Here is a 57671-nt window from a genome sequence, read left to right as displayed (position 1 = left end):
TGCCGGTCCAACCACTATTTTTTTGAAGGTATAAGCCAGAAAAACATTTCCGGAATTCCATATATTGATACGGGGAACAAAAATTATATCGGCTGCTGAAATCCGTAAGGCAAATTCATCTCTTGCAAGCTGACCATAATTAAATAAATAAGAAGGGGGCTGATATTTTTCAATAAATTGTGTTGCCCTGTATTTTTTTATATCAAATATTTTTTTGAGCCTGATTCTTCCTGGAAAGTGTATTTCAGAATCCTTTCGCATATTAGTAGCTATAAGAACTTTATCTTTTTCAGGTAAAAATTTGAAACTATTAAGCACCAATTTTCGCTCTTTTCTGTTCCTGATTTTCCCGGGAACCGTTACGACAAAAGCGTTTTGGGAAATCTTTAATAACCTTCTCGCTATCGGTTTTTTATACGGCTCAAATGAATTTTGATATAAAGGATGGTTGACAATTTTATGCTGAGCTTTGGGATATTTTTTCTCGTATAAATTTTTACTATAACTCCCAAGATGTATATACAAGTCGGTATTTTCTTCTATTAAAGCAAAAAGCCTTTGAAAATTTGGAGTCATTTTTTTATGCCTTACTTCATCATGCTTTGTGTAAACAATAAAAGAATTTTTCTTCCAATTTTTTATATTTTCTTCAAGTTCCCTGAGATTTTCTGATGTAGGCTCATACCACTCAAAAAGAGCTTCGGGCCAATGAATATTTACTATTTTAAAAGTTGTATCATAATTCCTGAAATTATCATATACATAAGTATGCTTAGAATGAATTATTAGTTCATCCAGGTAGGGATTCTGATCTTTTTTAAATGGTAAAAGTATTTTCACGAATAAAATTCAGCTTTAAAAATACCTGCAATTAAACCCTTAATACGAGATTTAAAATACGGCTTAAAATAATTCCCTCTTACTCTTCCTAGTATTTCATTGAAAATATCAGTTATTTCAGAATTTCTAACGCTATTATAATTCAGATTATATTTCTTACAGAAAAGAAGCTTGTTGCGATTATAATAATAATTAAAGACCTTTCCTTTCTTACTGGTATGATTATAGGCGTTCACAGTCGTATTAACAACCAGCTTCCAACCCCTTCTTTTTGCATTGAAACACCAATCTGTCTCCTCGAAATAAAGAAAATATTCTTCCGGTAAATAACCTAGTTCTTTAATTCCTGCGACACTAAGTAAAACACAACTACCATCTATATAATCAATGTCATAACTAACCTCAGCCAAGCATTCCTTCTTTAAATAATTATGATTTTTATGAGAAGTTTTACAACCTTCATTGATATTCAATTTTTCGCCATCGCTAAAAATATAATCAGGATTTTCTCTTTTTAGAATTCTAACTCCCGAAGCTGCTGTTTGAGGCCATTTTTCTATTGCTTTAACCATACCCTTTAGGGTATTTTCTTCAATCCGTATATCAGGATTCAATATCCAGATATAATCAGCCTCTTCTTGTAATGCTTTTTTGATCCCAATATTATTAGCGGCTGCATAGCCTAAATTGGCATTGTTGAAAATAAGATTTCCTATAGGTATTTGCTCCTTAAGTTTTTGTTGGTCAGCATTACACGAGGCATTGTCAATGATTAATACATGTAAATCAAATCCCTTTACTAATTTTAGATTTTCAAATAATTCCAGGCATTCATCAACTGTATTATAATTAACAATAAGCGCCCAAACCGAAATGCTATTTATCTTTTCCATCATTACCAGTCACTTTCAGCATAGTAATGAGACCATACTTTAAAGGTTTCCTTTTTTATTTTTTCAATATCCTTGCTAGAAAGCATACTTTTCCAGCGAAAAATATTTCTTCGGGAATTTCTCTTAAGTGGTTCCAAGTTGGATGCTTCAGTACTTTCAATTATTTCATTTTTTATTTCAAGACCAAAAGGAATGTCAAGCTTATTAAACATAAGCTTAAATTCCTCCACGGGTCTTCGAGAAATATCTTCATGTTTTATAAAAATCCATTTCCCCTTAAATTCTTTCCTATACTCAATAACCCGAGAATATATGATATTCCATAATAATATTCCCTGTGACACAATTCCAGGAGGAGTTTCAGAAAATTCACGAATTTTTTCCTGAAAAGGATAGAGCTTTTCCTTCATTAGTTTCTCCTGCTCCAAAAGCTGGTTAAAATCAAAATCCCAGTCCTTTTCTTTTATACTTGCGACAAAAGCAGCAGGATGTCTTATACATACTATCACATCACAATCAACTTTATTATAAAGCCAGGGAGCCGACATTATTGCAATAGGATCTTTTAAAAGCGGCCTTCCAAATAAATTACCCTTCGGATCGTCACTGGTAAACAATTTATTTACATCCCCCTTAATCAGGTTTTTAAAAATACTTTTTAATGAAGGTCTATACATAGATTGTAAGTAATTCAAAACCTCTTGCTCTGTTTGGGCACTGGTGCTTAAAGAATAATATTCAAACCAGTGCTCTATTGGAGATTCCTTTCCCTTGTAATGAATATTGAACGGCTCATGTATATATTGAACGCTATTCGATTCACTAATCATTCTACCAACCCAGGTTGTACCCGAGCGATGTATCCCGGTTACCAGAATTGGTTTACCCACTTTTATTTTTTTGAATCGTTTTATTAAAATATCTATATAATCTTGCGACAAAAGGATAGTATTTATCAAGAAGCTGAAGTCTTGATGAAACATTGAGATACCAAAAATAGTTTTTCAGTAATAATTGATCATATAATTCAAAATCCCTTCCATGTTTTCCTTCATTCCTTACACTCTCCTGCTGTTCATGTAAGCGAAAACCATAGAGACTATCAGGCAGTATAATAATTTTCCCTTTCTTTAAGACTCTATTATAAAATTCAACATCAAGTATTTGCACCATATCCTCCCTGAAATAGCCTGTTTTTTTTATCAAATCCTTTCGGAAAAAAATACCTGAAGGTTCTGCAATTTTATTTACAGGATGACTCCTAAATGCTTTTGAGCAGAAAAAACTCTTATCTAAAAGAATTTTTCCTCCTTTTTTGTTTTCAATTTTCTCCTGGAGATTCCCATATTCCTCGATCCAATTGGAATACTTCTGCCTTTTATCCTCATTGAATATTAAAAATCGCTTACTCGCTATTAAAGCAATTTCTTCCTGCCCCGATAATTCAGTTATCATTTTCTCTATGCACAAAGGAGACAGAACATCATCCTGGAAAAGGAATTTTATATATTCCCCATTGGCCTTTTTAAGGCAATTATTCCAGTTTGCACCAATACCTGCCGGCTCATGGTCATATATGTAAACAGGAAAATCAACTTCTTCACTAAATTTCCTGAGGATCGCGGGAGTATCATCAGCAGATTGATCATCACTGCAAATCAATTCCAGGGGCCTGTAAGTTTGTGCCTTAACGGAGTCCAGAGCTTCCTTAAGATGTGTTTCACCGTTAAGGGTAGGCAGGCATACCGAAACCAGTTTGCTTTTTTCAATCATTATTGTGATAGATTTTAGAGCTTAACCTCCCAGATTCGTCTACTTTCCATGAACTTGACTCATTTGCAGTTTGCATATAAAACTGCTGTTCTTTTGTTAGCCTGGTGGGGTCAATAATCCAGCCACCATGAATCGCAGTATATGGAGGTTTTGTTCTCACCGCATTCATAAAAGGCATATTGGTCCAGTTAAGATTCTTCGGGCGGTAAAGGGCAAATGTGGTATCTATATCGGCATAAAAATTCCCATCTTCTGTTTGTTTCTTCCAGTATTTACTTTCCCAGTTCAGGATATTATTCCTGTAGGTATTGGTATCGGGAATGATCGAAGTATCCAGGCTAAAGCCTACTTTGTTTACCCGCCGGTGTTTATTAATTAATTGTAGAAAATATAACATAAAATCGGCTGGACATTCTTTTACTGGGACTATATCAGCATCGGTCACTGCATAGAACCCCCGGGTGTAATTACTAAAGAGTTCTGGTTGGTCCCAGACTACCAAATGTCCATAATTTTTTTCAAGCCTAAGGACCTTCACATCTTTAGAAATGGAATCCAGATATTCCAATAAAGGCTCATAGGTGGAAGCATTATCAGCGATTACAATATTTGTATATCCTTTCTCCAGCAAAAAATCTATCAGTTTTTTCAGGTAATTTAACTGGTTGAAACTAATGATGATCACCGGTATTTTTTTGGGATCCTTCATTTGTTTTCTTACCGGACTATGTAAGCGCTTTAACAAAGCCATCTGTATCCGATAGCGAAGATTGAAGAAAAAGTAATCTCTCCTGATCTTATGCTTAAAGAAATAGATTATTTTCTCTGTTAGAGTCATGACTACTCTTTGGAGCTACTAAGTTAAAAGAAAATTTACGGGCAATCATCTTTTATAAAAGGCTTCTTTTTACAAATTTCTTAAAGTTCCTGTACCTGAAATGCTCCAGGTGTAATCTGAAAAGAAACAGCCATTCTTTAAAATTGAAAACCTTTCCATTTTTCAATAGTTCTTCATAGGCATTAATAAGCCCATATTTCCTATCGGTATCAAACTCTTCAAGCCATGAACTTAGAATGTAGTTATAGAAATTATGTGTAGCCTCAAACTTTTCATGGAGATTATCTTTTTTCGAAGAAATATTTTCAGAAGAATTCCGAATGTAAATTACTGCATCATTGATGGTATGGATCGGTTCTGAACCTGCAAATTCCAGCCATGCGCGATCATCAGAATGCCATCCCAGAGGATAAGGATAAAAGCCTTTTTTCTCATATACCTCTCGCTTAAAAATATATTCTGATAGCGAACTACGGGTAAAACCTTTAAATTTTCTAAAAAAAGCGTCGGTTGCTTTTTCCTGTGCAGGATGCTTAAAAACTTCTGTAGTAATTTTGGAGTTTTCATCGATCATCGCTGAAGCAAAACGAAATAGGTTTGGTGACTTTTTTAAATTATCAAGATGTTTATAAAAAGTTGCTACCACATTTTCACCTAAAATATCATCATCCCCCAGTACCATAAGATATTCTTCTTTTTCACTTAATGAGATGCACCTGTCCCAATGGGCGGTAAGAGAATTTTTTCCAATATTTTGATCAAATCGGTGATAATGTATATTGAATTTCGAGGAGAATTCTTCAATAAGACGTGAGGGAACTTCGGGAGAGGCATCATCACCAATATACACCTGAAAATTTTTATTGGTTTGTGCAGCCAGCGAAGCCAGGGTTTCTTCAAAGAACTTACGTTTATAATATGGAATTATTACCGAAAGCAAATTCTAAATTTTATCAAAATCTCTCCAATCTCTTAAATCTAAATATGTTCTAGAATTTGATTCCAAATCTGAATAATTAAGTTTGTTAACTTCAGAAAATAAATCCTCATCTATTTTTAAAGGCTTTAAAATATTTTGTTTTAGCCTAATAATCCCTAAGCCATAATCTGTATTTAATACAAACACTTCCAGTTTTATATTCTTTAATCTCCTCAAATAGACAATAGCTTTCCAAGTATCTCCACACCATTCACCGGTCCATCCTTCAATACTGTCTTTTTTCTTTTCAGCATCTTCAGCATCGTTAGCCACTAAAGCAGAAGCCTTATGAGGAGGATAGCAATCATGTACAACAATAACTCCGCTAGAATCTAAGTAAGCAAGAGAGTTTAAACAATCTTCTAATGTTGCTCTAAAAGTATGCAGGCCATCAATCAAAACAATATCAAAAGGACTTATCTTCTTTATAAATTTTTTTTCATGGAAAAAAAAATCATCACTTCTTAGGTTAAAGTAGTTATTGAAAAGGTTATACGGGTTTTTAAACCACCATTTTCTTTTTTCTTTATTGTCAATTTTCAAATATGGGTCAACACCAATTTTCTTTTTGCATTTGATAGGAAAGAAAGACTTTCCTTTTTGTACACCAATTTCTAGATAGGTTGAAAAGTTATATTTATTTATTAAATAATTTATTAGACTTATTCGATCCACTGTTTCATTATTTACGGTAATCAATACCTGTTAAACTAAATAACTCTTCATTAGATTCTTTATAAAAATTGTTGAGTATTTTTACTGATTGGTCTTCTTTATTAGGTGGATAATTACCTTTAAAAATTTTTGTATCCTTGAATCGGCTCCAATCATAATCTGGTATACCTAGAAAATTTGAAATTTCTTCTAATTCATTAATTGTGTTATTATTTAATTCTTCGTTTTTTACAACATGAAAATTGTCTTTAAATTGATTTTTAAAAACTTCGATACCCTTGCTATATTTACCTTTTGAAAGAATTTCTCCTTCAATAGCTGTTCCCTTTTCTATTGCTTCTATTTCATTTTTAATGAAGTTAATAAAAGAATTAAAATCATCATCCTTTCTAGAAATTGCTTGAGGATAATGGCCTGTTCTATTCTCCATCCATTTGTACCACCAATCCACCATACCACTTTCATACCTTTCTTTATACATATTCCAAGCACTATAGGCTCTATCAACGGGATCCCTTAAAATCGCAATTATCTTTACTTTTTTATTATACCTATAAATTCTTTTTGCCGTAAGTTCGACATCATTATCAGTCAAGTATGTTGGAGAGGCTTCTATTAACTTGTAACCACTAATTCTTTTGTAAAGACCAATGTTAGGGAATTTAGAATGATAATTTTTAATTCCTTTAGAAAACCTTTCTTCATAATTAAAGAAATCTAATTCCTTTGGTTCAGAACCAAAAATTTTAGGATGACTTGTAAGAAATTTAAATAATGCAGTTGTTCCACATTTTTGTCCACCTATGATGATAAAATCAACCTTCATTAAATTTTAATTAAACTTATTTACAAATGTAGAAGAAAGGAGAAAGGGCTGCCAAATATCATCTCTATGCTTTACTTGGAAATTTAATACGGAATTAATTCTTAGAATTGGTTTCTTATAATAATCCTTATAAACTATTAGATTAATAGAATAAATGCCTTTAGATAGCTGTAATTTTTTATGTGTTACCTTAAATTCAAAATAACCATCCGATGAAACAGTAAGATCAGTTTTTTTATTTAATTCTAAACTAGCTACAGGTCTTTGCTCTTTATCAAATATTATAATGCAAATATGGGGTTGTAAAATTTTCTTTAAAGCCTGAAACTTCAAAATTAATTGCAAATCATCTCCCCAATTTAGTTGAGGTAAATTATTTTTTTCTTCTGTATTTATGTAAATGCTAATTAATTTTAAAAAGCCTTCATCCATTAAAACATTTGAAAAATTATTTATAAAACCTGAATAATATTTATCAATTCCTTTTGCAACATCATTCCTAAAATATTGCATTTCTCCTTTATTTAATAAAATAAGTTTATTACAAATTCTAGATACCATAGGCATGTTATGGGATACAAATATTATGGCTGTATGAGGTAAGATATCATCTATTGTTTTAAAACATTTAAGTACAAACCCCATATCACCAACAGCAAGGACCTCATCAATAAGTAAAACATCAGGCTGAATTTGAGCAGCCACTGCAAAACCCAGGCGTACTTTCATCCCGCTGCTATAATGCTGTACCGGCATATCGATAAACTCCCGTATTTCAGCAAAATCGATGATCTCATCCAGCTTATTATCTATTTCTTCCCGCGTAAATCCCAGTATCGCGCCATTATTATAGATGTTTTCCCGGCCGGTGAGTATAGGGTTAAAACCTGCTCCCAGTTCTATAAGGGCTCCTACCCTTCCCTTAATAGTGACTTTACCCGCATCGGGTTTAATTAAACCGTTCAGTATTTTTAACAGCGTAGATTTTCCCGCCCCATTATGACCTATTAGACCCAGGCACTCACCTCTCTTCAACTCAAAATTAATATCCTGTAATGCCCAGAATTCTTTATCTCGTAATGTGCGTTCGTTCTTATTACCCATAAAATTGGTAAAAAGGTCCTGCACACCATACCACAAACCAGTTCGCAGGTCTTTACAAAACTTCTTCGAGAGGCCTTCTACTTTTACCAGGACTTCTTTATCGCTCATAGGTTGTTCGTTAATGTTCTACCAGTATGGGAATAGATATGCGATAGGCAAGTAACGCAATAAAAAACAAAGGGATAGAAAGGAGTACCACGAATAAATAATATCCAGGAAACTCAGGTGTAGCTCCCACTAACAGGTCACGGGTTGTAAGTAATATCGGGGTGAAAGGATTCCATTCCATTACGGTCTTCATTATACCACTTTTTGGGATTGCATAGACCACCGGGGTAACATACATCAAAAAACTAAACCCCATACTTATAAGTTTTCCCACATCGGTATAAAGCATTCCCAGCGGAGTTATAAATAAACCTATCATAGTCCCAATCATGACCGCAGCTAAAATAGCAAAAGGTAAGAGGAGTAAACTCCAGTGAAAGCCCACTCCAAACAGAAAAATAAAGATCACTAATAAAATGATCTTCACCATACTGTTGAAAAGCAACTTGTATATACCCGAAATGACCAGGGCTTCTTTGGGAAAATTGATTTTACTCAATAAGCCTTTTGCTGAATTGGTGCTACTTGTTGGGGCATTGATAGATTCGGTGATGATGGACCATAGCAAGGTACCTGAAAAGGCATAAAGTGGATATGGCATTCCGGTATCGGTTAATTTTATAGTACCCGAAAGATTCAGGAAAATCCATACAGTGGCAGTAGCAAGGGGGGTTAAAAAAGCCCATAAAATACCCAGATATGACTGCCTGTACTGGGCCTTAATATCCCTCTCTGCCAGCTGTTTTGATAAAAATCGGGATCTCCAGATATCCCTGATACTATCCCGAAGTAATCTTAGAGGATTTCTGTTTGTTTCTTTTTGATATACCCTGGTTTCAAGTTCCATAAGCGTTTTGCTCATTATTTTATCTTCATTTAAGCCCGGGAAATTTTTTATTCTCAAGGCTGCCATCATCATTCAACTTCCATGATCCTGAATTATTGGATGTCTTTAAATAATACTCCTGCTCAGAAGTAAGTTTTTTCGGATCTATATACCATCCCCCATGATGGGCAAGATAAGGAAAAGTAGTTCTTATCCCGCTAAAATAAGGAACAGGTAAAAAATTAAAACTTTTAGGCCTGTACAGAGCAAAAGTAGTATCAATTTCAGCATAATAACCCTCAGCAGTTTTTTTATCTTTATCCCAGAACTTACTCTGCCTTTTTAAAATATTATGTTTTTGAGGGTTACTATCCGGAATATCGTCGATTTTTAAACCAAACCCCACTTTTCTCACCTTGGAATTTTGATCAAGAATATCCTTAAAAAATTTTAGAAAATCAGGTGGGCATTCTTTTATAGGTACAACATCAGAATCGGTAATCACATAATAGCCTTTTAAATATTTATCAAAAAGATCTTTTCTTTTAAATACTACATTATGACCATAATTTTCAGGCAGGCGATATACAGTGATTCTGTGCTCAATCGAGGCAAGATACTCTCGCAAGGGTTTGTAGGTAGAATTGTTATCGATTATTATTATGTTTCTATAGTCATGCTTATCTAAAAAATCGATAAGCCCTTTCAAATAATGTAATTGATTGAATGAGATAATGAGTATAGGGATTCTTCTAAAGTCTTTATACTGATCTTTGATTAAAGTATTAAACCTTCTGTAAAAATTGAGATGAAGCCTGAATTTAATTTTAATCCAATTCTCAAGAATCTTTTTTTTTATTGTAATAAAACTCATTATTTATTTTCTACAATTATCTTATAAAGATCAGGACATACCTTCTCAGGAATAAAATCGCGAAAAGCAGCTGCGTTATAATTACCATGTTTTTGCTTAAGATCAGTGTTTTTATAATACTCTATTACCTTGGTGGCCATGGCTTCAATAGAAAGATAGGGTACAGAGAAACCACCTTTGTTTTTCGTAATTTCATTAATTCCAGTTGCATTTTTAAAGGATAATATAGGTTTTCCCAACATCCCAGCTTCAATAGCTGCCAAAGGGAAAGGGTCCTCCCTAGATGTAAGTAGAAAGACATCAAGTTCCGAAAATAAATTTTCAGGATCTGTCACTAATCCTGTAAATCTAATATTATTTTTAATACCCATTTTTTCCAGGTCACCTTCAAGTACAGTTTTTTCTTGTTCCGGAATTTTTCCTATCCAGATAAATTCAATTTCATATTCCGAAAAATATTCATTGATATACCTTACCACCTGTAGAAAAATATCTCCTCCTTTTCGCCAATGGAAGGTGCCACATGCCCCAACTTGAAACTTTTTCACTGTATTAGCTGATGTAACCGATAGAGCCCTCGTAAATTCATAAACTACTGATATTCGATTTTGAGGTATCCTATAAACTTCCCTGATACTCTTGCTTACTAAACGAGAAGGACAGACAAAATGATCAATTTTTTTTGAAAGAATCTCAAATTGAGGACAAAGTAATTTTATAGTTGTAGGTAATTCATGAATATGAACAATAAATCTAGCATTAGGTTGCTTATTATGAATTAGAACTCCAAGTTCCAAAGCCGAAACGGTATTTGCATAAATTAAATCATAGGAATTTTGATTTAGTTTTTTCAAAAAATCCTTTGGATATCTGTTTATTGGAAATCTAGTCTTTTTAAACTTATCCCTGAGGCGGTCGAACATTTTCTTTCCAGGCAAACGAACAAAATAATCTGTAGTCTCCTGAAAGTCTTCTTCCAAATCGCCACCTCTTAAAGCTGTTAGATGTATTTCTACTTCTTTATTTTTTGATAGCCATTGCAAAAATAGAAGCAATACCAAAGGGGCTCCCGTTCGAGAAGCATCTGGAGTTATGAACAGAATTTTTTTCATTGGTATGAAGATAATGAATTAAGCCTGTTATAAATTTTCAATACATCTTTAGGAACATCGATATTGGTATTGGTGGTCCTTGAAATTTTTCTTTCTGCAAAATCCTTTTCTAAGCTTGTATTTGCGAATCTTCCAAGCCTTTCCAGGCCTTGACTTTCAAAAATTTCATTGTAATGAATGAACAGCCATTTTTGTTTTTCTGTTTCTTTACCATAATTCTTCAGTATGTGAGTATACATAGCTTTCCAGATGTTAAGGGCTCTTGAAATTGACATCTTTAATTTTCTTAAAGGTGGACTCTCACTACATTCTCTACAGATACTTACTGCTGTTTTATCGGGCTCCCGGTAAACCACTATAAATTTGGTAGTAGGCGGCAGACTATTTTTCCAAATGGGAAGAGTATAACTGAAGCGCGGATCTTTAAAGCAAAATGGTTCATTTTGAACCAGTTTTTCTATTCTTTCCTGGATATCTGGAGTTGTTCTAAATTGAATTGAAACCGGAATTTTTGCAAGCCATCGCGCACGGTAAAAAGTATGGGAAGGAAATAATTTCCTCCTTATTGGCTCTGGAAAATTTATGAGTCGGCTTGCAAGAATATCTTCATTGATAGTATTTACCTCCAGATCTTCAAAAAAGCCTTTTGGGTTAGCTTTGTTCTTTTTTAAATAATCAGCTTGATCACCAAAGAAGAAATTACCGTTATTAAAAAGTCCGGTAATCATGCTGGTGCCACTTCTACCAGAACCTAAAATAATAAGATTTGGAGTTTCTTTAAGCATTTTTAAAACCTCTTTTTAGGGAATATAGATAAGCCTTTAAAAGATTTTTCTTACTCATTTTAAAAAAAAGATCTGCAAAAATTAAAAAGGAAGATAGATGTCGGTTTTCAATATTATAACTGGCCATCAGTCCTTTCTTATAGTTTACCATACTTTTTCGGAGTTCCTTCTTTCGGTTTTGAAAATGAAGATCTGCTTTAAGATTTCTTAAAATATAAAGATTTATTTCTCCCATTTTAAACCTTGATTCCCTAAGCTTCGCTGAAGTCCCAAAGTCTTTACGATATACAGCTGTCACCTCGTTTATAAACTTGACTTTACCTCCATCTTTTAGTATCCATAGGTAAGTAGGCCAATCGCCAAAAGGAAGACCTTTTATCCATTCTTTCATAGATTCCGGCAAAGGTTGGTTACGAAAGATTACGGTAACCGAAGCTACGTAATTACCATGAACTATATCTACAAAAGAAGATACCTCCGGGATTTTGTTAGTGTCCCTAATGTCTATCTTCCCGGAAGGATAAAGATTTTCATTATTTGTAAATACAATATCGAAACCCGGATTGTTTTCAAGGAAATCTACCTGTTTCTGAAGTTTTAAGGGATCAGTCCAATAGTCATCTCCGTCACATATTGCAACATATTTATGCCCACAGGCACTTAATGTCTTTACATAATTTGCGCCCAGCCCTAGATTTTTTTCATTAAGGATTAATTTTATTTTGTCTGGAAATTTCTTCTCATAATCCATACATATTTCCCGGGTTCCATCAGTACTGTAATCTTCACCGATAACCAGAGTTACAGGAAAATTAGTTTCCTGCATTAAAACCCCATCTATCGCCTGGGCAATAAAATCTTTCTGGTTATATGTAAGCATGAAAACACTTACCATTCCTTAGGTTCTCTATAAATTATTAACTGACTTCTCGCAAAACTGCGATTAATGAAATAAGGAAGATATTTTTCATTTCTAAAGGCCCATTGGCGATATTTATTATTGATCGGCTTCCTTGCTGGTAATAATTGATGAAATCGCTCCAGGGAACCTACTGGGTATGTCTCTACTTTTCCAAAGAATTCTGTTCCTGCTTTTTCGAAATGGCCGGAACTGAAACTCCTGTCCGGATGAGGATCCTGTTTCTTCCACTCCCTGAACTTTTTAGGGGTCCATTTGGAAGGCCGGCGACCAGGCAAAGGGGTATACCATCTTAGTTCATCAAGCAATCTGTTATTTACAGCCGGTTCAAAGAAACGCGCTTCTCCCTTCGGCTTTAGCAATCTTGCACATTCCTTTAAAAAAAGGCGTTCTTCTTCGACCTCAAGATGATGCAGAAAAGCCTTGCCGACAATGATATCAAATGATTGATCAGGCAGCTCATTCCTTAAAAAGTCCCCTGCTATAAAATGTATAGAATTTTCAAATTCCTGGGCATTATTAACTTCTTCAATGATCTTTCCCGAAGTATCTGCAATATCGTTAGCCCAAACCTCAGCTCCCAGTTGTGCCATAACAGCTGCATTTGTACAGTCCCCACAGCCTAATTCCATTACTTTCTTGCCTTTTAATTTAGTAGTGAAATCATGCATATATAAACCATGCCAGCTGGTTTCGGTCTTAATTGCCGTGTCGAGGAAAAAATCGAGATGATTGATCTTCCAGAGTATATTCCTGATAGAATATCTCGAGTAAACCTTTTCGTAGTGTTCTTTATTCTTTTGCTGGTTTAGATTTTCCATGGCTCAATTACTGGCAATTTAGTAAAACCTAACTAGGAATTCTTTAAAAAAGGACAAACTCTCATAAGCCCTCTCTTTAGTTCTTTCATCTTCTCCTGCCTAGGCTGAAAAGCATTTTTAAAAAGTTGCTCAAGTTCTTCCGGCTTCAGGTAAGAGCTTAAATCTATTTGTGAAAAATCCTCATATCCAATAGAGGCATAATAATCCTTATACTTGATACCGTCCCCGAATACACGGTTTGAAAATTTAACACAAATAACCGGAATATCATATGCATGGGAAACAATCACACCGTGAAGTGAAGAGGAAATAATCCTTTCACATTCAAGGATTTCCATTGTGGTTTCTTCTACATCATTGGTCATCATATCTATTATTTTTATTCCATCTATATTTCCATATTCTTTTTTCACCTGCACAAGATCGTTGTAATGAGGAATAATGCCTAATTTGAATTTTTTCTTAAGCTTTGGATTAAAATAATCTGGTAACAATAAAGCCGGATCACCATAAATGTCTGGACAATCATATCCTTTTTCCTGAAGATATTTCCTGGTTTCTGGGCCTCTTACCGCCCGGAAATCAGCTTTCCTGATTTTTTGTCGATGATCTATAATTCCACTCCCCCAGACAATACTTTTCTCATTTACATGATGAATAATACTTCCCGCAGCCAGATAATTTGTCTTTGATCTTTTATACCAGGGTATTTTTTGGGGTTGTATCCATTCTGCTTCCTTACCTGAAATTTTTTCCACCAGGTATCTGGAAAGCAGGTCTCCGTAATTTTCCTTCTTCTTACCCATTAACCTGGTTTCGCTCCACCAGAATAGCGGTATTTTTTCCTTTTTCTCCAACAAATTCCTGTAATTTATGACAGCCTAAATATATCAATCCTATTCAACTTTCGTAACAATAAAAAATAAAAAAGGCTCCCGAAGGAGCCTTGAAATAAATAATGATCAATGATCTATTCTACCGAAAGGGTAGATAGTGAATTGAATGCACCATTCCTTAAGGCATACTGGTTGTTATTGACCATCTGGAAGAACTCAACAAGCAACAGGATAAATGTATTACCTGTTCCGGTAGGTATCGAATCTGGCGTTAGCAGTACATCGGTCTTGGTCATATTCAGTGCCAGGTTTTCTGCCGGGCTCACTCCTCCCGAAAATTTACCACTGGAAAAATCAACAGCGATAAAGGCCGATCTGAGGCTTACATGGGTACTCCCTTCGGGCACCGAGAGGTTGATCATCGGGATAAAGTTTGGAATACTCACCTCCCCGTTCTGTGTATCTACAGAATATTGTGCTAGTAAAACCGACTCCATGGGAGCCTTATCGTTAAAGTTAAAATTCTCCAGTAATAAACGTCCCGGTACAGTAGTTAATCCTTGTTGCACGGTACGTTTCCCTCGCAGATTCACCGTATCGAGTTTTTGGACTTTGCTCATACGCTGGGTAAGTCGGCTGGTTACGCGGTTATCCTTTGCCTGCTGCAACAGTTCATTCAGTGCAAGCCTCAGCATCTTTCCGGCGCTGGCGCTTTCTGCAAATTCGCTCAGGTTTTCTCTGGTTCTCACAAAAGCCGGATCATGCATGATGCGCTTTTTGGAAACTCCGCTCTTGGTCTTTACCAGGTACCCGTCCTGTCCCTTGTAAAAGGTCAGGTCCTGAAGGGTTCCTTCGATCTTTAAGATCCCATTGTTCTTTGCCATAATTTTATGGTTTTAAGGTTAATAATGAACGAATCTAATTCACATTAACCTTCTGTAAAACAACCGCATAAGCTTTTGACCGAAAGGGATGCTTTTGACCGATTTGATCGTATAAGGGCTTTTTCACTCTTTTGATAACTCTTGTTCACTTTTGATCGAAAATATAACTTTTGTAAGGGCATTTTTTTCGCTCACCCCAGTAAATTCAGGCCTTCCCATACCCCTTCCCTATACCTTCCCTATGCTTTACCTATGTTTTTCCTATACTTTCTATATCTCCTCTTGCAACCCATTACTCACAACAGACAACTCATAACTTATAACTCCGAACTCATAACTCTGAACTCCGCACTAGCTTAAAGCTTATCGCATACGGCCTACAGCTTCAATCAGGAGACTCTTCGCTCTCCTAAGAGTTGACAACTGATCATGCCAAAATCTACGAACTACAAACCCAAAACTCCGAACGGGTATCATTTTCAAATCTTCAAATTGCCTCATTTCCAAATTAAAGATCTGTCTATTGCCTGCTACCCACTACTTACTGACGCCGAACCACGAACTCTAAATCATGAACTTTAAACTAAAAACATTTTCAAATCTTCAAATTGACAAATTTTCAAATTGAACATTTGATCATTCATAATTGTTAATTGAAAAAATCCGGAAAAATCCCCTCCTGTCTGCATTTTATAATTTAATAAATTCGTAGTCAGGAAGATAATACAACCGATTACTTCCTTACTAACCCTTAACCTGCTTATTTATGAAAAGGATTTGTATTTATCCTTCCGATGTCTGTATTATAACAGGAAGAAGTGAAGCCTATTCCCGGAGACTATTGAAGAATGTCCGTAGAGACCTGAATAAACAGCCGCATCAGCTGATCTCCCTTCAGGAATTCTGTGACTATACCGGACTTTCCCTAAAAGAAGTAGATCTCTTACTTAAGTAAAGATTCAATAAAATCCTATCGTAAATAAAAATTTTATACCCGAAGGTTAGAACTTAAAACCACCGGAATAGCCTGAATAGTCTGAATCTTGAATTTTAAAATATGTCCTTGCTTAAAGCTTACCGCTTTTAATAAATGAGACTCTTCACTCCGTTCAGAGTTTGACATTCTAAAATTTTTTTGCCTCTTCTAGCAATCTAAATATCTAAAAATCCAATAATCCTAAAGAGGAGATTGCTTCACCACCTCCGGCAGTTCGCAATGGCCATGAACTCCGAACCCCGAACAAATAACCATTTTCAAATTTTCAAATTGCTAAATTGTCAAATTAAAAAAACTGCCCACTGAACCTGCTCCCTGCCCCCCTGAGCTTGTCGAAGGGCTGAACTAGCTTATAGCGTAGGGCTTATGGCTTCAATCAGGAGGCTCTTCACTACGCTCAGAGTTGACATTCTCAAGGTTTTGCCTCTTCCAGCAATCCAAAAATCTAAAAATCCAATAATCCTGAACAGGAGATTGCTTCACCTCTGCCTATGGCGAATGTCTCGCAATGACAACCGACAACCCACAACCCATAACAGACTACACATAACTAGTGACTCCGAACTACCGACTAACGGCTAACTACTACTCAAAATTCCTCATAAACTTCTTCCACGAATTCTTTAGCTGCTGTAGCTTGGAAGGTGCAGCTCCATAATAACCTTTGGCATAACGGTTATAACCATATCCATAGCCATAACCATAGCCATAGCCATAGCCATAGCCATAGCCATATTTTGCACGGTGAACAAAGTGGTTTAATACAAAACTGATGTTTTTGACTTCTTCCTTATGATATTTCTCATTGATGGTCTCCAGCATACCCCTTTTAGTATAATCCTGGCGGATAAGATAAAGGGTGGCATCGGCGTACTTTACCAGGTTAAGAGCATCAGCCACCATTCCTATAGGCGGTGAATCCAGTATAATATAATCATACCGCTCCTTCAGATGTTCCATTAGCAAGTCCATCTTTTCAGTCATCAATAACTCGGAAGGATTGGGAGGTACCGGGCCTGAAGTGATAACGTCGAGGTAAGGTATTTTACTTGGCTGAATGATTTCTTCTTCTGTTGATTGATCAATTAAATAATTAACGATTCCATGATCATTGTTAAGCTCGAAATCATCAAATATCTTTGGCTTCCGAAGGTCAACTCCAACCAGTACAGTTCTTTTTTCACTTAACGCAAAGACGGTTGCCAGGTTCATGGCACAGAAAGTTTTTCCTTCACCAGATACAGAGGAAGTAATTAATACTGTTTTTGAACCTGTAACACCCTGCCGTTTATACATAAATTGTAAGCTGGACCGAAGCCCCCTGAAGCTTTCAGAGATAGATGATTTAGGAGAATTAAATACTGCTAAATTGCTATCAATCTTACTTCGCCCAATTAACCCAAGGATAGGTATTGGTGAAAGTCTTGATATTTCCTGAGCGTTGTGGATATTGGTATTCAGAAATACTAGCAAAAAAACAAAAGTAAGTGGAATAAGACCTCCTACCATTACGGCCATTACGTAGTTTAACTGTGTATCTGGCCCAATTCGACCTCCTCCTGTATCCTTGGCGTTATCAATTACCATGACATCACTTACATTTGCAGCCTTAATAAGCCCCGCCTCGCTCCTTTTTTCAAGGAACATATTGTAGGTACGCTCATTGATAGAATATTTCCGCTGGATTTTCAGAAGATCCTGCTCTTCCTGTGGCAGTTTTTTAACTTCACTTTCTAGCTGGGCCATCTTACGGTTTATATCATTAAGTTCAGTCCTTAAAAGACCAACCGAAGAACTTATATTCTCTAAGATTATTGATTTAACCGAATTGATCTGCCTATCTATATCATCAAAAACAGGGGAATTAGGTTTTAGGGTATATTGATAATTGCTCCGTTCCTCTGCAAGCTGGATGATCTTTGACACAGCATTAGATATACTTCCTTCACTAATTCCCGCTACCGAGGGCGCGGGAACATTAGAATAATCGTCCCTGGTTTGCAAATATTCTTTAAGATTATCATAATAAGCGATCTGCCTTCTTATATCCTCTTTCTTCACATCAAGATCGGCAAGCTTTGAAGAAAGGTTTTTGCTCTCGTCCGAAACATCCAGCAATGAACTCCGATTCTTGAAATTATTTAATTCCGCTTCAACAGCTTTTAACTGTTTTGCCTGGGCGGCCAGGCTACTGTCAATAAAGCGTATAGTCTTCGTTGCAAAAAGGTTCTTACGCTTCAACATATTTTCGCTCAACACAGCGACCGATCCGTTAAGGTAATCTACGATTCTCGCCTTATTAAGTCCGGTTTGACTCAAATTGAGCACACTCGATCCCTGACCATCTGGGGAAATGGCTACATTGCGATATCTGCCAACAGCCCCATCAAACGGTGTAAAACTGATATAAAAAGCTTTGTCTTTTGGCGCCTGTCGTTCTGTTCTCACTACATATCCGGAAAAGAAAGGTAAAGTGATGTGTTCCCCATATTTAAAATTCCGATCAAAATCGGAGGCTTCTACAAGTCTTGTATCGGTTTCTTTGGTTTTGTAATTGGTCCGGTTGAGGCTGGAGGGCACCTTGGCCTTTATATTAAAAAGCTTATCATCGACCTGGTGGATAACCATCGTCACGTTATTTGCCTGATAAGCCGCAGTATCTGCTATAATCTTAAAGGGTGTTTGTCCATAAACGTCAATTCTTTGATATTCACCATCTGCTAAATAATTGATGTAGAACTGAAGTTTCTCAACTACCTCTTCATTATGAGAACGGGAACGTAATATGGTTATGGCTGTACTTACTTTATCAGAAGTTCCACCCCAGTTAAAAGTAAGACTTGTGTTGGAAGTAAAGAATGGGTTCTGATCGTCTTTAATAGAAATCTGATTTCCTAAACGGTATACTGGCAGTTTACGAACATTATTATAATAGGCTACAGCAAGACTTATCGCAATGGAAAGGAAGACAAGCTTCCAGTAACTAATAACTTTAAGTATAAAACCTTTAAAGTCAAAAGTCGAGCCTACATCGGATATGTGATCATCTTCATGTGCCATTACCTGGTTGTTAAGAAGTAAATGGAAGTTGCCAGAGTTATTAATCCCGTAATTGTCCTAAAAACTTCAAGCCCTGTAGTTCCCAGTCCAAGTGCTTTTCTTGGAAGTGGATTTACAACGATCATATCATTAGGCTGTATATAATAATAAGGGCTTTTTGTAACGTCAAGGCTTGTAACGTCTACCGTATGCACCTCCTCTCCATGAGGATATTGACGTACTATTTTCACATGCTCACGATCTCCTAAATCCTGAATCCCACCAGCATTTGCAATGGCTTCCATAATGGTAACATGATCTTTATATATGACCTGGGATCCCTGACCAATTTCTCCAAGAGTTGTATAACGAATCCCAGCCAGTTTTACGGTCACGAATATATTCGCTTCTTCCTTGAAGTACTCTTCCAGCAACATTTTTTCGATTTTTTCACGAACTTCCTTTTCTGTAAAGCCAAGTACATTGATCTCACCTAAAGTAGGCACCCGGATATTACCGTGATCGTCAACGGTAAAACCGTTAAAAAAGACATCTTCCTCTGTGGTCGCATTAGGATTGGTTTCTCCAACCGGATTAAACATACCTACCACGTTCTGGTCTAAGGCTTTAACCCTTATACTTAAAAGATCCCCTACCTGAATTCGATAAGGGGTACGAACGCGTTGTATTTGAATGATACTATCTATCTGCTCTTCATTTTCCTGAAGATAAGACATTTGCTTTGTAGATACGCAGGAGGTTAAGGCTAGTATCGCAGCGAATAAAAACAAAAAGGATTTAAATCGCATAAAGGGCTTCACATAGTTTTAACAAATATAGTTTTTACCGCCTAATAATAAAATAAAGTCGCAAATTTATATGTCCCCGTCGCTTATCGTCAGTAAGGCATTTTTACTGATTCCGAATTCGTCAATCTCAATTCTTAGTTCGTACTTTTGAGACCAAATAGAAAACCACCTGTCTAAAAGACACTTTTTATGAATTATCTTTCAGTAGAAAATATTGCCAAATCTTACGGGGAAAGGAATCTCTTCCGTGAAATTTCCTTCGGAATCAATGAAGGTCAGAAGATTGGTTTTGTAGCCAAGAACGGAACGGGAAAGACCAGTCTTCTTGATATTCTCGCCGGAAAAGACCAGCCAGATGAAGGGCAGGTTATCTATCGAAATGATATCCAGGTGGCATTTCTTTCCCAGGAACCAGATCTGGAAGAAGAACTTAGTGTTGAGCAGATAATTTTTTCGAGCGATAATCCTATTCTGAAGATTATTCAGCGATATGAGAAAGCGCTAGAAAACCCGGCTGATGCAGAGGCTCTTCAGAAGTCTATGGATGAAATGGAAGCTGCCAATGCCTGGGATTTTGAAACTAATTACAAACAGATCCTTTTCAAGTTAAACCTGGAAGACCTGGATAAACAAGTGAAATTTCTTTCCGGCGGACAGCGAAAGCGGCTTGCGCTTGCCAGGATGCTGCTTAAAAAGCCCGATTTCATAATTATGGATGAGCCCACCAACCACCTGGACCTGGACATGATCGAGTGGCTGGAAGAATATTTCCGAAAGGAAGATTTTACTATTTTCATGGTTACGCACGACCGGTATTTTCTGGAAAGGGTTTGTAACGAAATCGTCGAACTGGAAGCTGGCGCCCTTCATACCTACAAGGGCAATTATTCTTATTATTTGCAAAAAAGGGACGAGCGCCACCAGCTGGAGCAAACCAATACGGAGAAGGCTCAGCAGCTGTATAAAAAAGAGTTGGACTGGATGCGGAGGCAACCAAAGGCCAGAACTACAAAGTCCAAATCTCGAATTGATGATTTTTACGACATCAAAGATCGAGCTTCTAAAAGACGCCAGGAACATCAGGTTCAATTAGAAATCAATATGGAGCGGCTTGGAAGCAAAATCGTGGAAATTCACAATATTTCGAAAGAGCTTGGCGGTAAAACTCTTTTGAAATCTTTCGATTATAATTTTAAAAAGGGAGAGCGCCTGGGAATCATTGGTAAGAACGGAACGGGAAAATCTACCTTCCTGAATATGCTTACCGGGACGCTTCCGCCTGACACCGGGAAAATCATTGTAGGGGAAACGGTAAAATTTGGTTATTACACGCAAAAAGGAATTGAAATAAAAACCGGCCAGAAAGTGATCGAGGTCATCAGGGAGTTCGGTGATTATATTCCATTAAAAAAAGGCCGGCAAATTTCTGCGGAACAACTGTTAGAACGTTTCCTGTTCGATCGTAAAAAGCAATACGATTTTGTGGAAAAATTGAGCGGTGGCGAGAAAAAACGGCTATACCTGTGCACCATCCTGATCCAGAATCCCAATTTTCTCATCCTCGATGAACCAACTAACGACCTGGATGTTTTAACCCTGAATGTCCTGGAGAATTTTTTGCTGGACTTCCCGGGCTGCGTGGTGGTCGTATCTCATGATCGTTATTTTATGGATAAGATCGTAGACCACCTTTTCGTTTTTGAAGGCCAGGGTGCGGTGAGCGATTTTCCGGGAAATTATTCCGATTATCGCGAATATGCTGCTGTAAAACCTTCGGAAGAAATTTCAACAACTGAAAAAAAACCGAAGGAAAATTCCTGGCGTGATGATTCCACCGGAACGAAATTATCCTACAAAGAACAAAAGGAATTCGGCAAACTGGAGAAGGAAATCACGCAGCTGGAAAAGAAAAAAGACCAGTTACAGCAGGATTTTTTAAAGGAGCTTTCCGCGGAAGAGATCAAGGACAAATCGGTTGAACTTCAGAATATGCAAGATGAAATTGAGGAAAAGACCATGCGCTATTTTGAACTGATGGAAAAAATGGAAAGTTGAGCAAACCTGTTTACTGAAGATACCAGAATATGCTTTTTGAGATACGCTCTTATTTAAATTTCCTGAAGAATTCCCAGAACCAGCACGGCCTGCATTCGCCTTTTATGTACGACCTGGTCACCAAATGTTTTTATGACCGGTCTGATCATTCGGGTTATGAGCTGATCAAAACCTACCGGAACGACCTTTTGAGAAATAAAGAACTTATTGAAATAAAAGATTTTGGCGCCGGAAGTAAAGTATTTAAATCGAACAAAAGACCGGTTTTTGCCATTGCGAAAAATGCCGGAATGACGCTTCACCGGGCAAAATTGCTTCACCGGCTCCTGAACTATTTAAAAGTGGAAAACGCTTTGGAACTGGGGACTTCCCTGGGTATTGCTTCAGCCGCCATCAGCGCAAATCCCGCCACCCAACTTACCACCATCGAAGGATGCCCGGCTACTGCCGAAATCGCACAGCGACAATTCGAAAAATACCAGTTAAAAGTCGATTTGAAAATTGCTGATTTTAATACGGTTTTCCATGAAACCCCTTTTCAGCAGCAAAAATTTGATCTCATTTTCATCGACGGGAATCACCAGCAAGAGGCTACAATCCAGTATTTCGAAACCTTATTAAACCACATTCACGAAGACTCGGTCCTGATTTTTGATGATATTCACTGGTCTGTTGCAATGGAAAATGCCTGGGCACAGATCAAACAACATCCAGCTTCACTTCAAACCATCGACACCTTTAAATGGGGAATGGTATTTTTCCGAAAACAACAGGCTCAACAGGATTTTGTGATCAGAGTCTAAATATTATACTTAAAAATGCACCACAGTGCGTGTACCCCATCTTTCCAGTTGATCTTTTTACCTTCGGAATAAGTTCTTCCGTAGTAAGAAATTCCTACTTCATAGATCCGAATTCCGGGGATTCTACTAATTTTTGCGGTAACTTCAGGTTCAAAACCAAATCGCTTTTCCTTTAAATCCAGGCTTTTTAATATTTCCGTGCGAAACATTTTGTAACAGGTTTCCATGTCTGTCAGATTCAGATTGGTAAATGCGTTGCTTAACATGGTAAGAAACTTATTCCCTATGGAATGCCAGAAAAATAAAATCCTGTGAGCGAAACCTCCCATAAATCGCGAACCATACACAACATCAGCCTGACCTTTCATGATTGGCTTCAAAAGCCTGGAATATTCCTCCGGATCATATTCCAAATCGGCATCCTGTACGATGGCAATATCTCCGGAACATTCCTTGATGGCCCGATGAATAGCTGCTCCCTTACCCATATTATATTCCTGGCTAAAAATCTTGAGATCCAGTTCAGGATTCGCCGATCTGAAATCGCTAATAATTTCAAAGGTCTCATCTGTTGACGAATCATCTACCACGATAATTTCTTTTTGAAGATTGTAATCAATTTTTAGGTCTCGCAGCACTACCAGAATTTCAGCAACTGTTTCTGCTTCATTATAGGCTGGAATTAAAATGGATAATTTCTGGAACAAGCGAAAGTATTTCTGGTAAATCTAATAATAAGTGTGAAAAATAAATTGTTTGTAACAAAAAAACTAACTTCACGTCATACATAATGAAAAGCACATTATGAGCAAAGTAATCGAGATTCGCAATATCACCAGGGATTTCCCGCTTGGACAGGAAGTTGTAAAAGTTTTAAAAGGTATAGACCTAGAGATTGAAAGAGGAGAATATGTAGCTTTCATGGGGCCTTCAGGTTCTGGAAAGTCTACCTTGATGAACCTATTGGGCTGTCTCGACACTCCTACTTCCGGAACTTATATTCTAAATGGAAAGGATGTAAGCCAGATGAGCGATGATGAGCTGGCTGAGATCAGAAACAAGGAAATTGGCTTTGTTTTCCAGACTTTTAATTTGCTGCCGCGTACTTCAGCTTTAGATAATGTGGCGCTTCCCATGGTATATGCCGGTACTTCCAAACAGGATCGCATCGAGCGAGCCAAAGAGGTCCTGACCAGTGTTGGGCTGGCAGACCGTATGGATCATAAACCCAATCAGCTTTCCGGAGGTCAGCGACAGCGAGTGGCAGTAGGCCGTGCACTGGTGAATAAACCTTCTATCATACTGGCTGACGAGCCCACAGGGAACCTGGATTCGAAAACTTCAGTAGAGATTATGAATCTTTTTGACGAAATCCATGCAGCCGGAAATACAGTGATCCTGGTAACTCACGAAGAAGACATTGCAGAGCATGCGCATCGCATTATCAGGCTGAAAGATGGCATGGTAGAAAGAGATGAACGCAAAACTCTGGCTCATAATGAAGTCTAGATTTTGGTGGATTTTTCAGAATTTACCAATATTTCTTATCTTGTTTCTATATAAATTATAATTGCAATGATCGATTTAGACCAGGAAACCTGGATGTATCTTGCCTTAATTGCCATTTTTCTCGCTTATTTCATCTGGAATTCCCGCCGGTTGAAAAGCAATCGGAAAAACCGAAAAAACCGTGATTTCAGAAGACGTTACCTGGAGCGTAAACAGGAAAAGGAATCAGAAAAATATTAACTCCTGATCTTTTATTTTCCATGCTACTTTAGCGATCTTGCATCCTGAAAGTTACTTACATGAAAATATATACAAAAACTGGTGACAGCGGGGAAACTTCCCTTTTTGGAGGCACGCGCGTGCCCAAACATCATATTCGGATTGAAAGCTACGGAACGGTGGACGAACTGAATTCTCATATTGGGCTGTTGCGCGACCAGCAGGTAGATGAGACTACAAAGGCTGAACTCATCGAAATCCAGGATCGCCTTTTTACCGTGGGAAGCATCCTGGCGACCGATCCTGAAAAAGCAGTACTTAAAAATGGCAAAGAACGCCTGAATATTCCGAAGATCACCAGCGCCGATATTCTGAAATTGGAGCAGGCAATCGACCGAATGAACGAAGATTTGCCTCCTATGACGCATTTCGTACTTCCGGGAGGTCATCAAAGCGTGTCATTCTGTCACATAGCACGTTGTGTATGCCGTCGCGCCGAGCGTCTCGCTACCGCGCTCTATGACATTGAGCCATTCGATAAAATGGTTTTGCAGTATTTGAACCGACTTTCAGACTACCTCTTTGTGCTGGCACGGAAGTTGACTAAAACTCTGCAGGCAGAAGAAATCAAATGGATTCCTAAAAAAGAAGAATAAACTGCCTAAGGCTTTCAGTCTTTATGATATTCCTAAAGATTGTACGAAAAAATTACGTTCTTAACATTATTGATTATTTAATAGATTTTTTTCTTGGCCATTTCGGCAAAAAATTTATTTTTGCCAAAATTTAAAACCCGATTAATCAATGTATTGGACTTTAGAATTAGCATCTTATTTAAGCGATGCGCCCTGGCCGGCTACAAAAGACGAGTTAATAGACTATGCAATTAGAACCGGAGCACCACTGGAAGTTGTAGAGAACTTACAGGCAATTGAAGATGAGGGTGATTCTTATGATTCTATTGAGGAGATCTGGCCAGACTATCCAACCGATGACGATTACCTCTGGAATGAGGACGAATATTAAAATTGACAACACACAAAAAATAGAAAGAAGTCTCAATCATTGAGGCTTTTTTTTTGCTTAAATTTGAACCCCTTAATAAAAAAAACCAATAATGAGTTTTTTAGATTCTGTATTGAAGGTGTTTGTAGGCGACAAGTCTAAAAAAGACATCAAGGAAATACAACCACTAGTTAACAAGATCAAGGCTTTAGAACCTGAAATGGAAAAGTTAAGCCTCGATCAACTTCGAGATAAAACCGCCCAGTTCAAAAAGAAAATTCACGATTCAACCGCAGACGTTGATGGGCAGGTTGAAAAACTTACCAAAGAAGCCGACGAGACCGACGATATTACCCGAAAGGAAGACATCTACGCAGAGATCGATGCCTTGAAAGAGCAGGCTTACCAAATCTCTGAAGGCATCCTGAACGATATTCTCCCCGAGGCTTTTGCCGTGGTGAAGGAAACCGCCAAGCGCTTCTTTCATAATCCGCAATTGCGTGTAACGGCCAGTGCTTTCGACCGTGAAATTTCCGCAGAGAAAGACTATGTGAACCTGGACGGCGATGATGCGATCTGGAACAATTCATGGGATGCAGCTGGAAAAGCAGTAACCTGGGATATGATCCATTACGACGTGCAGCTCATTGGTGGTATCGCCATGCACCAGGGCAAAATTGCAGAAATGCAGACTGGTGAAGGTAAAACCCTTGTGGCCACCCTTCCGGTTTACCTCAACGCGCTTACCGGCCGTGGAGTACACCTGGTAACCGTAAACGATTATCTTGCGAAAAGGGATAGCGCCTGGATGGCTCCTCTTTTCGAGTTTCACGGTTTAAGAGTAGATTGTATTGATTACCATCGCCCTAATTCAGCTGCCAGAAGAAAGGCCTATAATGCGGATATTACCTACGGAACGAATAACGAATTTGGTTTTGACTACCTGAGAGATAATATGTCTCATTCGCCAGATGACCTGGTGCAGCGTTTTCATAACTACGCGATCGTGGATGAGGTTGATTCGGTTTTGATCGATGACGCCCGAACTCCTTTGATCATTTCCGGGCCGGTTCCAAAAGGCGATACCCATGAATTTATGGAACTGAAGCCTGCGATCTCCAATATCGTGGAGGTACAGAAAAAATATCTTACCAAGGTACTCGCCGAAGCTAGGAGACTGATCAAGGAAGGTGACACCAAAGAAGGAGGTTTTCAGCTGCTTAGAGTGTATCGAGGACTTCCGAAGAATAAAGCGCTGATCAAATTCCTTTCAGAAGAAGGTGTGAAACAGTTGCTTCAGAAGACCGAGAATCATTACATGCAGGATAATAACCGCGAAATGCCGAAGGTCGATTCGGAACTGTATTTCGTGATCGAGGAAAAAAACAACCAGATCGATCTTACCGATAAAGGGATCGAATTCCTTTCCGGAAAAGACGATCCAGATTTCTTCGTGATGCCTGAAATTGGAATGGAAATAGCCAAAATTGAGAATGAAGGCCTTTCCAAAGAAGAAGAAGCGGAGAAAAAAGAAGAACTTTTCAGAGATTACAGCGTGAAAAGTGAGCGTATTCACACGCTTCGCCAGTTATTAAAAGCCTATACGCTTTTCGAAAAAGATACAGAGTATGTCGTGATAGACAATAAAGTGAAGATCGTTGATGAGCAAACCGGTCGGATCATGGAAGGTCGTCGTTACAGCGATGGACTTCACCAGGCGATTGAAGCCAAGGAAAATGTAAAGATCGAAGATGCTACGCAAACCTTTGCTACTGTCACGCTTCAGAATTACTTCAGAATGTATAACAAACTCTCTGGTATGACGGGTACTGCAGTAACCGAAGCCGGGGAATTCTGGGAGATCTATGAACTGGATGTGGTGGAAATTCCTACCAACAGGCCTATCGCCCGCCAGGACAAAGACGACCTGGTCTATAAAACAAAAAGAGAAAAATACAATGCGGTCATCGATCATGTAACTGATCTTTCCCGTGCCGGTAGACCGGTGCTTATTGGTACGACTTCCGTGGAAATTTCAGAATTACTGAGCCGTATGCTGAAATTGCGAAACGTACCACATAACGTACTAAATGCCAAATTGCATAAAAAAGAGGCCGATATCGTGGCTGAAGCAGGTAAATCTGGCGTGGTGACCATCGCCACCAACATGGCCGGTCGTGGTACGGATATTAAACTGACTCCAGATGTGAAAGAAGCGGGTGGATTGGCCATTATTGGTACCGAGCGTCACGATTCCCGTAGGGTAGACAGGCAGTTAAGAGGTCGTTCCGGTAGACAGGGTGACCCGGGAAGTTCCCAATTCTATGTGTCCCTGGAAGATAACCTGATGCGTTTATTCGGTTCTGAAAGGATCGCGAAACTGATGGACCGTATGGGCTTGGAAGAAGGAGAAGTGATCCAGCACGGAATGATTTCCAAATCCATCGAACGCGCCCAGAAGAAAGTGGAAGAAAACAACTTTGGGGTTCGTAAGCGTTTGCTGGAATATGACGATGTGATGAACGCCCAGCGTGAAGTGATCTACAAGCGTCGTTACCACGCGTTATTCGGGGAGCGACTACGAGTGGATCTTGCCAATATGATCTTTGACATTGCGGAAAGTATTGTGGAAACCAATAAAGCTGCGGAAGATTATAAAAACTTTGAATTTGAACTGATCAGGAATTTCTCTATGAGTTCTCCTGTTTCCGAAGAAGAATTCAAAAAAATGAACTCTCAGAAGCTGGCTGGAGAAATTTACAAAGCGGCTTACAAGCACTATGACGCTAAAATGGCTCATAATGCGGAAAGAGCCTTCCCGGTAATCAAACAGGTTCATGAAGATGAACGCAATAACTTTGAGCGAATTTCCGTACCGTTTACTGATGGAAATAAAACCCTTCAGGTAGTTACCAATCTTGAAAAAGCTTATGAAACCGAAGGTAAGCAGCTGGTCAAAGATTTTGAGAAGAATATCACCCTGGCTATTATTGACGATGCCTGGAAGACGCATCTTCGCAAAATGGACGAACTGAAACAGAGCGTTCAGCTGGCGGTACACGAACAAAAAGATCCTTTATTGATCTACAAATTCGAAGCTTTTGAGCTATTCAAGGAAATGCTTGAAAATGTGAACCGCGATGTGATCTCCTTCCTTTTCAAAGGAGAAATTCCACAGAGCCAGGCTCCAAACATCCATGAAGCCAGGCAGGTTCGCCAGCGCGAGCAGGTAGAGACCAAGAAAGAAGAAATTCCGAATATGGATGAAAGAGCAGCTCAAAGCAGGGCGACTGCCCAAAATCAGCGTCAACCTGATATTACCGAAACCATCATGCGTGATAAACCAAAAATTGGCAGAAATGACAAGGTTACGGTGAAGAACGTAATGAGCGGTGAGAATAAAACCATGAAATACAAACAGGCCATCCCGTTACTGGACAAAGGTGACTGGGTGCTGGTGGATGAATAATATCATTCTGAAAAAAGAAAATCCCGGAGGAAGCTTCGGGATTTTTTTATTTAGATACTTCGCTGTTTTACCAGCCAGCGTTTCAAAAATGGTATTTCCAGTAAGAACAGTGATAAAAAAGCAATTCCGTAGAGCATAACCTGGGAAAAGTGTAGTTTTGGCAACGTTATATTCCACTCTGGAAGTTTCAGGTCATAAGCCACTTTCATCGGTTCGTCGGCATACAGCAGGTACACCCCAAAGCCCCAAAAAACAAGTGCCAGTCCAATCCAGATCCAGGCAGTTTTAGGAATAAGCGACTGATAGGGTTTTACCACCGGCTTCTCCTGGAGCTGTTGCAAAATAGCCATTTTGAATCCTGCGGAAGGCTTCTGTCTCCCTGATTCCTTGAGCAATCTCCCCAACAATTCTTCTTCCCTGTTAAATCGCTTTTCCATTATTTCTTGAAATTTCAGGATTAATATACTGTTTCAGGTAGGAAAACAGCTGTTTCCGTCCCCTGTATAACCTAATTTTAATATTGTCTTCGCTTAGTGCCGTGATCGTTGCAATTTCCTTTACCGGCAATTCGTCAAAATAATAATAATTGATGATTGCTGCATCGATCTCTGGCAACGATTTCACCGCCTCTTCCACCAATGCCAGCCGCTCCTCCCGCAACAGGCAATCAAGCCCGTTTTCCAGTCCGGCGGAATCACTTTCAGTGATTTCTTCCACGACCTGAAAGTGCTGCTCCCTATTCAATTTCTTCAACTTATCCAGGGATTTGTGGTATGCGATCCGGTACAGCCAGGTGGAGAATTTCGAATCTCCCCGAAAACTTTTCAACGAATGAAATGCCTTCAGAAAACTGTCCTGCGCTACTTCTTCCGCTTCTTCCCGACTCTTCAGGATCCGAAGACAATTGGTAAACACAAAATCCTGGTAACGCTCCACCAGCTCGCCATAAGCCTGGAGGTCTCCGGCCAGCACTTTTTCAATAACTAGATGGTCAGCGTTATCGTTCATTATCTATAGGACGAGCCGAAAGCGATTTCGGTTACAGAAAGTTCTAAGTTTTTTTTCGATCTTTTTTGTAACCGCTACATAAAAAACGTCGTCATAGAAGAAAACGAACATTTATTTCATTTAAAAACTACAAATTATGGGATCTGAAGTAATCATTTTACCAATCATTTTTGGCGTCATTTTCGGCATTTATTACCTGTACATCAGTGCCAGAAACCGCGAACGCCTGGCGCTTATTGAAAAGGGAGCGGAAGCCAGTATTTTTTACAGCAAAAAGAAGCACATCACTCCGGTTTGGAAGGTCATCGTGATTAACCTTGGGTTATTACTCATGGGTATCGGGATTGGGATTTTCGTTGCCAACCTGCTTACTGAAATTGGTATCAATAGCGACGTGGCTTTCCCGGGTACCATTTTCCTGCTGGCTGGTATAGGTTTACTTACCGGGTTCTTTGTGACCAAAAAACTGAGCGCCGATTCTTAGATTATCGCTTTTTCATCAATCAATCCCGGCTGTGACCGGGATTTTTTGTTCCTGAAAAGCAAATTTTAGTAATTTTAGACCAAAATAACAACCGCCAAAAAATGAAAAAGTTTGCGATCGAGATCAAATGGGGAATTATTTTCACCATTGTTGCCCTACTCTGGATGTTCCTGGAGAAACAGCTGGGCTGGCATGATGAATTAATTGCCAAACAGGCTATTTACACCAATTTCTTCGGAATAATAGCCATCATCGTTTACGTTTTGGCGATTCGCGATAAAAAGAAGAATTTTTATCAGGGCGATATGACATGGACCCAGGGATTCATTTCGGGAATGGTCGTAAGCGTTGTGGTTGCCATCTTGTCTCCGCTGGCGCAGTATATTTCTCTGGAAGTCATTTCCCCGGAATATTTTCCAAACGTTATAGATTACGCCGTGGAAAACGGCAGTATGACTCGCGAAAATGCCGAAGCGTACTTCAACCTGAAATCATATATCATCCAGTCGTTCTTCTTCTCACTGGTAGTTGGGATCGTCACTTCAGCGATCATTGCACTGTTTCTTCGCTCCAGGAAATAATATTCCGCAGCCAGAAAATAGAATTTAAATTTTCAGAAGTAGGTTGGGATCCGGGCAATTCTTAAGGTAGAAATCCAATTCCTCCCGCTGCACCACCCCGGGATAATCTCCAGCTTTTCCCTGCAACGACTCCATAATCTGAAAATGCAAATGGGGAGCATAATCACCATTTTCCTGCCGGTCGCCCAAAGTCGCAAACGAAGAACCTTTTTGAAGTTCCTGCCCAATTTCCAGGTTTTCCAAAGACTGCCTGCTTAAATGCCCGTAAAGTGTGAAGAATTTTCTTCCGGTTACTTCATGCTCCAGGATGATGGTTGGGCCGTAATCCCCAAAATGATCATTATCCTGAAAACTATGAATCCTGGAAGGTAGCGGGGCAAGGATCTCGGTTCCTTCCGGCACCCAGATATCGAGCCCAATATGGATATTCCTGTTAGAAGCGGTATTATTGAAGAGCTCACTGCGGTTGTAAAGCGTTCTTAATTCATTATAGCCGCCATAAGCCGCCTGCTTTCCGCGGTTCTTTAAAAATTCGGTAATATAAACAGAAAAAGCCGCCGAGGAGGCAACTTCCAGTTTGAGAAGATCCCGATTGTTTGCTGAAAGGTCTATCGCTGCATAATCCTGGCGATCAAAGCCTTTTACAACCGGCGTAAATTCTGAAGAAATCGTATCTAAAAAATCGGAAAAGCTCTGCATGCGGTCTGACTTGAAAAAGCCAAAAATAACCGCTGCAGATCAATTTACCAATACATCGCTGAAATTTGCTTTAATACTAATGCTTCCGTTGGCATTCTGGGACTTATTGTAACCGCTCAAAGTTTCCGTGTCGTACGATTTGGAAGATTTCAACGTAATCGATTTTGGATATTTAATCTTGCTTTGGGTACCGTCATAGGTGAAATTGAAAGCAGCATCCGGAATAGACAATTCCAGATCGCTGTTTTCCAGGGTAATGTTCAGGTTTTCAAATCCGCTTCCCAGGTTATTAATATTAAGTTTCCCAAAAGATCCACTCAAAATACCGGTTTTCTGAAGCTGGTTGATCACCACATCACTGGAATTGGAATTCAGCTTAATGCTCACAGCCTTGTCGATTTTACAATGTTGTACAAAATCTGTTGACAACACCCCATATTCCCAGGTGTTGATACTTACCGGCGTGTAGGCCGCCTTAATATTGGTTCCCTTCCCTTCTATTCGGTTAGCTGAAAGCCGGCTGTGAGACAGCTCGGCTTTCAGGTTTTTGGTAACACTTCCCAATTTCAGTTCTCCATGGCGTACATTCAGCTCCAGTTTGGCATCTTTAGGTACTTTTAACCGAATGGTTTTTTTGGAGGTCATCACCTCTTCCATCACCTTCATTTCGGCTTCTTTTCCCGCAAACTGTGCTTCCATTTGCTTTCCGAATTCTTCCCCCCAGGCTTCCATTTTCTTCCCAAATTCTTCGCCCCAGGCCTCCATGTCTTTTTCGAAATCCTTGCTCCAGGCTTCCATTTTGACCTCGTATTCCTTGCTGAACTTTTCGGAATCTTTTTCCATTTCCTTGGCCCATTTCTCCATCTTCACCTCGAAATCCTTTCCGAATTTCTTATCCATTTCTGCTTCCCATTTTTCCAGGTATTTATCGCCGTCTTTTTTATAGGCATCATAATCGAACTTGATGCTTTTCAGATTTTCTGAAAGTTCCGGCGGAAGCGGGTTCGCCGAAATATTTTCCAGGATGGGTCCAACCAGGTTGTTCATGAGTGGTTCCATGATCGCCGGAAGCTGCGCCAGTGGTTTCTCCAGGCCGGCCATATCAAAATTGAAGTTCATATCCATGGCATTCATATTCAGGTTCCCGCCAGATTTGATCTTAACCACACCATTTGATGAAGAGGTGCTAAGATCCCATGCTTCCAGGATTTTCTGCGTGTTTTCCTTATTCCCGGTATCACCATCGAGGATGGCTTCGATTTGTACCTCGTTGCGATCCCAGTTTTCGATAATCACATTGGTATGCCGCGAGTCAATTTCGATCTTCACATCGCCCGGCGTCTGATAGGTTTTGCTCAGTTTCTTGGTCTGGGCAACGGCTCCTGCCGCGATGAAGAGCAGGAATACAAAAGCATAATTAAGCCTGATAGTTTTCATAATGTTCGTTTTTTGATTGTTTTAATTCATTTAGTTTGGTCTTCAGCTTTTTCAAAAGGTCCAATCGCAGCTGAAGGTTGGCGATCATGGCTTCTATTGTTTCCTCATTGATACCGCTTTGTTCGATCTCGGTATTCAGGGCCACATATTCCTGGTCCAGGGTCTCCAGTTTCGACATGAAGGAGTCTACCAGTTCTTTATTTTCCGGAGTCAGGTCTATTTTGGCAAGCTGTATATTCAGGCTGGCCAGATAGTAGTCTTCTACTTTTTTGAATTCAGGAGAAACATCACTTAGACGGTAGTCGCTTTCATTCTTTTCTTCGGAAGCCTTGACCGGTTGGGTTTCCGTATCTACAATCTGGTTGCCCGCTTCTTCCGAAGAAGTCCTGGAGATAAAGAACAAACCGGCTGCCAGAATTACCACGATCACCGCGGCTACTTTCAGTAACTGATTCCATCCCAGGGAGCGCTCTTCGCTTGGCATTTCTTCATTCAGTTTCTCCAGAAAACGCTTCTGGTGCCCTTTTGGCAACGCACTCCTGTTATCCTGTTCCTCATTCCGGAACATTTCTCTAATATCCTGTCCCATTTCTCAAAGTTTTAAGTTCATCCTGCAATTTTTTCTTGCCCCTGTGTACTAAGGTGCGGGACGCCACCTGCGAAATATCCAGTATTTCGCTGATCTCCTCATGATCATAGCCTTCTATGAGGTATAACATCAGCGGGTATTTATATTTTTCAGGCAAATTCTCGATCTCTTTTTTCACCTCTTCGATCCCGATTCCATCTTCCACCTGCCAGTCTTCCTGATCTTCGACGGTTCCCAGCACCTGTTCATTGATGGCCACCAGTTCCATTTTTCGAGCCTTGAGCCTGTCGAGGCATTTGTTGATGACGATTCGTTTTAACCAGGCTCCAAAACTCACTTCTCCATTGAACTGGTGAAGTTTATCGAAGGCTTTTATAAAAGCTTCCTGCATCGCATCTTCAGCCTCCATCGTATCTTTCATAAACCTCAAAGCCACGTAATACATGCCGTCGCAGTACTTGTTGTATAATCGCATCTGTGCCTTGCGATTGTTCTCTCTACAAGCCTGTATGAGCTTATGCTGTATCAATTTTTTAATTTGGTTTGATTAGTTGTTCACCTTAATGACGAGTCAAAATTCGCCGCGTTGCAAAATTTCTGAAATTATTTTCAGTTTTTCTAATATTCTTAATTTTAGCATACTATCGCTGATTTCGATTGGCCCGATTCTTGAAAATCTCACAGTGTTATGAATAGAACAGGAAAATTACTTTTGAAGATCCTTGGAGGCGTGTTGGTGCTCGGCTTTGTATTGCTGATGATCGTTCGGTACAATACCAAAGCGCATAGCCCGGAAGATACCGTGACCTACGAGGGCAAAGATCTGAAAATGGAAGTTTTTTACAATCGCCCGTATAAAAAGGGCAGAGAGATTTTCGGAAAACTGGTTCCCTATGATACCGTTTGGCGAACCGGTGCCAATGAAGCCACCACCTTCGAGACCAATGAAGATATTTTAGTAGATGGCAGCCTACTGAAAGCAGGGAAATATACTTTGTGGACTATTCCTATGCCAAGCAGCTGGAAGGTTATCTTCAACGATCATATGTATCCCTGGGGCATCAATATGGATAAACAGGCTTACCGCGATCCGCAATATGACGCGCTGGTGCTGGAACGGCCGGTGGAAAGAATTCCCGGGCCGCTGGAACAGTTTACCATTAGTTTTGAAAATTCGGGAGAATTTGTAAATATGACACTGGCTTGGGATCAAACAAGTGTGAGCATTCCCATAAAAGAAGAGACGCCAGATGGCGCCTCGACAGAAATATCTCAAATTGAAAATGTTACTCGTCCAGGAGAAGATTCAATGTAACATCAATATTATCCCTGGTAGCTCTGGAATACGGGCACATCTCATGCGCTTCTTCCACTAAAACCTCCCCTTTTTTAACGTCTACCCCGGGAAGATAAGAATCGAGGATTACGGCTAGTTGCAGATTCCCCTTATCAGTTTTTCCCAGTTTTACGGTAGCAGTAACGCTAAAATCACCAAGATCTACTTTATGCATTTTGGCAACCTCCTGTAATGCGCTTCCGAAGCAGGCTGAATAGGCCGCTCCAAAAAGCTGTTCCGAATTGGTATGTTCACCGCCTTCGCCGCCCAGTGATTTAGGCATGCTCAGGGCAACATCCAGCACCCCGTCTTCGCTTTTCGCGTGACCGTTGCGGCCGCCTTCTGTAGTTACCTTAGTTTTGTACAATGTTTTCATCGCTTAAATAATTTAAGTAATTTAGGTTTCTTCAATATACCATGCTTGTGGTCACGAGCCAAAATACGAATTCATAAATTTGTCATAAATCAGCTTCAAATTGAGTGAAAAGCCAACAAAATCAGCTTTAAGCGAGTCGGAAAGCAAACCCGGTTCAGCCAGTGTCAACCCGGAATCTGGAAGGCGCATCAGGAATTTCAGGAAAAATCGCTTTAACGAAAAAGCCATTTTGGACCGACTGCTGAAAGGCAATAAAACGGCTTTAGGTCAGGCTATCACTTTGATCGAGAGCAACCAGCAGGCACATCAGTCAAAAGCTGAATTCCTGGTAGAAGGTGCTCTCCCCTATGCTCAAAAATCGGTTCGTATAGGAATTACCGGAGTTCCCGGGGTTGGTAAGAGTACTTTTATTGAAAGCTTCGGAAATCACCTGATCGAAAAGGGTCATAAAGTAGCCGTGCTGGCTGTGGACCCCAGCAGTTCGGTCTCCCACGGAAGCATCCTGGGCGATAAAACAAGGATGGAAAAACTGGTGACCCGGGAACATGCATTTATTAGGCCTTCTCCAAGTGGAGATTCCCTCGGTGGCGTGGCAAGGAAGACACGGGAAAGCATCCTGCTTTGCGAAGCAGCCGGTTTTGATGTGATCCTGATCGAAACGGTGGGCGTGGGACAGAGTGAAACCACCGTGCATAGTATGACTGATTTTTTCCTATTACTGAAGCTTGCCGGAGCCGGAGATGAACTTCAGGGTATTAAACGCGGGATCATCGAAATGGCCGATGGCATCGTGATCAACAAAGCCGATGGGGATAACATCAAACGGGCAAGAGATGCAAAACTGGAGTTTAACAGGGCACTTCACTTGTACCCCGAAAAGGAAAGCCAATGGAAGCCAAAAGTGCAGTTATGCAGTGGGCTGCACGGAGAAGGAATTTCCGAAGTATGGGAAATGATTTCTGAATATCACAAAAAGGTACAGGAAAATGGTTTTTTTGAAAAAAACAGGCATGAACAGAATAAATTCTGGCTTTTCCAGACGATCAATGAATATTTGAAAAACCGATTTTACCAAAATGAGCAGGTGAAAATTGCCTTAAAAGAACAATTGGAACTTATCGAGCAACACAAAACCACGGCCTTTGCTGCCGCCAAATTACTCTTGAATATTAGATAATCAGACCACTGAAGAAAGCATTTTCTGGATAAGCCATTCCCGGAACCGGAAAAACAGCCAGCCCAGGATCGCACCAAAGATCCAGCCAACCAAAACATCTCCCGGGTAATGCACACCCAGGTAGATCCTGCTGAAAGAAACTAAAATTGTCCAGAATATCAGGAGAATCCAGAAATGTTTATAGGTTTTATTAAAGATCAAAGACAGAAAAACCGCCACACCCATGGAACTTGCGGCATGAGCAGAGAAAAATCCAAAGCGGCCACATCGCTCGGCCACATAACGAGCGATTTTCATCAATTCTTCATCCTGGCAGGGACGTGGTCTTTCAAAACCATGTTTGAAGACATTGGCAAGCTGATCTGTGGCGGTCACCAGCAGGGCTACAACCACCATTGTTACTAAGGTAGGTCTCCAGCCAAATTTTTTAAAAAGCAAAAACAACAGGATCGCGTAAAAAGGAATCGCCATCCATTTGTCACTGATTCCCAGCCAGAGCCAGTCCCATCGCTCCGAACCCAAATTGTTCAGAAAAACGAAAAATTCTCGATCTAAAGCTGCCAGTTTTTCCATTAATCGTCCTCGTATCGACTTACCTCGCGATCATAGAATTCATTGGCCTGCTGAATAAGACCTTCGGCCTCGGCGCTTAGTTCCTTTTCATCATCCTTAGTGAATTCTTCAAACCATTCTACGTCATCATTTTCAAGATTTATGATGAAACGCGGGTATTCGGTATGGATCACAAAGATGGAATCAGGATGATCGGTATTGTCGCCTAGTATGAATTTAGGTAGTTCCATATTCTAATTTTTGCTGTTTTGAACGTATTAATTTTTTGCTCAAATAATTGAATCTAAAATACAATAATAAGGCTGATGATGTCAAACCGGCCATTAGGCCAAGCCATATCCCCATACTGCCCAGTTGTTCCTGACGCCCGAAATAAAAACTAACGGGAAAACCAATGACCCAGTAAGAGATAAAACAAATAAGGGTAGGCATCTTGACATCTTGCAAGCCGCGCAGTGCTCCAAGAATTACCACCTGCATCCCATCACTCAACTGGAAGAGAGCGGCCACAATCAGCAACTGGGCGGCCAGCCCAATTACTTCCAGGTTATCGATATAGAAAGTAGGGAGAATATCTTTCAGCAGGATAAAAAGAACTGCAAAAATCGCTTCGATTAAAAAAACCAGTAGGAAAATGGAAAAGGCCACACGCCGGAGCTCTTTATAATGCTTTAACCCCACCTGGTTCCCCACTCTGATCGTAGCAGTTACCCCGAGGCCTACGGCAATCATAAACGTCATAGATGCGAGGTTCAGGGCGATCTGGTTGGCAGCCTGCGGATTGGTTCCCAGGTTACCGGCCAGAATGATCGTTCCGGTAAATATCGCTACTTCGAAAAGCATTTGCAGGGCCGTAGGAAAACCTAGAGACAGGATTTTTTTGAAAATATCCAGTTTCAGCATTTCTTTTTTAGACCATTTGAAATATTCCGAAAATTTGACCTTTCTGCGAAGGATCTCCCAGATGAACCATAACATAAAAAATCTCGAAATGAGTGTGCCCCATGCGGCCCCTTCCAATTCGAGTCTCGGAAAAATCCAAACTCCATAGATGAGCAGGTAATTGAACAACACATTCACCAAATTTGCCAGCAACGTGGCATACATGGCATATCGGGTCTGGGAAAGGCCATCAGCAAATTGCTTGAAGGCCTGGAATGCCATGAGCGGGACCATGGAAAGTGCTACGATATTCAGGTATGGCACAGCCAGTTCCACCACTTCTTCCGGTTGATCGAGATAATATAGCAACGGTTTGGCGATGAGTAAAATAATGAAAAGAAATATTCCGTTAAGCGTGCTTAAAATAAGGCCATGATGGAAAAAGCTCCTACCACCTTCAATATCATCTGCTCCATCGGCTTCCGCAATGAGCGGAGTAATCGCAAAAGAAAAACCAATTCCGAGGGACATGGCGATAAAGACCAGTGCGTTTCCCAGAGACACTGCTGCCAGGGGCGCCGCACCCAATTGGCCGATCATGAGGTTATCAACCAGCCCAACCATGACATGTCCTAACTGCCCCAGCATAACCGGGTAGGCAATCTTCAGGTTTTTATGGAATTCTCGGGTATAATCTGTTAACTGCAAGCCTGCTTATTTGAGTGTGCAAAGGTAGCCCTTTCTGTTAGAAAAAAAGACCCCTAAAGCACTGAAAACTTCAGAAGCATAAGCAGGTTACATATCTTAATCAAGACCGTATTGATCCACCAAGTACATCAACGATGCCATGGTTGCAGCACCAAGCTCCAGTTCCCGTTTATTCACCGCTTCAAAGGTATCATTCGCGGCGTGGTGGTAATCGAAGTAACGCTGAGAATCAGGCATCAGGCCGGCAAGAGCAATATTCCCCGAATTCCCCAGAGGACCGATATCTGCTCCGCCACCGCCTTTGGCAAAAAGATGGATCAGGTACGGTTCGAACAAAGATTTCCAGGAAGTGATCTTCTCAAATTGTGCAACGCTGCTATTGAAATTGAAACCTCTTGGCGTAAATCCACCAGCATCACTTTCCAGCGCAAACACATGGTTTTCACCTTTTTCACGAGCCACCTCCGCATATTTATTTCCACCACGAAGTCCGTTTTCTTCATTCATAAAGAGGACAACGCGAATAGTGCGTTTCGGTTTATAGCCAATTTCCCTGAATAATCTCAGCACCTCCATGCTTTGTACGCAACCTGCACCATCGTCGTGAGACCCGTCTCCAAGATCCCAGGAGTCCAGGTGCCCGCCAACTACCATGATCTCTTCGGGTTTTTCTGAACCGGTAATTTCCCCAATGACATTATAGGATTGCACATCTTCATGCTGCTCACAGTTCATCTTAAGATATACCTGCGTTTCCCTGTTCAGCTTCAGCATGGAACTAAGATATTCCGCATCCTGGGTTGAAATAGCCGCCGCGGGAATTTGCTCCCTTTCAGGCAGGTCCCCATAGCTCATAGAACCTGTATGCGGAAAGTCATCAATTCGAAGGTTCATGGAGCGAACCAGCACACCTACCGCTCCCATTTTAGACGCCTCCATCGCGCCGGAATATCGCTGGTCCACACAGCCACTATAGGCTTTAAACGTCTGGATCAGATCGGCCTGCATCGGTCTATTGAAAAATACAATTTTCCCCTCGATATTCTCCTTTCCGTATTCTTTTAGCTGCTCAATGCCCTGGACCTCGATCACCTGTGCTTTCAGGCCCGTTGGAGCTGTAGGAACAGAACCTCCGAGTGCACAAATATCCAGTTCAGTGGTGGCCCCGGGACCGGTTTGCAAGTAAGCATACTCCCTGCTTCCACGCGTCCATTTTGGCACCATAACCGGTTGGAGCCATACTTTATCCAAACCAAGTGCTTCCAGTTCGGCTTTGGTATATTCTATTGCCTGCTGCGCTTCATAAGAACCTGATAACCTTCCGCCGATGTCATTGGATAAATGTTCCAGCCAGTCATACGATTTACCGTTCAGCAGCGACATATCGTAAATTTTACGAATCTCCAGGGAATCGTTAACTGAAGGATTCTGAGCAAATATGGTGGCAAAGGAAAAAATTGCCAAAAGCAGGTGTACAAATTTCATCTGAAAAAATTTAGGCCAAATAACGGTAATTATTACAGGAATTAAAACGCAGAAAACCCGAAACTATTCTTTTTCCAGCATTTTCTTATAAGCGTCCAGGTTTTCTTTGATTTCAGGAGCTAATTCCGGTTCCTGAACATCCTTATATTCCGAAAGCTTGTCCAGCAGAATTTTCGCTACGATATAACGCGCACTGGGTTTATCATCTGCAGGGACGATATACCAGGGCGTTTCAGGCGTGGAAGTTTTGGAAATAGCTTCAGCATAACAGTCCTGATAATCCTCCCACAATTCACGTTCTTTCAGGTCTCCGGGAGAAAATTTCCAGTTCTTGCTGCTTTTATTCAGCCTTCTCAACAGGCGGTGTTTTTGCTCATTTTTGGACAAGTGCAGGAAGAACTTGAAAATAATGGTTCCGTTGGCCTGAATATGCTTTTCAAAATCCAGGATTTGCTGGTAGCGTTTTTCCCAGAAGGCTTCATCAATATCTTCTACGGAATCGATCCCCGGGATGTTCTCATGGAGGATATAATTTGGATGAACCTTGGTGACCAGGACGTTTTCATAATGAGTCCTGTTGAATACGCCAAATTTACCTCGCTCGGGAAGCGCGATATAATGCCTCCATAAGTAATCATGTTTCAGCTCTTTGGAAGTTGGAGTCTTAAAACTATGAACCACCACTCCACGACTATTGAAGTCCTTAAACACTTCCCGAATCAGGCTGTCTTTCCCGGCCGTATCCATTCCCTGCAAACACACCAAAACCGAATATTTTCCGTGGGCATATAGCACGTCCTGCCATTCCCCCAGATCTTCACGCACATTTTCCAGCTCTTTTTCGATTTTCTTTTCCTTAGCCTGCAGGTCCAGGAAAGTAGGCCGTTCTTCAAGGTTTATGGCACCTTCAGCATAGAATTGGGACGGATTGATTTCTTTCATAACACAAAATTTGACTCCTTAAAGATAGAATATTTAACAGATTAATTTTTTTATCTTCGCAGCAAACACGATCAGCATTGGATATTCGCGAAAAAGAAGAAATCATTTCAAAAGTCACCACGCTCCTCAAAGAGATCCCCTCTTCCAGAGACGTGGTTCGAAAAGGTAAAAATGAAGACCGCCGTTACCGCTATCTGGCGCGACATATGGTTGAAAAAGCCATTGAAAAAGACGCGCTTATAATTTCAGAAAACGGTATGGGCATCGCTATTCTCTTTAAAACCAGCAAAAAAGACAACAATATCTGGAAGGATCTTTGGCAACAGCTGGGACTGGTGGTGAACGTAACAGGTATCAAAAATGCGATCGGTATCCTGAAAACCCAGAATTACATCAAGAACCAACGACCCCAGGAAGGAGAATACCTGTATTGCTGGTTCTGGGGAATTTTAAAGGAATCGAGAGGCGCAGAGACCCAGGTTGGTAAGGAAATGAAAGATGAATTTTTCCGGATTTCGCATGATACGGGGCTTACGCTGTATGCTGAAACACGTGGCAGAACCAATGCTATCGTTTACCAGCGAGTGGGATTTGAGCTTTTCCATGAATGGGATCATCCAAGTGGAGACACCATGTATTTCCTGAAATACGATCCTGCGAAAAACAAGCGGCCGGCAGATGCCAAATAAAAAGCCAGAACAACAGCCCTGGCTTTCTCTTATTTATTTTAAACTTCTGAATTAGAATCGGCTTCCAAACAATTCGACGTCTTCATCGGTAATTTCCGTACCTCCAAGAATGATCAGTCGTTCCACCACATTCCGAAGTTCGCGAACATTTCCTCGCCATTCACTTTCCTGGAGCTTATCAATAGCCTCTTTCGTGAATTGCTTTTCGTTGATGCCCTGCTCCTGCGCGATCTTTTTACTGAAGTGATCCACCAGCAAAGGGATATCTTCTTTACGCTCCTTCAGCGCCGGAACTTCAATAAGAATTACCGCAAGGCGGTGATACAGGTCTTCCCGAAAATTATTGTCTTCGATTTCTTTTTTCAGGTCTTTATTGGTTGCAGCGATCACCCGTACATCTATTTTGATATCCTTGTCGCTTCCAACCCTGGAAATTCGGTTCTCCTGAAGCGCGCGTAACACTTTCGCCTGTGCAGATAGGCTCATATCGCCAATCTCATCCAGGAAAATCGTTCCTTTATTGGCCGCCTCAAATTTCCCAGCACGATCTTTATTGGCCGAGGTAAATGCGCCTTTTACGTGACCAAAAAGCTCACTTTCGATCAATTCAGAAGGAATGGCCGCACAGTTTACCTCGATCATTGGCCCTTTAGAGCGATCACTTTTCTGGTGCAGCCAGTGTGCCACCAGCTCTTTTCCTGTTCCGTTGGGTCCTGTAACCAGTACACGGGCATCGGTATGCGCCACTTTTTCGATCATGTCTTTGATATGGACAATGGCTTCAGATTCCCCGATCATCTCATAATTCTTGCTCACTTTTTTCTTGAGGCGGGTATTTTCGGCTACCAGTTCCTTACGGTCGAGTGCATTGCGAACAGTATTCAACAGCCTGTTGAGATCTGGCGGTTTGGAAATATAATCGAAAGCGCCAATTTTCATGGTATTCACCGCAGTATCCAGGTCTCCGTGACCAGAGATCATCACCATAGGCACATCAGGTTTGATCTTTTTGGTCGCTTCCAATACCTCAACGCCATCCATTTTCGGCATTTTGATGTCGCAAAGAACCAGGTCAAAATCTTCATTTTTGATACGCTCCATGCCGGCAAGACCATCTTCGGCCTCCACCACTTCATAATCTTTATTTTCTTCGGAAAGTATTTTAACGAGGACCCTTCGAATCGAAGCCTCGTCTTCAATCAATAATATCTTAGCCATTCTTTTTGTGCATTTCAGTCGGAAAAACGGCAAATTCACTGCCTTTTCAACTTTCGATTAAAGTACTACAATAATTTCAATTTAAACCGGGTCTTAAAGTAGCCCCAACAATTGTTTAATCTTTCACTGAAAATCTTATTCGTTTTTAGGCTTTTCCGGAGCGGCACCGGGAGGATAAAAAAGATGCACATCTCTTTGAGGGAAAGGAATGGTGATATTGTTCAACCTGAATTTCTGGTCGATCCTGAACCTGATTTCACTTTTCGTCTTGGGATCCACAAAACTGTCTGACACATAAAAATGCAAACCGAACAACAGTGCCGAATCTCCAAAATCTTCAAATAATACGAAAGGTTCGGGTTTTTTAAGGATGTTTTTCTGCTCCCGGGCGCATTCCAGCAACACTTCCCGCACGCGTTCTACATCGCTTCCGTAGGCCACACCCACTCTAACCGATTCCCTGGTGGTCTTATGATTTTGCGTGTAATTGAATACCGTGTCACTGATGAATTTATGATTGGGAATGATCATGACCTTATCATCACGGGTTAGTGCCCGGGTCGTACGCAGTTTGATCTCGAAAACACGGGCCACACGACCTTCCATTTCGATAATATCGCCTACCAGAAGTGATTTATCAAGAATGATAAAAACCCCGCCGATCACGTCCTGGAAAAGTTCCTGCAACGCCAGACCAATACCTACGAAAAGTGCGGCAGATGCCGTTAGTAAGATCGTTACATCGATTCCTGCTGAACTTAGCGTGATCAGGATCACCGCGAGATACACGAAATATTTGATGAATTTAAAGACGCTGATGAACTTCAGCTTGTCTTCCTCCAGCAGCTTGGAAGTTATGAACGAACGAATAAGCCGAAGAACCACACTGGTCACCACGAAAGCCAGAATGACCAGCACGATCATTCCTACTGAAATATTGATGGTTTCGCCACCAATCGGAATTTTATAGCCAAATTCCCAGATATCCTTGATGGTTCCCCAGATATCCTGTTCGATGACCTCCTTGACTTTTTCCTGCGCGTTCTCCTGCATTCTTAATATTTAAGCCATTTGAAAATTTCCTTATACGTTGGTTTTTTTCCGTACATCAGGATTCCCACCCTGTAAATTTTGGCAGAAATCCATAAAACTCCAAATATAGTTCCCAGCAGTACCACTACGGAAGCCAGAATTTCATACCACGGCACGCCGAAGGGAATGCGCATCAGCATCACGATGGGTGAAGTTAAGGGGAAGATAGAAAAAATGGTAGAAACGGTGCCATGAGGATTTTCAACTACTGAAAAGAAACCTACATAAATTCCCAAAACCAGCGGAAGTATAATCGGGAACATGAATTGCTGGGTATCAGTTTCGCTGTCTACCGCTGCCCCAATGGCAGCATAGATCGAACTGTACAGGAAGTAGCCCCCAACAAAATAAATGATAAAGAAACTGAGCAGGCTGGCATAGGGCAGTTTTAAGATTTCCACGACCAATTGATTGATCTCCGGTTGTGGCGCGGTCTTCACCATTTCGCTCGCAGGTGTCTGTACCGTTGCGGGATCAATTCCTAAAAATGAACTTATCCCGAAAAGCAGCACGGCGCCCAGGATGATCCAGATCGTGAATTGCGTAACCCCGGCAAGAGATGTCCCAGTCACCTTCCCGAGTAGCAACTGGAAAGGTTTTACCGATGATACGATGATTTCAATAATGCGGTTGGTCTTTTCCTCGATCACGCTTCGCATCACCATATTTCCATAGATGATAATGAACATCATCAAAAGGTAACCGGCAGCGCCGCCGAAAAACATCTTAATGTAATTGGCCATTTTCGAGCTGCGTTCCCCTGAAAAATTCTGAATGGAAATATCCACTTTTGTACGTGCCTTATCAATTTCAGACACATCAATTCCTTTCCGGATTAGCTGTTCTCGCGTAAGCCTGTCGGATATCGTTTTTTCAATATTTTCCACCGTTCCAAAGCCAGGCGTTTCTTTTCCGAAGAATTCAATTTCCGACGGCCTGGCATCCCCGGCTTCCATTTTCCCGATATGGATAAGCCCGAAATACTCGCTGTCCAGTACTTCCTTACGGGCCTGCTCGAGAGATTCTTCGGAATAATCCAGGTACTGAACCTGTTCCCCATCCTTAAATTCCGAAGAAAAAAGGCCGGTTTCGTCATGTATCCCGATGATCTTCTGCTCGGTACTGTTCAGCATGCTCAGATATGCGATCAGCATGATCATCCCTACAAAAATCAGCGGACTCAAAAAGGTCATGATGATGAAGGTTTTGTTTCGTACCCTTGCCAGGTATTCTCGTTGTATGATGAGTGATAAATTACGCATTCTGGGTAACGGTTTTAATGAAAATATCGTGAACCGATGGGATCACTTCCACAAAATGATTGATCTGCGCTCGACTTGCCAGGTACTGGATCAGGTCGTTGGAAGAATGTGTTTCAGGGAGATGGATTCGAAGTTTCAGATCGTCGTTGATACTCTTGAAACTAGCAGGACCGATGTCAAATTTCTCCTGAAGTTCCTGTCGCAAAATTTCTTCCTGCGGAGTAGACAAACCAACTTCAAAGGTGTTCGATTTATATGCTTTCTTGATATCGATCACCTTCCCGTCCAGTAATTTATTCGATTTGTGAATCAGTGCGATATAATCACAGAGTTCCTCCACGCTTTCCATACGGTGAGTGGAAAAAACAATGGTCGCACCTTCTTCTTTCAACTGAAGGATTTCATCCCGAATGATATTCGCATTCACAGGATCAAACCCACTGAAAGGCTCATCGAAAATCAACAATTTTGGGCGGTGCAGTACTGTAATGACAAATTGTACTTTCTGCGCCATTCCTTTGGAAAGCTCCTGTATCTTTTTGTTCCACCAGCCTTCGATACCCAGCCGTTTAAACCAGTATTCGAGCCTCTCTTTAGCTTCACTGCGGCTCAAACCTTTTAATCGTGCCAGGTACATGGCCTGCTCCCCAACTTTCATGGATTTATACAACCCGCGCTCTTCCGGCAGGTAGCCAATATGCACAATATCGTTAGGATGAAGCGGCTTTCCATCCAGAAAGACCCGGCCTTCGTCTGGCATGGTGATCTGGTTAATGATTCTGAGGAAAGTGGTTTTACCGGCTCCGTTTGGGCCTAAAAGTCCGAAGATACTCTGCTTCGGAATATTGATTGAAACGTTGTTGAGTGCAGTAAAATCTCCAAATCTCTTATAGATATTTTCTGCAACCAAAAGATTTTCCATAAAGCTTTTTAAGTGGTGATAAAGATAGCTAAAACACGAAAGAACGCCTTCCGAAAAGGGCAAAATTCAGAAAGCACAAACCCGCTAAAAACACAAAACCCACCCTTAAAAGGATTAAGGATGGGAAAAAAATTGCTATGAAAAAGAAAAATTATCACTAAAAGACTTAGCGATAGTCAAATATATAAAAATTATCTTAAAATTGGGTTTTTAAGAAAACATATCTTTAACTTTTTCAAAGAACGATTTGTCACTTTTCTCCGGATTCGGCTGAAAGTTCTCGTCATTAGCCATTTTCTCGAAAAATTCTTTTTGTTCTTTTGAAAGTGTTTTTGGTGTCCAAACATTGACGTGCACCAATAAATCTCCTTTTCCATATCCGTTCAAACTGGAAATTCCCTTTCCTCTCAAACGCAGTATTTTACCTGACTGTACACCTTCTTCGATCTTGATGCGCACCTTTCCGGTCACGGTATCAATTTCTTTGGAAGTCCCCAGCGCTGCCTCAGAATAGCTGATGTACAGATCATAGTGCAGGTTATCACCTTCTCTTTGAAGGCTTGGATGTTCTTTTTCCTCGATCGCCACCAGCAGATCTCCCGGAATCCCGTTTCCGGGAGCTTCGTTTCCTTTTCCGGAAACTTTAAGCTGCATGCCATCTTCTACTCCAGCAGGGATCTTGATCGAAACGGTTTCTTCTTTCTGAATTAGCCCCTGAGCATCGGCATTATCCGGCTTTTTATCAATAATCTGCCCGGAACCGCTACACGTGGTACATGGCGAGGCAGTTTGCATTCGCCCTAAAATAGTATTGGTGACACGGGTTACCTGCCCGGTACCGTTACAGGTAGAACAGGTTTTGTAAGTGGTACCCGGAGCCTGTACCTTTCTCTTTACTTTGATCTTTTTCTCGGCACCATTGGCAATTTCTTCCAGCGTAAGACTTACACGAATGCGCAGATTGCTACCTTTTGCACGACGCTGGCCACCGCCAAATCCTCCAAAACCGGAGAAGCCGCCACCAAAGCCGCCGCCAAAAATATCACCAAACTGGCTGAAGATATCTTCCATATTCATACCTCCGCCACCGCCGAAGCCACCGCCTTCAAAGGCCTGATGACCAAAACGATCATATTTGGCTCGTTTCTGCTCGTTTCCTAAAACTTCATAAGCTTCCGCAGATTTTTTAAACATATCCTCGGCTTTGGCATCTCCTGGATTTTTATCCGGGTGATATTTCAAAGCCATCTTGCGATACGCCTTTTTAATTTCAGCCGCTGAAGCGTTCTTACTTACACCTAATATTTCGTAATAATCTTCTTTCATGTCTGGTTTTTACGAATTTGTAAAACTTTTTACTGGCCGGTAACCACTTTCGGGTAACGAATAATACGTTCTCCAAGCTTATAACCAGGCTCAATGACGTCTACGATCTTGCCTTTCAATTTATCTGAAGGAGCTGGAATTTGCGTGACGGCCTCGTGAATTTCTGAATCAAAGGCATCTCCCTGCTCTACGGTCATACGCTCTAAACCTTTATTTTTAAGAGTTTCGCGTAATTTGTTGTGAATAAGCCCTACTCCCTGCAGCAAATCCTTGTCGGCTGATTTCTTCAATTCATTCATAGCCCTGTCAAAATCATCCATTACCGGCAGCATAGCTGTCAGTACTTCCTGATTGGCAGTTTTGAACAGTTCCAAACGCTCTTTAGAAGTTCGGCGTTTGTAATTCTCAAATTCCGCAAAAAGACGAAGAAATTTGTCCTTTTCCTTTTCCAGATCCTGCTTCAGTTTTTCTTCCTGGCTGGCTTCTGCAGATTCTTCAGCCTGCTCATTTTCCTGATCATCAAGCTGCTCCACTTCTTCAATGGCATCATTCAGGTTTTCTTCCACCTGATCTTTCACTTCTTTATTGTGCTGTGCGTTATTTTCTTTTCGACTCATATGCTTCAAAAATTTCTTTTTCAGCCGTATGTGGTCAAATTCGCTGCCAATTAAATCGAAATGTCAAAATGTCACAAACTTTTTTAATATTTCTTTTACATCATCTTATTTCAGAAAAATTACTTTTGCAGTTCATTTAAAAAAACTACTATGAAAAAAATTGTTTTGAACGCGCTATTGGTTAGCGCCGTGGCATTTACAGCCTGTAAGAACGATAAATCGAATGAAACCCAGCCAGAAGATGCTCAGGAAGTAGCAATGGCTTCAGAAGAGCAGGGAACTACTTTTAGCGTAGATTCTTCAGCCACAGTTATCGAATGGGAAGGTGAAAAACCTACGGGAAGCCACATGGGAACGATCAAAGTTTCTGAAGGGAACTTTACCGTAAACGATTCAGCAGTTCTTAGCGGAAACTTTACTATTGACATGAACAGCATCGAGGTGACCGATCTTGAAGGAGATCAGAAAGCGAATCTTGAAGCTCACCTTAAAGGTACTGTTGATGAAAAACAAGATGATTTCTTTAATGTAAAGAAATTCCCTACTGCTAAATTTGAAGTGACCGGAACTTCTAAAAGTGAAGATGGGAAGACCTTACTAGAAGGTAACCTGACCATTAGAGAAGAAACCAAGAATATCTCATTCCCGGTAAGCATTTCTCAGGAAGGTGATATGATGACTCTTACGAGTGAGGAGTTCACTATAGACCGTACAAAATGGAATGTGAATTACGGATCAAAATCAGTATTCGAAGGTCTTAAAGATAACTTTGTTTATGACGACATTCAGCTAAAGATCGATCTGAAAGCTAAAAAAGCATAAGCCAAGCCATAATTTGAATATTAATAAGAAAGCTGCCAGTTTTGGCAGCTTTTTTTATTTTTTAATTAATCTGTCAGATCGGCCAGCGCCCTGGAAAGCTGGTGATATTTGAAATTGTAACCAGCGCTGTCTATTTTCTTACAGCTTACTAACTGACTGGAAAGTACAATCTGCGACATTTCTCCCAGCAGTGTTTTCAGTGCAAATTTTGGCACATTTGGCAACCAGATACTTTTGCCCATTTGCTTCGCCAGTTCTTTGGTAAGTTCTTTATTGGTCACGGGATTAGGCGCGACCGCATTAAAAGTCCCGCTCAGGTGATTCTGAATGGCAAAAAGGAAAATTCCCGCGAGGTCTTCTACATGTATCCAAGACTGCCATTGCTTACCACTTCCCAGAGCCGCTCCCATATTGAGACTGATCGGTTTTTTGATCTTTTCCAGCATACCGCCTTCTTCGGCCAGGACGAGCCCGATCCTGATTTTAGCGACATCCAGGCCAATCTTTTCAAATTGGTCTGCCGCTGCCTCCCATTTTCGCACCACTTCTCCCACAAAATTATCGGCTACTGCCGCATCATCTTCAAAATATAATTTTTGAAGGGAACTGGGATAGACACCAATAGCACTGGCAGAAATGAAATTCTCTACCTCGTTTTCCTGTTTTTCCAGTGTTTCGAAAAGAAGGTTAGCGGTTGCCACCCTACTTTTAATGATCTGTTTCTTGTAAGAAGACGTCCATGGCTCGGCGATACTCGCCCCGGCAAGGTGCACAATCGTATTGACGCCTTCAAGGCATCCAGCCTCGATTTCCCCAGCGTCAGGATTCCAGTAAAAACCTTTGTAATTTTCCTTCTTCTGAATCTTCGATTTACCGGTCGTTAGGTAATGGACCTCCATCCCTTTTTCTAGGCATAAATCGGAGAGCCTCGACCCAACCATACCGGTAGCTCCTGTAATCAATACCCGCATATTTTTTTCTTTTAAGGTACTGAAGATTCTGAGACCAGCAGAAACATTATCACCTGTTTAACTGGCTTTTCCCGGAATTTTAACAGCCCTTAACATTTCCCTTTTCCCAGGAGGGCCAGGAAGTTTCTCCACCTGAAAGCCTGCCGCCAGCATGGCCCGCCGAACGCTTCCTTTCGCCGCGTAGGTCACGAGCACTCCGTATTCTTTTAACGACTGGAACATCAGCTGAAAAATTTCCTCTGTCCATAGTTCTGGTTGAACACGTGCGCCAAATGCATCAAAATAGATCAAGTCGTAAGCCTGTTCATCTTTAATACTGCTGAATTTCTTCTGTTGTTTTTTTAGAGTGAAACCAGGTCTTATTTCGTGAAGTTGCTCCCAAGCTACCCCGTGCATTTTTTCAAATGCTTCAGAAAAAGCTTCCGCTTTGGCAATTTTCGGGTAATTGAGCTGGGTGATCTCCTCCAATCTTACAGGATAGGCTTCCACCCCGGTATAGACGATGCCGATTTCTTCCGCAGCTGCTTTAACGAGGCTCAGGAATGCGTTAAGCCCTGTTCCGAAGCCAATTTCCAGGATATGCACCGGCATTTTCCGGTTGGTTTGTTCCAGGTAAAAATCCAGACCTGCTTGAAGAAAAACATGCTCAGCCTCCTGTACCGCTCCATGTTTGGAGTGATACTGCTCGTTCCATTCTGGTAAATGTATGGTTACCGATCCATCGCCGGTCACTAAAAATTTTCTTTCCAAAGCCTTATTTTTTCAGCAAAACCCCGTCTGCAATGAAGGCAGGCTGGGTAGAGACTTCAGTAATTGCGGCGATCTCCTCTTCACTGCTTCCGCCATCTTTTGCAAAATGCTTTTGATCTTCTACCGAAGTTTCTTTCAGAAAAGCCTTTCCGGAAACGATCACTTCCCGGCCTTCGATGTCTTTCGGCACAAAAAACCCGTAATCTTTAAAAGTGACACGGGGATCTTCTTCGCCAGGCAGGTCCAGTACCATCCAGCAACCTTTCATTTTACAAACGCTATTCACCGGTGCCTGGAATTTTACTTCCACGGTATCTCCTTTTTTCAAACCGGAATAAAGCTCTTCCATTTCCTTCGGATTTTTAAATCCTTCTTTTTCCAATTTCGCTCCAAAAGACTCGTAATGTGCAGCAAGATCAGCTTCCGAAGCTTTTTCCGAAGTATTTTCTTTACAGGAAACCAGGCTCAACAAACCCAGACCTAAAAACAGTAATTTTCTCATAATCGCAGTTATATCAGGCATTAAAGCCCAAATTTACCAAAACTTTAGATTTTGATTCTCTTTTTAATTCGGTAAATTTGCAACCTTATCCAACATTATGAAAAACCTTACCTCCATGTTAGACATACAGAAAGCAGACACTTCAAAGATCGATCAGGTAGATTTCAATAATCTGGTTTTTGGCCAGGTTTTTACCGATCATATGTTTGAGTGCGATTATAAAAACGGAAGCTGGCAGACTCCGGTGATCAAACCTTACGGTAATTTAAGCATGCCACCCTCAGCACGCGTATTTCATTACGGGCAGGCGGTTTTTGAAGGCATGAAGGCATATAAAGATCAGGATGATCAAATCTGGTTGTTCAGGCCGGAAGAAAATTTCAACCGTATCAATAAATCCAGTGAACGTCTTGCTATTCCTGAGTTCCCCAAGGAATATTTCTTTGAAGGTCTGGAAACACTTCTGAAAATGGACAGCGCCTGGATCCAGAAAGGCTTCGGGAACAGTTTATACATCAGGCCGTTTGTCATGGCTACGGAAGCAGGTGTTTCAGCATCTCCGGCCGGTGAATATAAATTCATGATTATTTGCTCGCCTGCTCAGGCTTATTACAGCGGTGAGGTTCGGGTGAAGTTTTCAGAAAAATTCAGCAGGGCTGCCGATGGTGGTGTGGGATATGCCAAAGCGGCCGGAAATTACGGGGCGCAGTTCTACCCTACCAATCTTGCCAAAGAAGAAGGTTTCCAGCAGATTGTCTGGACAGATGCTTCTACCCACGAATACCTGGAAGAAGCGGGTACAATGAACGTTTTCTTCAGAATTGGAGATAAACTGGTTACCGCGCCTACCAGCGACCGGATTCTGGATGGAGTGACCCGTAAAAGTGTCATCACCCTGGCTGAAGATCATCATATTGACGTGGAAGTTCGCCGGGTAAGCGTTCAGGAAATACTGGATGCCGCCAAAAGCGGAGAATTGAAGGAAATGTTTGGTTCCGGAACCGCTACGGTGATCAATCCAATTCTTGGCTTCGGATTTAAAGGTGAAAAATACGAATTGCCAAAGATCGAAGATTCCTATGCAAAGTTCTTTAAGGATACGCTGATGAAAATTCAGTATAACGAGGCGGAAGACAAATTTGGCTGGCGCCACCAGGTAAAATAAAAAAATGGAACCCCGGTCAATCCGGGGTTTTTTAGTATCTGGTTTTCTGCAAATCGTAACTCAACGCTGCAGCACTTTCCTGATATTCGGTTTAAAATAATTGGGGCCCTTCAAAACTTTGCCGTCTTCGCGATAGATCGGTTTCCCATCTGCCCCGAGTTTGCTCATATTGCTGGACTGAATTTCCTCAAAAACTTCTTCGATTTTATGCTGCATACCGTGCTCAATGATCGTTCCGCATAAGATATACAACATATCTCCGAGCGCATCTGCCACTTCTTCCAGATCATTGTTATTAGCGGCTTCCAGGTATTCTTCATTTTCTTCCTTCATGAGCTCAAAACGGAGCTTATTTTTGGCGGTTCCCAGATCTGCGGTTGGAATTTCTTTTATGCCCAACCCAAAAGCCGAGTGAAATTCTTTGACGGCGGCGATGCTTTTCTTCATAAAAAGAGCTTATTGATTTAACTTTGCATAAAAATACCAAAAATGTTTTCTACAGGTCAGTTGATTTTTGCCGGTTTTTTCGTGGTCGCTTTCGTGATCGTTATGATCTTCAGTTATCGAAAAGACAAGCGGCTTCACAAAAAATATTATAAAGGCAGTTTTTATATTCTGATAGGTTTTCTTGTATTCATTCTATTGCTATTCCTTATAAAGACACAGCTCAATCACTAGTCGCATCTTATAAATTACCTATATTAGTATCTAACCAATCCCAGCTTCCATGAAGATCTTAAAATACCTCTTCTTCCTTATACTGATTTTTATTATTGGTGCTTCTATCTACATCGCCACGAAAAAAAGTGATTTTGTGGTAGAACGTACCCGTACGTTCCACGCCCCGCAGGAACTCGTTTATTCTGAAGTAAACGATTATACGACCTGGAGAAACTGGCTGCCGTGGGCGAAAAGTTCTGGTGACATGATCATTGAATATGGGGAAAAGACCAGCGGCGAGGGAGGTTCATTTTCGTGGCGTAGCGATGAGATTGGTGAAGGCGACATGAAAACCATCAAAGCGAATCCTTATTCTGAAATCCTTCAGCAGCTTCGGATCAAAACCTCTTTAGGTCAATCGGTTTCTGAAGTTTACTGGGAATTCGAAAAGCAGAAAGACAGCACGCTCATTACCTGGGGCATGCGGGGTGAGCAGAGTTTTATGGAGAAATTGGCCTTTATATTCCACGATCAGTCGGTCGCGGAAATGATGAGCCCAAAATTTGAGGAAGGCCTGGATAATCTGGAAAACCAGATCAGGGAAAAAATGCAAAGTTACAGTATCAATGTAGACGGGATCACGCAGCACAGCGGGGGTTATTATATGTATATGGCAACGGCCAGCAGGATCACGCAGGTGCAGGATAAAATTGAGGCGATCTTCAGCGATGTCAACACCTATATGGAGGAAAATTCTATCGAAAGAAGCGGCAAACCTTTCGTTCTCTATAATCAATGGAATGAAAACCAGGGAACAGCGATCTATTCCGCAGGATATTTTACACCGGCCCAGATCATCACCCCTGAAGACAGCCCAATTCTTAGCGGCTTCCTCCCAGCACAGCGGGTACTCAAAACAACCCTGAAAGGCGATTACAGCAATTTAAAGGAGGCCTGGGCAGCTGCTTATACTTATATTGATGAAAACGGACTTATCGTAGACGAGGAGTCGCAGGCTTTTGAGGTATACCTAACAGGACCTAATGACAATGCGAACCCGGCAAAGTGGGTGACGCAATTATATATCCCATTGCAACCAGAAGACACCCAGGAAAATGATTAAGAACTTATTATTGGTATTTATTGGTGGCGGCCTGGGCAGTTCGCTACGTTACATAGTGGGAAAATGGCTCAATCCCAATGCGCTGATTCCCTATGGCACCTTTGTGGCGAATGTACTGGGAAGTCTGCTAATAGGGGTCATTTTAGGATGGGCAATCAAGAACAATGCCCTGAACAATCCCGTAAACCTGTTAATAGGAGTAGGATTCTGTGGTGGCTTTACCACCTTCTCTACATTCTCTTTTGAAAATTATGCCCTGCTAAAATCGGGTGATTACCTTCCATTTTTTGTGTATTTCTTCAGCAGTTTATTCTTCGGAATGTTAGCCGTTTTTGGCGGAATGCTACTTTCCAAACAATTCTAGATTTCAGTTTATTTAAAAACATCTAATTTTTTACAGTATTTTGATAAGAACCCCTAAAAATTTAGGGGTTCTTATTTTTTATTATGCAAAAATTGAACTACAACCCCATTTTATTAAGGGGTTGTTAAGATAATTTTATAATTTTAAACTCCTAATTAATAAATAATTATGAAAAAAATTGAAGCTATCATTCGCAAGTCGAAGTTTGACGCGGTTAAAAAAGCACTTCATGAAACTGAAGTGAACTTTTTCAGTTACTGGGATGTCACCGGGGTGGGCAACGAAAAAAGGGGCCACGTATATCGCGGTGTTTCTTATAGCACCAGTGATATTCAACGCCGCTACCTTTCTATTGTCGTTTCTGACGAGTTCGTGGAAAAAACCGTAAAGGTGATTCTAGAAACCGCCTATACCGGCGCTGTTGGAGATGGTAAAGTTTTCGTCCTTCCCGTAGAGGAAGCGTACCGAATTCGCACCAAAGAGAAAGGTACAGCCTCGTTAAACTAATCAATCAATTTTTCTAACCGACTATTAAGAAAACAAAATTATGGAAGCAAACGCTGTTTTAGATTTAATGTGGATCGTTGTATGCGGAATTTTAGTATTCTTCATGCAGGCTGGTTTCACGCTGGTGGAAGTAGGATTCACAAGAGCCAAAAACACTGCAAATATTATTATGAAAAACCTGATGGACCTTGCCATTGGCTCATTAGGATTCTGGATCATTGGGTACACCATTATGTATGGTGACGATATAGGCACTTTTATTGGCAGCCCCAGTCTGTTTTACACGGTGAGAGAAGATATGCATAACCTGTTCTTTCAAACGGTTTTCTGCGCCACGGCGGCCACTATCGTTTCCGGAGCTATTGCTGAAAGAACCAAATTCTCTACCTATCTTATTTTCTCCTTATTAATGACCGTACTTATTTATCCTATTTCAGGTCACTGGGTATGGCAGGGAGACGGCTGGTTAACCAACTTAGGATTTATCGATTTCGCCGGTTCCACCGTGGTACACTCTGTGGGTGGCTGGGCTGCCCTGGTAGCCGCGGCGCTGGTAGGCCCCAGAATTGGCAAATACACCAACGGAAAATCCAATGCCATTCCGGGACATAACATGCTCTACGGTGCGCTGGGGGTTTTCATCCTTTGGCTGGGATGGTTCGGTTTTAACCCGGGATCAGAACTGGCTATTTCAGGAGATAGTGCCTACAATGTAGCTGGGATTGTCATAACCACCAATCTCGCTGCCGCTGCCGGAGCCGTAGTTTCTTTATTCCTTACCTGGATTCGCTACGGAAAAGCCGATATCTCCATGACCCTGAACGGTGCGCTCGCCGGACTGGTGGGGATTACTGCCGGTTGTGCCGCGGTAAGCCCAATGGGAGCTTTTATCATCGGGATCATTTCCGGAATCGTAGTAGTCTTCTCTATTGAATTCATCGATAAAGTTTTAAAGGTCGATGACCCTGTGGGAGCGATTTCAGTTCATGGAGTGGTTGGAGCCGTTGGAACTCTTTGTGTGGGACTTTTCGCAACAGATGGCGGTCTGTTCTACGGAGGCGGTTTCAAACAATTAGGAGTTCAGGCTATTGGCGTTCTAGGTATCGGAGCCTGGGCGATGATCGCCACATTTATCGTATTGTTTATCCTGAAAAAGACTATCGGTCTTCGTGTAAGCGAGCATGAAGAACTGGAAGGACTTGACAGAACCGAACATGGTGTGGATTCATACCCTGAATTTGGTAACGATAAATAATTCCGAAGCAGGAAAATAAAAAACGGAGCGTTTGGCGGAACGCTCCGTATACATAATCCTCTCAGTTCAATTGATCAACGTTATTTATTAAGTCGCGAAACTTTTCTATTAACTAATTAACCAATTTTGTTATGAAAGCAATTACTTTTTCAAAATTAAAATATTTATTCCTTTTCTCTCTCATTATGTCCACTTTTACTACTTCCGCACAAGAAGAAGAAGAGGAAGAGGAAACTCCGAAATTCAGCCTTAGCGGAAGTGTGGATGCTTATTTCCGTACAAATTTCAACGGTCTTAACAAATCTGAAGTGATCGTAGGCGGCGACCAGGTAAGCATGACACCGGCAGCTCCCGCCACTTCCTTTGCGAATGATCCGGGATTTGCCTTCGGAATGGCCAATTTGATTGCTGCCTACGAAGGTGACAAAGTTGGTTTCGTGGCCGATCTGGTATTCGGTCCGCGTGGGGAAGATGCCGTATTCCTTTCGGCTCCCGCCAATAATATCGTGAACCAGCTATATGTGTACTACCAGGTTAATGATGCGCTGCGATTCACCTTCGGTAATTTCAACACCTTCTTGGGTTATGAAGTGATCTCGCCGGCGGCAAACTTCAATTATTCCACCTCTTATATGTTTTCTTACGGGCCGTTCTCCCATACTGGTCTAAAAGCCGATTTCAGCTTTGATGAAAACTGGACAGGGATGTTGGCGGTTATGAACCCTACTGATTATACCGAATTCAACCCAATCGGGAAGTATTCTTTTGGGGCACAACTGGGCTACTCCAATGATTCAGGAAGTGCCTACTTAAACCTGCTATACGGCGAGCAAAGCCTGAGCGATGAAGCCCTGTTCCAGATCGACCTGACTACCGGGTGGAATCTTACGGAAACCTTTTATCTAGGATTGAATACCACCTACCAGGATACCGATGGAACCGGATTTTACGGAGCTGCGATCTATCCACAGGTAAGCCTTTCAGAAAGTTTTGGACTTGGTCTTCGTGCCGAATATTTTAAGGAATCTGAAGATGGTGGCTTTGTGTATGGTGATGACACCAGCACCACCGCTTTTACCCTTACCGGAAATTATACCGTAGGCTCCTTGATGATCAAACCAGAATTACGATTAGACAGCGTTTCTGAAGAT

63 protein-coding genes (2 of these 63 only partly in view) are annotated in these 57671 nt (G+C 40.9%); 21 read left to right on the top strand and 42 right to left on the bottom strand.

Annotated features, from left to right (window positions below):
* The 17 genes from GRFL_RS11730 to GRFL_RS11650 all read right to left on the bottom strand — a co-directional run.
* Positions 1-840, bottom strand: partial view of a hypothetical protein gene (locus GRFL_RS11730; RefSeq protein ID WP_083644801.1) — the 5' portion only. 204 nt of this gene lie to the left of the window's left edge; the window shows 840 of its 1044 coding nt (coding positions 1-840); it begins with the start codon at positions 838-840; its stop codon lies beyond the left edge, outside the window.
* The gene (locus GRFL_RS11725; RefSeq protein WP_083644800.1) at positions 837-1736 is read right to left on the bottom strand and encodes a glycosyltransferase family 2 protein; all 900 of its coding nucleotides are present in this window, start codon (positions 1734-1736) and stop codon (positions 837-839) included. Before GRFL_RS11725 ends, GRFL_RS11730 begins: the two co-directional genes overlap by 4 nt.
* Positions 1736-2623, bottom strand: coding sequence for a sulfotransferase domain-containing protein (locus tag GRFL_RS11720; RefSeq protein ID WP_158091634.1), 888 nt, complete (start codon positions 2621-2623; stop codon positions 1736-1738). Before GRFL_RS11720 ends, GRFL_RS11725 begins: the two co-directional genes overlap by 1 nt.
* The gene (locus GRFL_RS11715; protein WP_083644798.1) at positions 2616-3506 is read right to left on the bottom strand and encodes a glycosyltransferase family 2 protein; all 891 of its coding nucleotides are present in this window, start codon (positions 3504-3506) and stop codon (positions 2616-2618) included. Before GRFL_RS11715 ends, GRFL_RS11720 begins: the two co-directional genes overlap by 8 nt.
* Positions 3499-4215 (bottom strand): glycosyltransferase, encoded by a 717-nt coding sequence (locus GRFL_RS11710; protein ID WP_158091635.1) that lies wholly within the window; start codon positions 4213-4215, stop codon positions 3499-3501. The genes GRFL_RS11715 and GRFL_RS11710 overlap by 8 nt, the downstream gene beginning before the upstream one ends.
* A 181-nt stretch (positions 4216-4396) precedes the next feature.
* Complete coding sequence (locus tag GRFL_RS11705; RefSeq protein WP_083644796.1) at positions 4397-5284, bottom strand: glycosyltransferase family 2 protein; 888 nt, start codon at positions 5282-5284, stop codon at positions 4397-4399.
* 3 nt (positions 5285-5287) lie between these two features.
* Positions 5288-5998 (bottom strand): class I SAM-dependent methyltransferase, encoded by a 711-nt coding sequence (locus GRFL_RS11700; protein WP_158091636.1) that lies wholly within the window; start codon positions 5996-5998, stop codon positions 5288-5290.
* A gap of 7 nt (positions 5999-6005) precedes the next feature.
* On the bottom strand, positions 6006-6824 hold the full coding sequence (locus tag GRFL_RS11695) for a sulfotransferase domain-containing protein (RefSeq protein ID WP_083644794.1): 819 nt from the start codon (positions 6822-6824) through the stop codon (positions 6006-6008).
* Positions 6825-6830: 6 nt separating this feature from the next.
* Entirely contained in the window at positions 6831-8036 is a 1206-nt protein-coding gene (locus tag GRFL_RS11690) for an ABC transporter ATP-binding protein (protein ID WP_083644793.1), read from the bottom strand.
* A 10-nt stretch (positions 8037-8046) separates the two neighbouring features.
* A complete protein-coding gene (locus GRFL_RS11685) occupies positions 8047-8898 on the bottom strand; it encodes an ABC transporter permease (RefSeq protein ID WP_236995796.1) in 852 nt (283 codons plus the stop codon).
* A 10-nt stretch (positions 8899-8908) separates the two neighbouring features.
* The gene (locus GRFL_RS11680; protein ID WP_083644792.1) at positions 8909-9736 is read right to left on the bottom strand and encodes a glycosyltransferase; all 828 of its coding nucleotides are present in this window, start codon (positions 9734-9736) and stop codon (positions 8909-8911) included.
* Positions 9736-10848: a glycosyltransferase gene (locus GRFL_RS11675; protein WP_083644791.1), complete on the bottom strand. Its 1113-nt coding sequence runs from the start codon at positions 10846-10848 to the stop codon at positions 9736-9738. The genes GRFL_RS11680 and GRFL_RS11675 overlap by 1 nt, the downstream gene beginning before the upstream one ends.
* Positions 10845-11633 carry a sulfotransferase domain-containing protein gene (locus GRFL_RS11670; protein WP_083644790.1) on the bottom strand — a complete coding sequence of 263 codons (789 nt, stop codon included), beginning with the start codon at positions 11631-11633 and terminating at the stop codon, positions 10845-10847. The genes GRFL_RS11675 and GRFL_RS11670 overlap by 4 nt, the downstream gene beginning before the upstream one ends.
* Positions 11626-12513, bottom strand: coding sequence for a glycosyltransferase (locus tag GRFL_RS11665; RefSeq protein ID WP_206601061.1), 888 nt, complete (start codon positions 12511-12513; stop codon positions 11626-11628). The genes GRFL_RS11670 and GRFL_RS11665 overlap by 8 nt, the downstream gene beginning before the upstream one ends.
* A gap of 8 nt (positions 12514-12521) precedes the next feature.
* Complete coding sequence (locus GRFL_RS11660; protein WP_083644788.1) at positions 12522-13373, bottom strand: class I SAM-dependent methyltransferase; 852 nt, start codon at positions 13371-13373, stop codon at positions 12522-12524.
* 32 nt (positions 13374-13405) lie between these two features.
* A complete protein-coding gene (locus tag GRFL_RS11655) occupies positions 13406-14230 on the bottom strand; it encodes a polysaccharide pyruvyl transferase family protein (protein ID WP_236995795.1) in 825 nt (274 codons plus the stop codon).
* A 113-nt stretch (positions 14231-14343) separates the two neighbouring features.
* The gene (locus GRFL_RS11650) at positions 14344-15093 is read right to left on the bottom strand and encodes a hypothetical protein (protein WP_083644786.1); all 750 of its coding nucleotides are present in this window, start codon (positions 15091-15093) and stop codon (positions 14344-14346) included.
* A gap of 766 nt (positions 15094-15859) precedes the next feature.
* On the opposite strand from GRFL_RS11650, the gene GRFL_RS11645 reads away from it, so the two are divergent.
* Positions 15860-16048: a hypothetical protein gene (locus tag GRFL_RS11645; RefSeq protein ID WP_083644785.1), complete on the top strand. Its 189-nt coding sequence runs from the start codon at positions 15860-15862 to the stop codon at positions 16046-16048.
* A gap of 627 nt (positions 16049-16675) precedes the next feature.
* Here GRFL_RS11645 and GRFL_RS11640 read toward each other — a convergent pair.
* Both GRFL_RS11640 and GRFL_RS11635 read right to left on the bottom strand, forming a co-directional pair.
* Positions 16676-19150, bottom strand: a complete 2475-nt coding sequence (locus tag GRFL_RS11640; RefSeq protein ID WP_083644784.1) for a GumC family protein — start codon at positions 19148-19150, stop codon at positions 16676-16678.
* Entirely contained in the window at positions 19150-19938 is a 789-nt protein-coding gene (locus tag GRFL_RS11635; RefSeq protein ID WP_083644783.1) for a polysaccharide biosynthesis/export family protein, read from the bottom strand. Before GRFL_RS11635 ends, GRFL_RS11640 begins: the two co-directional genes overlap by 1 nt.
* A gap of 189 nt (positions 19939-20127) precedes the next feature.
* Here GRFL_RS11635 and GRFL_RS11630 point away from each other — a divergent pair, with 189 nt between their 5' ends.
* Positions 20128-21993 carry an ABC-F family ATP-binding cassette domain-containing protein gene (locus GRFL_RS11630; RefSeq protein ID WP_083644782.1) on the top strand — a complete coding sequence of 622 codons (1866 nt, stop codon included), beginning with the start codon at positions 20128-20130 and terminating at the stop codon, positions 21991-21993.
* A gap of 29 nt (positions 21994-22022) precedes the next feature.
* Positions 22023-22796 carry an O-methyltransferase gene (locus tag GRFL_RS11625; RefSeq protein WP_083644781.1) on the top strand — a complete coding sequence of 258 codons (774 nt, stop codon included), beginning with the start codon at positions 22023-22025 and terminating at the stop codon, positions 22794-22796.
* Here GRFL_RS11625 and GRFL_RS11620 read toward each other — a convergent pair.
* Positions 22793-23503 carry a glycosyltransferase family 2 protein gene (locus GRFL_RS11620; RefSeq protein ID WP_083644780.1) on the bottom strand — a complete coding sequence of 237 codons (711 nt, stop codon included), beginning with the start codon at positions 23501-23503 and terminating at the stop codon, positions 22793-22795. The genes GRFL_RS11625 and GRFL_RS11620 overlap by 4 nt on opposite strands.
* Before the next feature lie 97 nt (positions 23504-23600).
* On the opposite strand from GRFL_RS11620, the gene GRFL_RS11615 reads away from it, so the two are divergent.
* The 5 genes from GRFL_RS11615 to secA all read left to right on the top strand — a co-directional run bounded on the left by GRFL_RS11615 (position 23601) and on the right by secA (position 28998).
* Positions 23601-24305, top strand: coding sequence for an ABC transporter ATP-binding protein (locus GRFL_RS11615; protein ID WP_083644779.1), 705 nt, complete (start codon positions 23601-23603; stop codon positions 24303-24305).
* A gap of 66 nt (positions 24306-24371) precedes the next feature.
* Entirely contained in the window at positions 24372-24545 is a 174-nt protein-coding gene (locus GRFL_RS18095) for a hypothetical protein (RefSeq protein ID WP_169833975.1), read from the top strand.
* Between the two features lie 59 nt (positions 24546-24604).
* On the top strand, positions 24605-25180 hold the full coding sequence (locus GRFL_RS11610) for a cob(I)yrinic acid a,c-diamide adenosyltransferase (RefSeq protein WP_083644778.1): 576 nt from the start codon (positions 24605-24607) through the stop codon (positions 25178-25180).
* 148 nt (positions 25181-25328) lie between these two features.
* Complete coding sequence (locus tag GRFL_RS11605; protein WP_013070580.1) at positions 25329-25550, top strand: DUF2795 domain-containing protein; 222 nt, start codon at positions 25329-25331, stop codon at positions 25548-25550.
* Positions 25551-25641: 91 nt separating this feature from the next.
* Positions 25642-28998 (top strand): preprotein translocase subunit SecA, encoded by a 3357-nt coding sequence (secA, locus tag GRFL_RS11600; RefSeq protein WP_083644777.1) that lies wholly within the window; start codon positions 25642-25644, stop codon positions 28996-28998.
* A 50-nt stretch (positions 28999-29048) separates the two neighbouring features.
* Here the strand turns inward: secA and GRFL_RS11595 are convergent, their stop codons facing one another.
* Positions 29049-29435, bottom strand: coding sequence for a hypothetical protein (locus tag GRFL_RS11595; RefSeq protein WP_083644776.1), 387 nt, complete (start codon positions 29433-29435; stop codon positions 29049-29051).
* Entirely contained in the window at positions 29419-30006 is a 588-nt protein-coding gene (locus tag GRFL_RS11590; protein ID WP_083644775.1) for an RNA polymerase sigma factor, read from the bottom strand. The genes GRFL_RS11595 and GRFL_RS11590 overlap by 17 nt, the downstream gene beginning before the upstream one ends.
* Positions 30007-30142: 136 nt before the next feature.
* On the opposite strand from GRFL_RS11590, the gene GRFL_RS11585 reads away from it, so the two are divergent.
* Positions 30143-30490: a DUF6249 domain-containing protein gene (locus GRFL_RS11585; protein WP_083644774.1), complete on the top strand. Its 348-nt coding sequence runs from the start codon at positions 30143-30145 to the stop codon at positions 30488-30490.
* Positions 30491-30591: 101 nt separating this feature from the next.
* On the top strand, positions 30592-31071 hold the full coding sequence (locus GRFL_RS11580; RefSeq protein WP_083644773.1) for a DUF4199 domain-containing protein: 480 nt from the start codon (positions 30592-30594) through the stop codon (positions 31069-31071).
* A 24-nt stretch (positions 31072-31095) separates the two neighbouring features.
* On the opposite strand, the gene GRFL_RS11575 is transcribed toward GRFL_RS11580, so the two are convergent.
* The 4 genes from GRFL_RS11575 to GRFL_RS11560 are packed head-to-tail and all read right to left on the bottom strand — an operon-like array spanning position 31096 to position 34271.
* The gene (locus GRFL_RS11575; protein WP_083644772.1) at positions 31096-31770 is read right to left on the bottom strand and encodes a peptidoglycan DD-metalloendopeptidase family protein; all 675 of its coding nucleotides are present in this window, start codon (positions 31768-31770) and stop codon (positions 31096-31098) included.
* A 39-nt stretch (positions 31771-31809) separates the two neighbouring features.
* The gene (locus GRFL_RS11570) at positions 31810-33207 is read right to left on the bottom strand and encodes a YggN family protein (protein WP_083644771.1); all 1398 of its coding nucleotides are present in this window, start codon (positions 33205-33207) and stop codon (positions 31810-31812) included.
* Positions 33188-33796 carry a hypothetical protein gene (locus GRFL_RS11565; protein WP_083644770.1) on the bottom strand — a complete coding sequence of 203 codons (609 nt, stop codon included), beginning with the start codon at positions 33794-33796 and terminating at the stop codon, positions 33188-33190. Before GRFL_RS11565 ends, GRFL_RS11570 begins: the two co-directional genes overlap by 20 nt.
* A complete protein-coding gene (locus GRFL_RS11560) occupies positions 33780-34271 on the bottom strand; it encodes an RNA polymerase sigma factor (RefSeq protein WP_083644769.1) in 492 nt (163 codons plus the stop codon). The genes GRFL_RS11565 and GRFL_RS11560 overlap by 17 nt, the downstream gene beginning before the upstream one ends.
* 213 nt (positions 34272-34484) lie before the next feature.
* Between GRFL_RS11560 and GRFL_RS11555 the strand changes: the two genes are divergently transcribed.
* Complete coding sequence (locus GRFL_RS11555) at positions 34485-35111, top strand: DUF2911 domain-containing protein (RefSeq protein WP_083644768.1); 627 nt, start codon at positions 34485-34487, stop codon at positions 35109-35111.
* Here GRFL_RS11555 and GRFL_RS11550 read toward each other — a convergent pair.
* A complete protein-coding gene (locus GRFL_RS11550) occupies positions 35083-35508 on the bottom strand; it encodes an organic hydroperoxide resistance protein (protein ID WP_083644767.1) in 426 nt (141 codons plus the stop codon). The two genes, GRFL_RS11555 and GRFL_RS11550, sit on opposite strands and share 29 nt — an antisense overlap.
* A 100-nt stretch (positions 35509-35608) precedes the next feature.
* Between GRFL_RS11550 and meaB the strand changes: the two genes are divergently transcribed.
* Positions 35609-36685 (top strand): methylmalonyl Co-A mutase-associated GTPase MeaB, encoded by a 1077-nt coding sequence (gene meaB, locus GRFL_RS11545; RefSeq protein WP_083644766.1) that lies wholly within the window; start codon positions 35609-35611, stop codon positions 36683-36685.
* Here meaB and GRFL_RS11540 read toward each other — a convergent pair whose 3' ends face one another.
* The 5 genes from GRFL_RS11540 to GRFL_RS11520 all read right to left on the bottom strand — a co-directional run bounded on the left by GRFL_RS11540 (position 36686) and on the right by GRFL_RS11520 (position 41275).
* A complete protein-coding gene (locus tag GRFL_RS11540) occupies positions 36686-37258 on the bottom strand; it encodes a phosphatase PAP2 family protein (protein WP_083644765.1) in 573 nt (190 codons plus the stop codon).
* Complete coding sequence (locus GRFL_RS11535) at positions 37258-37488, bottom strand: hypothetical protein (protein ID WP_083644764.1); 231 nt, start codon at positions 37486-37488, stop codon at positions 37258-37260. Before GRFL_RS11535 ends, GRFL_RS11540 begins: the two co-directional genes overlap by 1 nt.
* A complete protein-coding gene (locus tag GRFL_RS11530) occupies positions 37475-38848 on the bottom strand; it encodes an MATE family efflux transporter (RefSeq protein ID WP_083644763.1) in 1374 nt (457 codons plus the stop codon). Before GRFL_RS11530 ends, GRFL_RS11535 begins: the two co-directional genes overlap by 14 nt.
* 96 nt (positions 38849-38944) lie before the next feature.
* A complete protein-coding gene (locus tag GRFL_RS11525; RefSeq protein WP_083644762.1) occupies positions 38945-40333 on the bottom strand; it encodes a M28 family peptidase in 1389 nt (462 codons plus the stop codon).
* 63 nt (positions 40334-40396) lie between these two features.
* Complete coding sequence (locus tag GRFL_RS11520) at positions 40397-41275, bottom strand: PPK2 family polyphosphate kinase (protein ID WP_083644761.1); 879 nt, start codon at positions 41273-41275, stop codon at positions 40397-40399.
* Between the two features lie 77 nt (positions 41276-41352).
* Here GRFL_RS11520 and GRFL_RS11515 point away from each other — a divergent pair, with 77 nt between their 5' ends.
* Positions 41353-41964: a hypothetical protein gene (locus GRFL_RS11515; protein WP_083644760.1), complete on the top strand. Its 612-nt coding sequence runs from the start codon at positions 41353-41355 to the stop codon at positions 41962-41964.
* Between the two features lie 51 nt (positions 41965-42015).
* Here GRFL_RS11515 and GRFL_RS11510 read toward each other — a convergent pair whose 3' ends face one another.
* The 6 genes from GRFL_RS11510 to GRFL_RS11485 all read right to left on the bottom strand — a co-directional run bounded on the left by GRFL_RS11510 (position 42016) and on the right by GRFL_RS11485 (position 48401).
* Positions 42016-43182, bottom strand: a complete 1167-nt coding sequence (locus GRFL_RS11510; protein ID WP_083644759.1) for a sigma-54-dependent transcriptional regulator — start codon at positions 43180-43182, stop codon at positions 42016-42018.
* Positions 43183-43317: 135 nt separating this feature from the next.
* Positions 43318-44235, bottom strand: a complete 918-nt coding sequence (locus GRFL_RS11505; protein ID WP_083644758.1) for a mechanosensitive ion channel family protein — start codon at positions 44233-44235, stop codon at positions 43318-43320.
* A 2-nt stretch (positions 44236-44237) separates the two neighbouring features.
* Complete coding sequence (locus GRFL_RS11500) at positions 44238-45536, bottom strand: ABC transporter permease (RefSeq protein WP_083644757.1); 1299 nt, start codon at positions 45534-45536, stop codon at positions 44238-44240.
* A complete protein-coding gene (locus GRFL_RS11495) occupies positions 45529-46458 on the bottom strand; it encodes an ABC transporter ATP-binding protein (protein WP_083644756.1) in 930 nt (309 codons plus the stop codon). The genes GRFL_RS11500 and GRFL_RS11495 overlap by 8 nt, the downstream gene beginning before the upstream one ends.
* Positions 46459-46668: 210 nt before the next feature.
* Positions 46669-47784, bottom strand: coding sequence for a molecular chaperone DnaJ (gene dnaJ / locus GRFL_RS11490; protein ID WP_083644755.1), 1116 nt, complete (start codon positions 47782-47784; stop codon positions 46669-46671).
* Positions 47785-47813: 29 nt separating this feature from the next.
* Entirely contained in the window at positions 47814-48401 is a 588-nt protein-coding gene (locus tag GRFL_RS11485) for a nucleotide exchange factor GrpE (RefSeq protein WP_083644754.1), read from the bottom strand.
* A gap of 150 nt (positions 48402-48551) precedes the next feature.
* On the opposite strand from GRFL_RS11485, the gene GRFL_RS11480 reads away from it, so the two are divergent.
* Positions 48552-49223 (top strand): YceI family protein, encoded by a 672-nt coding sequence (locus GRFL_RS11480; RefSeq protein ID WP_083644753.1) that lies wholly within the window; start codon positions 48552-48554, stop codon positions 49221-49223.
* Between the two features lie 65 nt (positions 49224-49288).
* On the opposite strand, the gene GRFL_RS11475 is transcribed toward GRFL_RS11480, so the two are convergent.
* From GRFL_RS11475 to GRFL_RS11465, 3 genes are read right to left on the bottom strand one after another with little or no spacing between them, the layout of a single operon-like run.
* Positions 49289-50194: a TIGR01777 family oxidoreductase gene (locus tag GRFL_RS11475; protein ID WP_083644752.1), complete on the bottom strand. Its 906-nt coding sequence runs from the start codon at positions 50192-50194 to the stop codon at positions 49289-49291.
* Positions 50195-50251: 57 nt separating this feature from the next.
* A complete protein-coding gene (gene mnmC2 / locus GRFL_RS11470) occupies positions 50252-50944 on the bottom strand; it encodes a tRNA (5-methylaminomethyl-2-thiouridine)(34)-methyltransferase MnmC2 (protein ID WP_083644751.1) in 693 nt (230 codons plus the stop codon).
* 4 nt (positions 50945-50948) lie between these two features.
* On the bottom strand, positions 50949-51446 hold the full coding sequence (locus tag GRFL_RS11465; protein ID WP_083644750.1) for a DUF4920 domain-containing protein: 498 nt from the start codon (positions 51444-51446) through the stop codon (positions 50949-50951).
* 115 nt (positions 51447-51561) lie between these two features.
* Between GRFL_RS11465 and GRFL_RS11460 the strand changes: the two genes are divergently transcribed.
* Entirely contained in the window at positions 51562-52611 is a 1050-nt protein-coding gene (locus tag GRFL_RS11460) for a branched-chain amino acid aminotransferase (RefSeq protein WP_236995793.1), read from the top strand.
* Positions 52612-52671: 60 nt separating this feature from the next.
* On the opposite strand, the gene GRFL_RS11455 is transcribed toward GRFL_RS11460, so the two are convergent.
* Positions 52672-53058, bottom strand: coding sequence for a pyrophosphohydrolase domain-containing protein (locus GRFL_RS11455; RefSeq protein WP_083644748.1), 387 nt, complete (start codon positions 53056-53058; stop codon positions 52672-52674).
* A gap of 42 nt (positions 53059-53100) precedes the next feature.
* Between GRFL_RS11455 and GRFL_RS11450 the strand changes: the two genes are divergently transcribed.
* The 6 genes from GRFL_RS11450 to GRFL_RS11425 all read left to right on the top strand — a co-directional run.
* A complete protein-coding gene (locus GRFL_RS11450; protein WP_083644747.1) occupies positions 53101-53289 on the top strand; it encodes a hypothetical protein in 189 nt (62 codons plus the stop codon).
* 49 nt (positions 53290-53338) lie between these two features.
* Positions 53339-54394 (top strand): SRPBCC family protein, encoded by a 1056-nt coding sequence (locus GRFL_RS11445; RefSeq protein ID WP_083644746.1) that lies wholly within the window; start codon positions 53339-53341, stop codon positions 54392-54394.
* The gene (crcB, locus tag GRFL_RS11440; RefSeq protein ID WP_083646106.1) at positions 54390-54758 is read left to right on the top strand and encodes a fluoride efflux transporter CrcB; all 369 of its coding nucleotides are present in this window, start codon (positions 54390-54392) and stop codon (positions 54756-54758) included. Before GRFL_RS11445 ends, crcB begins: the two co-directional genes overlap by 5 nt.
* A 168-nt stretch (positions 54759-54926) precedes the next feature.
* Positions 54927-55265, top strand: a complete 339-nt coding sequence (locus tag GRFL_RS11435) for a P-II family nitrogen regulator (RefSeq protein ID WP_083644745.1) — start codon at positions 54927-54929, stop codon at positions 55263-55265.
* Positions 55266-55305: 40 nt separating this feature from the next.
* Complete coding sequence (locus GRFL_RS11430; RefSeq protein ID WP_083644744.1) at positions 55306-56520, top strand: ammonium transporter; 1215 nt, start codon at positions 55306-55308, stop codon at positions 56518-56520.
* Positions 56521-56651: 131 nt separating this feature from the next.
* A protein-coding gene (locus GRFL_RS11425) for a porin (RefSeq protein ID WP_083644743.1) crosses the window boundary here: on the top strand, positions 56652-57671 show its 5' portion. The gene runs 75 nt beyond the window's last position; 1020 of the gene's 1095 nt are visible here — the first part of the coding sequence; it begins with the start codon at positions 56652-56654; its stop codon lies beyond the right edge, outside the window.

This window comes from Christiangramia flava JLT2011 (genome assembly GCF_001951155.1).
Taxonomy (GTDB): Bacteria; Bacteroidota; Bacteroidia; order Flavobacteriales; family Flavobacteriaceae; genus Christiangramia; species Christiangramia flava.
This window is presented reverse-complemented; position numbering and strand designations above follow the sequence as displayed.

Coding starts and splice junctions, on each gene's coding strand:
- GRFL_RS11725 (WP_083644800.1), bottom strand. CDS start 1,736: ATGATGGAAAAGATAAATAGCATTTCGGTTTGGGCGCTTATTGTTAAT.
- GRFL_RS11715 (WP_083644798.1), bottom strand. CDS start 3,506: ATGATTGAAAAAAGCAAACTGGTTTCGGTATGCCTGCCTACCCTTAAC.
- GRFL_RS11710 (WP_158091635.1), bottom strand. CDS start 4,215: ATGAAGGATCCCAAAAAAATACCGGTGATCATCATTAGTTTCAACCAG.
- GRFL_RS11695 (WP_083644794.1), bottom strand. CDS start 6,824: ATGAAGGTTGATTTTATCATCATAGGTGGACAAAAATGTGGAACAACT.
- GRFL_RS11690 (WP_083644793.1), bottom strand. CDS start 8,036: ATGAGCGATAAAGAAGTCCTGGTAAAAGTAGAAGGCCTCTCGAAGAAG.
- GRFL_RS11685 (WP_236995796.1), bottom strand. CDS start 8,898: ATGAGCAAAACGCTTATGGAACTTGAAACCAGGGTATATCAAAAAGAA.
- GRFL_RS11680 (WP_083644792.1), bottom strand. CDS start 9,736: ATGAGTTTTATTACAATAAAAAAAAAGATTCTTGAGAATTGGATTAAA.
- GRFL_RS11675 (WP_083644791.1), bottom strand. CDS start 10,848: ATGAAAAAAATTCTGTTCATAACTCCAGATGCTTCTCGAACGGGAGCC.
- GRFL_RS11670 (WP_083644790.1), bottom strand. CDS start 11,633: ATGCTTAAAGAAACTCCAAATCTTATTATTTTAGGTTCTGGTAGAAGT.
- GRFL_RS11665 (WP_206601061.1), bottom strand. CDS start 12,513: ATGCTTACATATAACCAGAAAGATTTTATTGCCCAGGCGATAGATGGG.
- GRFL_RS11660 (WP_083644788.1), bottom strand. CDS start 13,373: ATGGAAAATCTAAACCAGCAAAAGAATAAAGAACACTACGAAAAGGTT.
- GRFL_RS11650 (WP_083644786.1), bottom strand. CDS start 15,093: ATGGCAAAGAACAATGGGATCTTAAAGATCGAAGGAACCCTTCAGGAC.
- GRFL_RS11645 (WP_083644785.1), top strand. CDS start 15,860: ATGAAAAGGATTTGTATTTATCCTTCCGATGTCTGTATTATAACAGGA.
- GRFL_RS11640 (WP_083644784.1), bottom strand. CDS start 19,150: ATGGCACATGAAGATGATCACATATCCGATGTAGGCTCGACTTTTGAC.
- GRFL_RS11635 (WP_083644783.1), bottom strand. CDS start 19,938: ATGCGATTTAAATCCTTTTTGTTTTTATTCGCTGCGATACTAGCCTTA.
- GRFL_RS11630 (WP_083644782.1), top strand. CDS start 20,128: ATGAATTATCTTTCAGTAGAAAATATTGCCAAATCTTACGGGGAAAGG.
- GRFL_RS11625 (WP_083644781.1), top strand. CDS start 22,023: ATGCTTTTTGAGATACGCTCTTATTTAAATTTCCTGAAGAATTCCCAG.
- GRFL_RS11615 (WP_083644779.1), top strand. CDS start 23,601: ATGAGCAAAGTAATCGAGATTCGCAATATCACCAGGGATTTCCCGCTT.
- GRFL_RS18095 (WP_169833975.1), top strand. CDS start 24,372: ATGATCGATTTAGACCAGGAAACCTGGATGTATCTTGCCTTAATTGCC.
- GRFL_RS11610 (WP_083644778.1), top strand. CDS start 24,605: ATGAAAATATATACAAAAACTGGTGACAGCGGGGAAACTTCCCTTTTT.
- GRFL_RS11605 (WP_013070580.1), top strand. CDS start 25,329: ATGTATTGGACTTTAGAATTAGCATCTTATTTAAGCGATGCGCCCTGG.
- secA (WP_083644777.1), top strand. CDS start 25,642: ATGAGTTTTTTAGATTCTGTATTGAAGGTGTTTGTAGGCGACAAGTCT.
- GRFL_RS11595 (WP_083644776.1), bottom strand. CDS start 29,435: ATGGAAAAGCGATTTAACAGGGAAGAAGAATTGTTGGGGAGATTGCTC.
- GRFL_RS11590 (WP_083644775.1), bottom strand. CDS start 30,006: ATGAACGATAACGCTGACCATCTAGTTATTGAAAAAGTGCTGGCCGGA.
- GRFL_RS11585 (WP_083644774.1), top strand. CDS start 30,143: ATGGGATCTGAAGTAATCATTTTACCAATCATTTTTGGCGTCATTTTC.
- GRFL_RS11580 (WP_083644773.1), top strand. CDS start 30,592: ATGAAAAAGTTTGCGATCGAGATCAAATGGGGAATTATTTTCACCATT.
- GRFL_RS11575 (WP_083644772.1), bottom strand. CDS start 31,770: ATGCAGAGCTTTTCCGATTTTTTAGATACGATTTCTTCAGAATTTACG.
- GRFL_RS11570 (WP_083644771.1), bottom strand. CDS start 33,207: ATGAAAACTATCAGGCTTAATTATGCTTTTGTATTCCTGCTCTTCATC.
- GRFL_RS11565 (WP_083644770.1), bottom strand. CDS start 33,796: ATGGGACAGGATATTAGAGAAATGTTCCGGAATGAGGAACAGGATAAC.
- GRFL_RS11560 (WP_083644769.1), bottom strand. CDS start 34,271: ATGCGATTATACAACAAGTACTGCGACGGCATGTATTACGTGGCTTTG.
- GRFL_RS11555 (WP_083644768.1), top strand. CDS start 34,485: ATGAATAGAACAGGAAAATTACTTTTGAAGATCCTTGGAGGCGTGTTG.
- GRFL_RS11550 (WP_083644767.1), bottom strand. CDS start 35,508: ATGAAAACATTGTACAAAACTAAGGTAACTACAGAAGGCGGCCGCAAC.
- GRFL_RS11540 (WP_083644765.1), bottom strand. CDS start 37,258: ATGGAAAAACTGGCAGCTTTAGATCGAGAATTTTTCGTTTTTCTGAAC.
- GRFL_RS11535 (WP_083644764.1), bottom strand. CDS start 37,488: ATGGAACTACCTAAATTCATACTAGGCGACAATACCGATCATCCTGAT.
- GRFL_RS11525 (WP_083644762.1), bottom strand. CDS start 40,333: ATGAAATTTGTACACCTGCTTTTGGCAATTTTTTCCTTTGCCACCATA.
- GRFL_RS11520 (WP_083644761.1), bottom strand. CDS start 41,275: ATGAAAGAAATCAATCCGTCCCAATTCTATGCTGAAGGTGCCATAAAC.
- GRFL_RS11510 (WP_083644759.1), bottom strand. CDS start 43,182: ATGGCTAAGATATTATTGATTGAAGACGAGGCTTCGATTCGAAGGGTC.
- GRFL_RS11505 (WP_083644758.1), bottom strand. CDS start 44,235: ATGCAGGAGAACGCGCAGGAAAAAGTCAAGGAGGTCATCGAACAGGAT.
- GRFL_RS11500 (WP_083644757.1), bottom strand. CDS start 45,536: ATGCGTAATTTATCACTCATCATACAACGAGAATACCTGGCAAGGGTA.
- GRFL_RS11495 (WP_083644756.1), bottom strand. CDS start 46,458: ATGGAAAATCTTTTGGTTGCAGAAAATATCTATAAGAGATTTGGAGAT.
- dnaJ (WP_083644755.1), bottom strand. CDS start 47,784: ATGAAAGAAGATTATTACGAAATATTAGGTGTAAGTAAGAACGCTTCA.
- GRFL_RS11485 (WP_083644754.1), bottom strand. CDS start 48,401: ATGAGTCGAAAAGAAAATAACGCACAGCACAATAAAGAAGTGAAAGAT.
- GRFL_RS11480 (WP_083644753.1), top strand. CDS start 48,552: ATGAAAAAAATTGTTTTGAACGCGCTATTGGTTAGCGCCGTGGCATTT.
- GRFL_RS11475 (WP_083644752.1), bottom strand. CDS start 50,194: ATGCGGGTATTGATTACAGGAGCTACCGGTATGGTTGGGTCGAGGCTC.
- GRFL_RS11465 (WP_083644750.1), bottom strand. CDS start 51,446: ATGAGAAAATTACTGTTTTTAGGTCTGGGTTTGTTGAGCCTGGTTTCC.
- GRFL_RS11460 (WP_236995793.1), top strand. CDS start 51,562: ATGTTAGACATACAGAAAGCAGACACTTCAAAGATCGATCAGGTAGAT.
- GRFL_RS11455 (WP_083644748.1), bottom strand. CDS start 53,058: ATGAAGAAAAGCATCGCCGCCGTCAAAGAATTTCACTCGGCTTTTGGG.
- GRFL_RS11450 (WP_083644747.1), top strand. CDS start 53,101: ATGTTTTCTACAGGTCAGTTGATTTTTGCCGGTTTTTTCGTGGTCGCT.
- GRFL_RS11445 (WP_083644746.1), top strand. CDS start 53,339: ATGAAGATCTTAAAATACCTCTTCTTCCTTATACTGATTTTTATTATT.
- GRFL_RS11435 (WP_083644745.1), top strand. CDS start 54,927: ATGAAAAAAATTGAAGCTATCATTCGCAAGTCGAAGTTTGACGCGGTT.
- GRFL_RS11430 (WP_083644744.1), top strand. CDS start 55,306: ATGGAAGCAAACGCTGTTTTAGATTTAATGTGGATCGTTGTATGCGGA.